A 57,671-nucleotide genomic window follows, 5' to 3' on the forward strand; every position below is an offset into this window, starting at 1 on the left:
ACTCGCCCGGTCGACGAGCTCCGCCAGCGCGGCCTCGGCCTCGCCCGCGGCGCGGGCGAACCGGGCCGGCGGGGCCTGCTCCGGGTCGGTCACCTGCAGGTACCCGGCCAGGGCTGCGAACACGGGCGTGGGGTCGTCGGCCCACCGGGGGGCGCCCACGTCGATCTCGGCGCTGCCGCGGATCCCGTACTCCGCCAGGAACGCCGTCAGGCCGAACTCGGGCAGCTCGCCGCGCGAGAAGCGCGCGGCGAGCTCGTCCGGGGCGGTGCCGGTCAGCAGCTCGCGGTGCGGCCGGCCGGCCTCGGCCACGGACCAGAGCTCCAGATCCATGCGGGTGGTGACGTTGTGGGGCATCCCGCGCAGGGTCGCGTTCAGCTCGCCGGGCTGCAGGACGCCGCGCAGCAGCCGGCCGGCGACCCCCTGGGCGAGGAGCGCTGCCCACAGCGGCGGCAGTGAGCGCATCATCGGGCCGGTCATGGTCGCGTCCTGCAGGCCGGAGGCGGACCGGATCCGGCTCGCCGGGTCCGCCGGCTCGTTCCGGGGCTGCCGGCGGACCCGTTCGAGTTCGCGGAACGCCCGCTCGCGGGCGGCCGCGGGCCGCGCCAGGGCCCGCAGCGCGCCGAGCAGCGAGGCGGGCACGACGGCGAGGAGCAGCCGTGCGGTCGCACGGACGGAGAACGCCCGCTGCCCCGGACCGGCGGGACGGGGCGCGTAGCGGGGATCGTCCAGGACGCGCCGCACGCCCCGCGCGACGGCGGGACCGTAGACCTGCACCATCTCGGGGACGCCGGAGTGCAGCCGCGGGCTGCGCACGAAGCCGGTGAGGTCCACGAACAGCCGGCCGCCGATGTCGACGAGGAACCGGTCGACCAGGACGTGGTCCACGCCGATGATCTGCAGCCAGCGGCGGGTCGTCTCCCGGAGCACGGACACGCCCATGGGGGTCACCGGGCGCCGCAGGCCCTGCATGTGGCCGACCTCCAGGTAGATCCGCGGGTCGCCGTGCACCGGGTCCGTCCCGCGGGGGAGCGGGAAGAGCGTGGTGATGGGGCGGGACTGCAGCAGCCACAGGGTGCCGTCCGTGTCGTAGGCGAACTCGACGTCCTGCGGGCCGCCGAGGGCGCGCTGCACCCGCTGGCCGGTGCGGTGGAGCTCGCGGAGCCGGGCGGGGGAGAGGCAGCCGTGCGCCTGGGCTCCGGGGAGCGGCTCGTGCCCGGTCAGGACGTAGTGGTCGGTCTCCGTGCTGCCGTCCACGACCCCGGTGCCCAGCCCCGGGACCGCGTCGACGACGGTCTCCGTGCGGGTGCCGGTCAGCGGGTTGGTCGTGAACATCACCCCGGCGGCGGTCGGGGTGATCATGCGCTGGACGACGACCGCCATCGCCGGGTCCCCGGCATCCAGCCCCTGCCCGGCCCGGTAGGCGACGGCGCGCTCGCTGTGCACGGAGGCCCAGCACCGCCGGACGGCCTCGAGCAGGGCGTGCTCGCCCTCGACGTCGAGGACGGTGTCCTGCTGGCCGGCGAAGCTGGCGTCCGGCAGGTCCTCGGCCGTGGCGCTGGAGCGGACGGCGACACGGCCGCCGCCGAGGCGCTCGTAGGCCGCCAGGAGCGCCCGCTCGGGGACGGTGCCCGAGCGGTAGGCCTCGGTGGTCAGGCAGAACCCGTCCGGCACGCGCTCGCCCGCGGCGATGAGGGCGCCGAGGCCGGCGGCCTTGCCCCCGACGAGCTCGGTCGTCCCCGGGGTGATGCGGGCCAGGTCGATGAGATCCATGACGTGCCTCTCTGCTGCCCGGGAGCCGGCGGGGAGAGGAGCGGGCGGAGCCGCGGGGCGCCCGCTGACCCGTTCCCAGCCGATGATCCGGCCCCGCCACCGGCAGGTCAACCACTCCGTGCCGCGGGGTCCGGGCGGGGCCCACGGTCCCGGGGCCCCGCCGCTCCCGGTGGGGCGGGACGCGGGCCGGCTCCGGACGGGTCCCGCGCACGGCCCGTGCCCGGCGTACGCTGTCGGTGTGGGGGACTCCGAGCTCGTGGTCCTGCCGGTGGGCTTCGAACGGTTCCACCGCCGGGACTTCGTCAACTACCAGCTCAACCGGGCCCATGCCCTGGGCTTCGCCGATCGCCAGGAGCTGGTCGACGCCGCGGCGCAGATCCGCTCGACCGACGACTGTCCTCCGCTGTTCGAGGCCCTGGCGCGGCGGTCCGCCGCCGAGGGCCGGCTCCGGCAGGCGGCGGGTCACGCGCGGATCGCGGAGTTCTTCACGCCGCCACGGTCGGCGCAGAAGGCGGAGCGCTATCGCCGCTACCGCGAGCTCTTCGACACGGCGTTCGCCGGTGCCCCTCTCGTCCGCCACGAGGTGCCCTACGCCGGCGCGGCGCTGCCGGCGTATGTCCTCCCAGCCTCTGCGCTGCCGGCCTCTGCCCTGCCGGCCCCGGCACTGCCGGGGACCGGGGCGCGGACCCGCGGCACCGTGCTGCTGCACGGCGGGTTCGACTCCGTGATCGAGGAGTTCCTCCCCGTCTGCCAGCGGATCGCCGCCGCCGGCTTCGACGTGATCGCCTTCGACGGACCGGGGCAGGGCGGCGCCCGGACGGTGCACGGGGTCACCTCCGACCACGACTGGGAACGGCCGGTGGCGGCGGTGCTGGACCACTTCCGGCTCGACCGCGCCGCACTGGTCGGCATCTCCATGGGCGGGTACTGGGCGCTGCGGGCGGCAGGGCGCGAGTCCCGCATCCACGCCGTCGTGTCCTGGCCGCCGGTCTACGACTGGCTGCACCGGGTGCCCCCGGCGCTGCGCGGCCCGGTCCGCGCGATGGTGCGGCACCGGCGCTTCATGCGCTGGAGCGTGCGCGCCCGCACCCGGGTGTCACCCACCCTGCGCGCAGTGGTCGAGCAGGTCCTGTACGTGCTCGACAGCGACGACCCGGCCGACGTGCCCGAGTGGTTCCTGGGCATGAACGCCCGGCACCTGGGCAGCGAACGCGTGCGCCAGGACGTCCTGCTGATGTGCGGTGAGCACGACGCCTTCCAGCCCCCGTCCCTGGCCCGGGCGCAGGCCCGCGCGCTCACCGGGGCCCGCAGCGTCACCACCCGGATGTTCACCCGGGCAGAGCAGGCCGATCAGCACTGCCAGATGGGCAACCTCGAGCTCGCCTGCGAGGTGCTCACCACCTGGTTGCGCCGTGCCGAGGCGGCCGCTGAGCCTCCCGGTCCGCGGGCCGGTCCGTTGCCCCGGCCGTGAACGCCGGGGAGGTCGTCACCCTGCTCCCCGCGGCGGTCCGCCCGCACGGGTGCGGCGCGCGGCCCGGCCCAGGGCGAGCGGCAGGGTCAGCAGCGAGATCCCGCCGGCCACGAGCAGCGCCGTGCTGAACGAGGTGCCCGCCGCGACCATCCCCACCACCACCGCGCCGGCACCGGTCCCGGCGTCGAAGCCGATGTTCCACACCGCGCTCGCGGGTCCGTAGTGCTGCCGGCTGACCGCCTGGAACGTGACCACGAGGGTGAGGTTCTGCAGCCCCCCGTAGCTGATGCCCACCACCGCCGCTCCGGCGAGCAGCGCCGGGGCCACGGTCGCCTGCGGATCGCGCACGGCCCAGGCGATGACGGCCAGTCCCGCCGTGGTCAGCAGCACGAGCGGCGCGAGGAAGCGCTGCGGGCCGTGGCGGTCCGACCACGCGCCGACCCGCCAGCGCGCGAACGCGGCGGCGACGCTCATGACCAGCAGCGCCAGCGCGGTCAGCGCGGCACTGCTGCTCATCGGGGCCATGAAGGTGATGAGCGCGCCACCGGCCAGGGTGGCGCCGATCAGCAGCGCCATCGGCGGCAGGAGGCTCGCCCAGGGGACCCGCTCGTCGTCGCCCTCGGGGACGTGGTCCAGCCTCCGGGCCAGGCCCACCGCGGGCACGGCGGCGAGGGCGGGCAGGGCGGCCACGGCGAAGACCACCCAGAAGCCGAGCCGCTCCGCCACCCAGGGTCCCGCCGACAGGAACAGCACCTGCGGCACCGCGATCGCCAGGCCGTAGGCACCGATCGCCTGCCCCCGACGCCGCGGCTCCACCAGCTCCGCCACCAGGGCGCTGCCGGTCACGGTCAGGACGCCGAAGCCGAGTCCGCGCACGGCCGACAGTGCCAGGGTGGGGGCGAGGGCGTCGCTGAGCCCGTGCGCCAGTGCCGGCAGGCCCAGCAGGAGCATGCCCGTCACGAGGACCGGGGCCCAGCCGAAGCGGCGCAGCGCCCGGGGCACGAACAGCTGCGTGAGCACGGTGAAGAGCATGAGCACGCCGTTCACCAGTCCGGCGCCGACGGAGTCCGCGCCGCCGCGCACCGCCCAGAGGGGCGCCACCGCCAGCAGGGCGGCGTAGCCCGAGAAGCCCAGGACGGTCATGGTCAGCAGCAGCGGCATGCCCGGGACCCGCCAGACCGGTGTGGTCAGCACGGGCCGCGTCCGGTGGCCGCGACCGTCCCCCGGGCGGTCACGGCGACGGCGGTGGTGCGGTTCCCCCGGTCCCGCGGCACGGCCGGTGGTCTCCTGGAGAGGGCAGCGGTGGTCGACATGGTCCTGCCAGCCTATGCCCGGCGCCGGTGCCGCCGCGGTCAGGACCGTCCGGCAGGACCGCCGCGCAGCACGTCCACGTGCACGTGGTCGAGGTGCCGGAGGATCTCGTTGCCGGGATCGGGCGCGTCGTAGTCCCGCCACCGGCCCCGGGAGCTGTGGGCGCTCCAGTAGCGGTCGTCGAAGATGACGTACTGGACGTCCAGGTCCTCGGCGTGCGCGACCAGCCAGTGGGCCAGCAGCCACCCCTCGCGCCGGTTCTCCTCGGTCACCGGGCGGAAGAAGACGTCGATCGCCCGGCCGTCGTAGTGCGTCGACTCCTCGCCGTGCCCCCGGCCGACGCCGCCGGGAGCGAACCCGCCCAGGCTCTGCTCGCCGAACACCCCGGCCATCGCCTCGCGCAGCCGCTGGGCGCGCGGTGTCAGGCCGGATCCGGTCAGCTGCTCCTCGGGCAGGTCGCCGGCGGCGGAGCCCCGGCAGCTCAGGCTCGCGCCGGCGTCCTCGGGCGGGCCCTCGGCCAGCCGTCGCAGCACCGCCTCGTCGATGCCGGAGGTGTCCGGGGCCTCCGCCCCGCGGGCGGCGAGCGCCACCGCGGTCGTGGCCCGCTTCGCCTCCTCGCGGTCGAGCCCGACCTCACCGTCCGCGGTCTCGACCGTGCACTCCGCGCCCCAGGTCAGGCCGCCGTCCCCGGTGCGCAGGCCGCTGAGCAGGCCGGGTCCCAGGAGCACCGCTGCCCCGGCCAGCAGGCCGAGCACGAGGACCAGGGTCAGGAGCGAGCGCCAGGGGCGGCGCCTGTCCCGGGGCGCAGTGCCGGTGGCCGTCACGAGAGCGGCCCGGTGCCGGGCCCGGCGAGCTCGTGGGCCCCGGGGCCGGGACCTCCGGTGGGCACGGTGGGTCCGACGACGCCGGGTACGGCGATGCTGCTGACGACGATGCACCTGCTTCCGTCCGGGGCGTGGGGATCTGGGTCCCAGCAGAGCAGACGGACCTGGCGAGAACCTGCACGCCCCGGCGTCCGGGTGGTCCGTGACGGCGCAGCACGTGTCGGAGGGCTGGGACCGCTCGGAGGGCTGGGGCCGCGGGGGAGCGGACCGCGGTCCGCGGGGCGGGACCTCTTGACAGGTGGATGTGATCCGTATCATGCTGAACTCATGAACCTGTCAGACAGCCGGACAGCCGGACAGCCGGTGGAGCGCTTCAGCGCGGCGGAAGCCGTGTTCAAGGACCTGCTCGCGCAGATCCAGGGCGGGGACCTCGCCGTGGGGGAGAAGCTGCCCTCGGAGGCGGCCCTGGCCCAGGGGTACGGCGTGAGCCGGTCCGTGATCCGCGAGGCGCTGCGCTCCTGCGCGGCCCTCGGCCTGACCGTCAGCCGCACCGGCAAGGGAACCTTCGTCGTCTCCCAACGGGTCGCCGAGGACCTGGCCCTGGGCGCGTACTCGGCGCGGGACCTGCACGAGGCCCGGCCGCACATCGAGGTCCCCGCGACCGGCCTCGCCGCGCGCCGCCGCACGGAGGAGGACGTGCAGTTCCTGCAGGACGTCGTGGCGGCGATGGCGGCCGAGGACGATCCGCACGCCTGGGTCGAGCTGGACACGAGCTTCCACGCCGCTGTCGCCCGGATCAGCCACAACCGCGTGTTCGAGAAGGTCATCGCCGACATCCGCGAGGCGCTCTTCCACCAGTCGGAGACCCTCAACATGGTGGCGGCCCGCCGGAAGCGCTCGGACGAGGAGCACCGGCGCATCGTCCACGCCATCCGGGACGGCGCGGCCGGCGAGGCCGAAGCCGCCATGCAGGACCACCTCGCGGCCGTGCGCCGTGCCCTCGGCGCCATCACCGGGGAGTAGCCCGGGGGCCGCCCCGGCCACTGCTCCGAGGTCCGGCCCTGTGCCGGGACCGGCGTTCCTGCGCCCGGCGCCACCCTCGTCCTGACCCGCCAGCCCTCGGCTCCGTGCCGGACGCCGCCAGGGCCACCCTCGTCCTGACCCCGTCAGCCCTCCGCTCCGTGCCGGACGCCGTCCGGGGCCTCCACCACCGTCCCCTGCCCAGTGCGCGGCGCCTCCGGGTGCCTCCTCCACCGTCCTCCCGTTCCGTGCGGGCGCCCGCCGGCGCCTGCCTCCGGCACGCCCCGACCACTTCCAGCAAGGACCCGGCATGACCACCGCAGCCCTCAGGGCCCCCCTGTCCACCAGCCGCCCGCAGCACGTGCCCGTCGCCGAACAGGTCCGCGACGGCGTCGTCGAGAGCGTCCACCACGGCTCGTTCGTGGCCACGGACACCGCCGGGCGGATCCTGCTCGAGGCGGGCGACCCCCTGGCCCTGTTCTACCCCCGCTCCTCGCTCAAGCCGCTGCAGGCGGTGGCCATGCTCCGCGCCGGACTCGAGCTGCCCGCGCCCCTGCTGGCCCTGGCCGCGGCCAGCCACTCCGGGGCACCCGCCCACCGGGACGGTGCCCTGCGCATCCTCGCCGGCCACGGTGCGGACGAGACCGCCCTCGAGAACGTGCCCGACCTGCCGTACGGGCCTGCCGAACGTGCCGCCGCCCTGCGCGCCGGCGAGCAGCCCTCACGCCTGGCCCAGAACTGCTCCGGCAAGCACGCGGCCATGGTCGCCACCTGCCGGGTCAACGGCTGGCCCGTGACCGGCTACACCGACCCCGGCCACCCGCTGCAGGCGCTGATCGCCGAGGTCGTGGCCGAGCTGACCGGCGAACCGCTGGGGCCGCGCAGCACCGACGGGTGCGGCACACCCCTGTTCGCCGTCACCCTCCGGGGCATGGCCACCGCCTTCGCCCGGCTGGCCGCGGCCGCCCCGGCCACACCCGAGGCCCGGGTCGCCTCCGCCATGACCGGTCACCCCGAGCAGGTGGCCGGAGAGGGGCGTGACGTCACGGAGCTCATGCGCCGGATCCCCGGCCTGCTGGCCAAGGACGGCTTCGAGGGCCTGCAGCTCGTGGGCCTGCCGGACGGGCGCGGCCTGGCCGTGAAGATCGCCGACGGCGCCGACCGCGCCCGGATGCCGGTCACCGTCCGGGCGCTGGAGCTGCTCGGGGCGGACCCCGGAGCGCTCGCCGGGCTGGAGCGCGTCCCCGTCCTCGGCGGGGGCCGCACCGTGGGGTCGCTGCACGCCGTGACCCTCGCCGCCGCCCGCTGAGCCGCCGCCCGCTGACGTCCACCACCACCTGACACCCGAGAGAACCGAGAGAACCATGACCGCTCCCGCCGTCCGCACCGAGCACGACCTGCTGGGCGACCGCCAGGTCCCCGCCGACGCCTACTGGGGCGTGCAGACCCTGCGCGCCGTCGAGAACTTCCCCATCACCGGCCTCCCCCTCGGCGGCCACGCGCACCTGGTGCGGGGCCTGGCGGCCGTCAAGCTCGCCGCCGCCCGCGCCAACCACGAGCTCGGGCTGCTGGACACCGACCGGGCCGACGCCATCGTGGCGGCCTGCCAGGAGATCCTGGACGGGCGCCTCCACGACCAGTTCCGCGTGGACGTGATCCAGGGCGGCGCCGGCACGTCCTCCAACATGAACGCCAACGAGGTGATCGCCAACCGGGCCCTGGAGCTGCTGGGCGCCGGGAAGGGGGAGTACTCCCGGCTGCACCCCAACGACCACGTCAACCTGTCGCAGTCCACCAACGACGCCTACCCCACGGCCGTGAAGATCGCCACGATCACCGGCGTGCGGGAGCTCCTGGCGGCCCTGGAGCTGCTGGAGGACGCCTTCGCGGAGAAGGCCCGCGAGTTCCGCACCGTCGTGAAGATGGGCCGCACCCAGCTGCAGGACGCCGTGCCCATGACCCTGGGCCAGGAGTTCGGCACCTACGCCGTGATGATCCGGGAGGACCGCCAGCGCCTCGCCGAGGCGGGGCTGCTGGTCCACGAGATCAACCTCGGGGCCACGGCGATCGGCACCGGGCTCAACGCCCCGGACGGCTACGCCGCCGCGGCCTGCCGGCACCTGGCCGCCGTCACCGGGCTGCCGCTGGTCACCGCCGTCGACCTCGTGGAGGCCACCCAGGACGTCGGGTCCTTCGTGCACCTGTCCGGGGTGCTCAAGCGGGTGGCCGTGAAGCTGTCCAAGATCTGCAACGACCTGCGGCTGCTCTCCTCCGGGCCCCGTGCGGGACTGGGCGAGATCACCCTGCCCGCCGTGCAGTCCGGCTCCTCGATCATGCCGGGCAAGATCAACCCGGTGATCCCCGAGGTCGTCAGCCAGGTCGCCTACGAGGTCATCGGCAACGACGTCACGATCACCATGGCCGCCGAGAGCGGACAGCTGCAGCTCAACGCCTTCGAGCCGATCATCGTCCACAGCCTGCACAAGAGCGTCGCCCACCTCCGGGCGGCCTGCACCACGCTCACGGAGCGCTGCGTGCGCGGGATCACCGCCAACGAGGAGCACCTGCGCGCCTCGGTGGAGCACTCCATCGGCCTGGTGACCGCACTGAACCCCCACCTGGGCTACGCCACGGCCACCGCGATCGCTCGGGAGGCCCTGGCCACGGGCGCCGGCGTGGCGGAGCTGGTGCGCGCTCGCGGTCTGCTGAGCGCCGAGGAGCTGGCCCGCATCCTGCGCCCCGAGCGCCTCGCCAACCTCACCGTCTGACCGTCCCCGAGCCCTTCCGCCACCACCGAGGAGACCCAGCCATGTCCCCTGTGTCCGTCCACCGCCCGCACCCGCGCCACGCCACCCCGGCCCAGCCGCCGACCGCCGCCCTCGACGCGCTCCACGCGGAGGACCACGGCTACCACAAGGGGCTCAAGCCCCGGCAGATCCAGATGATCGCGATCGGCGGCGCCATCGGCACCGGCCTGTTCATGGGCGCCGGCGGGCGGCTGGCCAGCGCGGGGCCCGCCCTCGTGCTCGTCTACGCAGTCTGCGGCTTCTTCGCGTTCCTGATCCTGCGTGCGCTGGGCGAGCTCGTGGTGCGCCGCCCGTCCTCGGGCTCCTTCGTCTCCTACGCCCGGGAGTTCTACGGCGAGAAGGCTGCCTTCTTCACCGGCTGGCTGTACTGGCTCAACTGGGCCATGACCGCGATCGTGGACATCACGGCCGTGGCGCTGTACATGAAGTTCTTCGCCCGGTACTGGGCTCCGATCGGGGACGTCCCCCAGTGGCAGTACGCCCTGGCCGCCCTGCTGCTGGTCCTCGGGCTCAACCTCGTCTCGGTCCGGGTCTTCGGCGAGCTCGAGTTCTGGTTCGCCCTCATCAAGGTGGCCGCGCTCTCCGCCTTCCTGGTGGTCGGGATCTGGCTGGTGCTCTTCGGCACCCCCGCCGACGGCCAGGAGGTGGGCCTGTCCCTCATCGGCCAGAACGGCGGGCTCCTGCCCCACGGCCTGCTGCCGGCGGTCGTCGTGATCCAGGGCGTGGTCTTCGCCTACGCCTCCATCGAGCTGATCGGCACCGCGGCCGGTGAGACGGAGCACCCCGAGAAGGTCATGCCGCGCGCCGTGAACACGGTGATCGTGCGCATCGCGGTCTTCTACGTCGGGTCACTGACGCTGCTGTCCCTGCTCCTGCCCTACACCGCCTACCGGGCGGGGGAGAGCCCGTTCGTGACGTTCTTCGGCTCCATCGGCGTGGCCGGCATGGACACCGTCATGAACCTCGTGGTGCTCACCGCGGCCCTGTCCTCGCTCAACGCAGGGCTCTACTCCACGGGCCGGATCCTGCGCTCCATGTCCCTGGCCGGGTCCGCCCCCCGCTTCGCGGGGCGGATGAACCGGGCCGGCGTCCCGTACGGGGGCATCGTGCTGACGGCGGCGGTCGCCGTGCTCGGCGTGGTGCTCAACGCCCTCGTCCCCGCGCAGGCCTTCGAGATCGTGCTGAACCTCGCCTCGGTCGGCATCATCAGCGCCTGGGGCATGATCATGCTCTGCCATCTCCGGCTCGTCTCGTGGTCCCGGCAGGGCCGGGCGGAGCGCCCCGGCTTCCGGCTGCCCGGCGCGCCCCTCACCGGCTGGCTGACCCTGGCCTTCCTGGTGAGCGTCGTCGTCCTGATGGCCTTCGACTCCCCGATCGGGACCTGGACCGTGGCCTCCCTGCTGCTGCTCGTGCCGCTGCTGGTCCTCGGCTGGTACCGCTGCCGGGACCGGGTGCACGAGATCGCCGCCGCCCACGCGGCCCGCACCGCTCCGGCGGCGTCCGGGGACACCGGGGTGCCCGCCCGGTAGCCTCCCGCCCCGTCAGGCCGGTGCCCGCCTCCTCGCGGGCACCGGCCTCGCGGCAGCCGCGCCCCGGACGCACCGAGGTCCCGACCGCCCGCTCGGCAGCAACGTCCGCCGCGGCCCCGCCCGCGACGGGCCGAGCACGGACCCGGCGGACCGTCCCCCCACCGGCAGCACGAGGACGTCCCGCTCCGGGACCGGGCCTGCGCGGCACCGTGACGCCGGCCCCGCGATGTGCTCTACTCGGTCGCATGAGCGGCGACTCCCTGCCCGGCACGCCCACGGCCGACGACTTCCGCGCCCTGGCCCGCAGCTCCCCGTGGCGGTTCAGCACCGTGCACTTCACCCACCGGCGGCGGGAGCTCAGGGGCACCCCGGACGGCGAACCGGTCGAGGCCTGGCTCGACCGGCGCCGCGGCCGGGTCGTCGTCCGCTCCGCCGACGGGCTCGAGGTCGCCGAGGGCCCCCCGTACAGCGAGGCGGTGGACCTCGTGTGCGGCACCGACGACGGAAGAAGCGCTGCGCCACCGGGGCCGGAGGTGGTGCTGCGCCCGGACGGTCTCGTCGCCCGTCGCCCGGAGGACTGGCACTGCGCCCACGGGGACCCGATGTGGCAGGACTACCGGTGGACGGCCATGCTGGACCCCGCCGAGCTCGCTCACGGCGTGGCCGTCAGCGAGGTCGTGGCCACGACCCTGCGGGGCCGCCCCACGTGGTCGGCCGTCTGCCGGCCGCTGCCCGGCCCCGTGGAGCACCCGGAGAACGGCTACACCCCGCGGTGCGGCTGCTGCCCGCTGCTGGACAGCCCCGCGTCCCGGCTCCAGGAGTACGGCCCGGAGGACCCGGGCCTCACCGGCGCCGACCTCGCCACGGTCTACCGCGTGCACCTCGACGTGCGGACGGGCATCGTCGTGGACGTCACCCCGCTGGACGGCACCGAGGGCACCGGCCTCAGCAACGAGCTGCACGCCGTCGACGAACCGCTCGACCCGCCCGTGGACCCACCCCTCGGCCCGCTCCTGGACCCACCCCTCGAGCCGGTCCGGTGACGGTCCGCCGCCACCGTCCCGGCAGGCCTGCGGCGGACGAGCACGCCGGGAGCACGACCGTGTCCCCCTCCGCATCCTCCGGGCACCCCCTGCAGGGCCGCACCGCCCTGGTCACCGGGGTCTCCCGCCGCCGCGGCATCGGGTACGCGGTGGCCGTCGAGCTCGCCGCCCTGGGTGCGAGCGTGTTCCTCCACCACTACGGGCCCCACGACGAGGACCAGCCGTGGGGCGGCGACGACCTGGACGCGGTCCGCGCCGGGGTCCGGGCCGCCCTGCGGGACGGGGCGGTCACCGGCGACGTCTCCGCGGACCTGCGGGACGCGGACGCCGTCGAGGACCTCGTGGACAAAGCCTGTGCCCTCACCGGCCGGCTCGACATCCTGGTCTGCAACCACGCCCGCAGCGGCGGTGACGGTTCCGTCCTGGACATGACCGCCGAGACCCTCGACGCGTTCTGGGACACCAACACCCGCTCCACCCTGCTGCTCACCCGGCACTTCGCCCGCCGGCACGCCGCGACCACGGAGCGCACCGCGCCTGTCCGGCCCGGCGAGCACATCGGACGCGCCGGGCCGGTCGACGAGCGGACGGCGGGCCGGGTGTTCTGGATAACCTCCGGCCAGGGCGCGGGGCCGATGCGCGGCGAGGTCGCCTACGCCACCAGCAAGGCGGCCCTGGCCGGGGTGACGCCCACCGTGGCCGCGGAGCTGCTCGAGCTCGGCATCGTGCTCAACACCATCAACCCGGGTCCGGTCAACACCGGCTACCTCGACCCCGGAACCACCGACCGGTCCCTCGAGGAGCTCGAGTCGTGGCGTGAGGCCACCCCCTTCGGCCGCTGGGGCCGGCCCGCGGATCCGGCGCGGCTGATCGGCTGGCTGGCCACCGACCAGGGCGTGTGGGTCGCGGGCCAGGTGCTCACCACCGACGGAGGCCTGGGCCTGGCCTGAGCACGGGCCCGAGATCTCCCCGCCGCCCGTCCGCGGCGCACGGCGGCGACCGCGCGGCCTCCGCCGTCGTCGTCCGCGCCCCGCACGGGACTTGAGCCGCTGCCCCGGTGCCCGCCGCCGCCGGGGCGCAGACCATAGGATGGAGCGCATGTCCAGACCCCACGTGCGCCTGCTCGGCCAAGGCATCCGGTACCTGACCACCCTGCGCGGCGGAGGCTCCGCCTTCCCCGGCCTCGTGATGGAGCGGCTGCACCCCGGGTTCGTGGCCGAGGAGCTCGCCAAGCTGCCCCACGGGGTGGTGCTGATCAGCGGCACCAACGGCAAGACGACCACCACGAAGATGGCCGTCCAGCTGCTGAGCTCGCAGGGCTACACGGTCTTCACCAACCGCACCGGCTCCAACTTCGTGCGCGGCGTGGCCGCCGCCCTGCTCGGGGAGATGAGCCTGACCGGCCGCCTCGACGCGGACATCGCCGTGCTCGAGCTCGACGAGGCGCACGCCGTGCACTTCGTCCAGCAGGTCAAGCCCCGCCACGCGCTGCTGCTCAACGTCATGCGCGACCAGCTCGACCGCTTCGGCGAGATCGACACCACCCGGCGGATGCTCGCCCGGATCGCGGCGGCCACCACGGGCACCGTGGTCCTCAACCGGGAGGACCCCCGGATCGTGTCGCTGGCGGAGCACGTCCCCGAGGGCACGCAGACCCGCTGGTTCGGGCTCTCGGCCCCGCTGCGGCCCATGTTCCCCTCCGACGACGACATGCGCTCCGCCGGCGGACCCGACGCCGAAGCCGACCACGAGGCGGAGCTCGCCCCCCGCCCGGCCGCCGACGTGGAGCTGACGTCCTTCGAGGCCAACCGGGTCCGGCTCACCGTGGACGGGGAGGCCGTCGAGACCACCGTGGAGCTCTACGGCGTCTACAACATGTACAACGCCGCGGCCGCGCTCGCGCTGGCGCTCGCCGTGGCCGGTCCCGACGCGGACCGGGCCGCCCTCGTGGACGAGCTCTCCCGCGTCACCCCCGCCTTCGGCCGGGGGGAGACCATCACCGTGGACGGGCGGCCCCTGCAGCTGCTGCTCGTGAAGAACCCCGCCGGGTTCCGCCTCTCGCTGGCCTCGGCCCGGCCCGGCGACTACGCCACGATGATCGCCATCAACGACGAGTACGCCGACGGCCGCGACGTCTCCTGGCTGTGGGACGTGGACTTCCACTCCCTGCGCCCCGGCGGCGTGGACGTGGTGGCCGGGACCCGGGCGTGGGACATGGCGCTGCGCCTGGACTACGACGAGGTCGCGGTGCACGAGGTGGTCCCGGGTCTCGGCGACGCCCTGCGGCGGTTCGTCGCCGGGGCCGGGGACCGGCCGATGCGCGTCTTCTGCACCTACACGTCCATGCTCGAGCTGCGCCGGGAGCTCTCCCGCGTGGCCGAGGTCGCCGAGATCTGAGCGGAGCACCCCCATGACCGAGCGCACCGTCCACCTCGTCCAGCTCTATCCCCGGGACATGAACATCTACGGGGACTGGGGCAACACCCTCACCCTCAAGCGCCGGCTCGAGAAGTACGGCTACGCCGTGCGGCTGAGCGACCACAACCCCGGGGACCCCTTCCCGGCCGACGCCGACCTCCTCGTGGGCGGCGGCGGACAGGACTCCGGGCAGTTCCGGGTCCAGGAGGACCTGCAGCGGATCGCCCCCGAGCTGCGGGCCATGGCCGCCGACGGCGTGCCCATGCTCGCGATCTGCGGGCTCTACCAGCTCTTCGGCCACGAGTTCCGCACCGGCGCCGGCGAGACCCTGCCCGGCATCGGCATCCTCGACGTGACCACCGTGGGAGGGCCGACGCGTCTGATCGGCAACATCGTGCTGGAGTCCCCGGAGTTCGGGACCGTCGTCGGCTACGAGAACCACTCCGGGGTCACCCGGCTCGGCCCCGCCCAGACGCCGTTGGGGACGGTGGTCAAGGGCGCGGGCAACAACGGGGAGGACGGCACCGAGGGCGCCCGCGTGCACCACGTGGTGGGCTCCTACCTGCACGGGTCGATGCTGCCCAAGAACCCCGCCGTGGCCGACCACCTCATCCGGGCCGCCGTGGAGCGCCGGCTCGGGGTCTTCGACGGCGCTCCGCTGGACGACACCCTGGCCGAGCGCGCCCGGGAGGTCGCAAAGGCCCGGCCGCGCTGACCCGGCCCCGGCCGGGAGCGGACGCACCCGGTAGAATGGACCAGGACTTCTCCGGCCCGTCCCGGCCACCGCCGGGGCGGGCCGTGCCGGGACGACGCACGACGCGTCCCGGCCGACCGCGAACGACTTCCCGAGGAGGGACGCATGTCAGGACACTCCAAGTGGGCCACGACCAAGCACAAGAAGGCGGCCATCGACGCCAAGCGTGCGAAGGCCTTCGCCAAGTACATCAAGGGCATCGAGGTGGCCGCGCGCATGGGCGGGCCCGACACCGCGGGCAACCCGGCGCTGGACCTGGCCGTGTCCAAGGCCAAGAAGAACTCGGTGCCGGTGGCCAACATCGACCGCGCGATCAAGCGCGGCGCGGGCCTGACCGGTGAGGTCGTCGACTACACCGAGATCCTCTACGAGGCCCGCGGCCCGCAGGGCACGGCGCTGTACATCGAGTGCCTGACCGACAACAAGAACCGCGCCGCCTCCGAGGTGCGCGTGGCCGTGACCCGCAACGGCGGGACCATGGCGGACTCCGGCTCCGTGGCGTTCCTCTTCGAGCGCAAGGGCGTGGTGGAGGTCACCCGCACCGACGGGCTGACGGAGGACGACGTCCTCCTGGCCGTCCTGGACGCGGGGGCCGACGAGGTCGTGGAGCAGGAGGACGTCTTCGAGGTGGTCTCCGAGGCCACCGACCTGCCGGCCATCCGGACGGCCCTCGACGAGGCCGGGCTGGAGTACAACAACGACGACCCGCAGTTCCGCCCCAGCATGCTCGTGGAGCTCGACGCCGAGGGCGCCCGGAAGTTCCTGCGCCTGGCCGACGCCGTCGAGGAGCTCGACGACGTGCAGAACGTCTACTCCAACGCGGACATCCCCGCCGAGGTCCTGGCCCAGCTCGACGCCGAGGACTGACCACGGCCACGCAGCGGATCCTCGGGGTCGACCCCGGTCTGACGCGGTGCGGGTTCGGCCTGATCGACATGGCCGGCGACCGCACCGCGTCCTTCGTGGACGTCGGCGTGTCCGGCACGGACGCCGCCGACCCGCTCGACGTGCGCGTGCTGCGGATCTGGGAGGCCACCGAGCGGTGGATCGAGCGCTACCGGCCCGACGCCCTCGCCCTGGAGCGGGTGTTCGCCCAGACCAACGTGAACACGGTCATCGGCACGGCCCACGCCTCCGGCGCCGTGATCGCCTCCGCGGCCCGCCACGGCGTGCCGGTGGCCTGGCACACCCCGTCCGAGGTCAAGGCCGCCGTGACGGGGGAGGGCCGGGCGGACAAGGCGTCCGTGGCCCGCATGGTGGTGCGCATCCTCCGGCTCGAGCAGGCGCCCCGCCCCGCCGACGCCGCCGACGCCCTCGCCATCGCCATCTGCCACGGCTGGCGCGGGGGCGGCACGGGGATGGACGCCACGGCCCGGACCGAGACGCACCAGGGGGCCCGTCCCCTGGCCGCCGCCCGCTCCGGGATGACCCCCGCCCAGCGGGCCTGGGCCGAGGCGGAGCGCCGCGCCGCCCGGGGCCGGCGCCGCTGAGCCGGGACCGCGGGGCCGGTGCCGCTCGGCCGGTGCTTCCCGAGCGGTGCCCTGCGGCCCGCGCCGTGGGACGGCCGCTGGAACAGTGCCCCCGCAGCGGTGCCACGGGACCGGTGCGCCCGGAGCGGTGCCAGCGGAGCGGCGCCGCGGGACCGGTGCCACCGGGTCGGTGCCCACTGCTAGAGTGGCCCGCGAGTCGTCATTCGTAGATTTGTTCGAGCAACCGTGCTCGGCCCCCGCCGGGGCACGGGAAGGAGTCGCGCGGTGATCGCGTCCATCACGGGACAGGTCGAGCACGTCGGCCTCACCACGGCCGTCGTGGCGGTCGCGGGTTTCGGGGTCCAGGTCCAGGCGACCCCCGAGACCCTCGCCGGCCTGCGGATCGGCAGGGAGGTCCGTCTCGACACGGCGTACGTGGCGCGCAAGGACGAGGCCCCGCTGCTGTTCGGCTTCCGCAGCCCCGCCGAGCGGGAGGTCTTCGAGATCATGCTCGGCGTCAGCGGCGTGGGCCCCCGCACCGCCCTGGCGGTGCTGGCCGTGCTGGGACCGGACGACGTCCACCGCGCCATCGCCCAGGGGGACGCCAAGGCGTTCACGACCGTCCCCGGCATCGGTCCCAAGGGCGCCCGCCGGATCGTGCTGGAGCTGGCCGACAAGCTCATCGTCCCCGACCGCCCGGCCCAGCCGGCCGCGGCCCCGATGGAGCCGTGGCGCGCGCAGGTGCTCGAGGCCCTGGTGGGTCTGGGCTGGAACGAGAAGGACGCCGCCCGGGGCATCGCCGATGCCCTCGCGGACCGGGAGGAGCTCGCCGCCACCGGCGACGTGCCGACGATCCTGCGCACCGTGCTCGGGTGGCTCGGCGCGGCCAAGGCCGGCTCCCGGGCCGGCGCCGAGCGAGGAGGCTGAGCATGGCCCGCGACGACGGCGCCGCCGTGAACGCCCGGGACCGGCTGGTCTCGGCGGAAGACGAGCCGGGCGAGCTGCAGCTCGAGTCGGCCCTGCGCCCGGCCAACCTCGACGAGTTCGTCGGGCAGAAGCGGGTGCGCCAGCAGCTCTCCCTGGTGCTCGAGGCCTCCCGGCTGCGGGGCCGCTCCGCCGACCACGTGCTGCTCTCGGGCCCGCCCGGGCTGGGCAAGACGACCCTGGCCATGATCATCGCCGAGGAGATGGGCGCCCCGCTGCGGATCTCCTCCGGCCCGGCGATCCAGCACGCGGGGGACCTCGCCGCGATCCTCTCCTCCCTGACCGAGGGCGAGGTGCTGTTCCTCGACGAGATCCACCGCATGTCCCGGCCCGCCGAGGAGATGCTCTACATGGCCATGGAGGACTTCCGGGTGGACATCGTGGTCGGCAAGGGCGCCGGCGCCACGTCCATCCCGCTGGACCTGCCGCCCTTCACCCTGGTCGGCGCCACCACCCGGGCGGGCCTGTTGCCCGGGCCGCTGCGCGACCGCTTCGGCTTCACCGGCCACCTCGAGTTCTACTCCGTGGAGGAGCTCGAGCTCGTGCTGCGCCGCTCCGCCGGGCTCATGGACCTCGCGATGACCGCCGAGGGGTTCTCCGAGGTCGCCTCCCGGTCCCGGGGCACCCCGCGCATCGCCAACCGGCTGCTGCGCCGGGTGCGGGACTGGGCGCTCGTGCACGGGATCGACCGGATCGACGCGCGCACCTCGTCCGCGGCCCTCGACATGTACGAGGTGGACGCCCGCGGCCTCGACCGCCTCGACCGCTCGGTGCTCGAGGCGCTCGTGACGAAGTTCGGCGGCGGTCCGGTGGGCCTGTCCACGCTGGCGATCGCCGTGGGCGAGGAGACCGAGACGGTCGAGACCGTGGCCGAGCCCTACCTCGTCCGCGAGGGCCTGCTCGGCCGCACGCCCCGCGGCCGGATCGCGATGGCCGCGGCGTGGGACCACCTCGGCCTGCGCCCTCCCGAGCACGCCGCCTTCCGGGACCCCGGGATGAGGGCCGCCTTCGGCGCCACCGCCGCGGAGGAGGACGCCCCGTCCCTGTTCGAGGACTGAGCACGGCCGCGGATCCGGGGGCCGCCTCCCGGGTGCCGTCCAGGACGCTGACGGGCCGGATCACCTACCATGGTGAGGACACCCGCCACCGATCGAACGGAAGTCCGTGAGCCCGCTCCACGTCGCCCAGTCCCTCGCCGCCCAGGCCCCCCAGTCCACGGGAGGCAGCACCGCCTGGCTCCTGCCCCTGATGCTCGTGGCCATGGTGCTCCTGCTCTGGCTGCCCATGCGGCGGCAGAAGAAGGCCATGGCCCAGGTCAAGGAGAAGCAGGCCGCCATGGGTCCCGGCACCGAGGTCATGACGAACTACGGCCTCTACGGCACGGTGCGCTCGATCGACCGGGAGACGAACAAGGTCGTCCTCGAGATCGCCCCCGGCACGGCCGTGACCGTGCACCTGCAGACCGTCACCACGGTCGTCGAGGACGAAGCGGCGCCGGTCCCCGGGACCGAGGCGGAGCCCTCGGTGATCGAGCCCGACGCCCCCGGCACGGGGTCGACCCCGGCCGAACCCCTCGACGACGACGCCCGGCGCGATCCCGGGCAGCGCAACGACTGACCCCCCACGCGGGAACGGGCCGACCACTGGTCGGCCCGTTCCCGTGCCCAGGCCCGGTCCCCCCGGGCCGTCGTTCCGAAGGAAGACCATGGCACTGACCACACGCAAGACGTCCGGCGGCCCCGGACCCGCCGCACCGGACGGCCCGTCCGGACGGGGCGGTCCGACCGCGCCGGCACGCTCGGGGGTGCGGGCCGCCCTCTCGACCGCCCGGCGCTCCCTGATCGGGCTGCTGGTCCTGCTCGCCCTGCTGGCCGGGCTGCTGGCCTGGGGCGCGGGCACCGACCGCACCGGCTGGGGGCCCAAGCTGGCCCTCGACCTCGAGGGCGGCACGCAGATGATCCTCTCCCCGTCCCTGCAGGGCGAGGACGCCGGGCAGGAGGTCACCCCCGAGCAGCTGGACCAGGCCGTGGAGATCATCCGCCAGCGCGTCGACGGCTCGGGCGTGGCCGAGGCCGAGATCGCCACCCAGTCCGGCAACAACATCGTGGTCTCTATGCCGGGGGTGCCCTCCGCCGAGACCCGGGAGCTCATCCAGACCTCGGCGGAGATGAACTTCCGGCCCGTGCTCACCACCGCCGCGGCGGAGCCGGTGCCCGAGGACCAGCGCGTGGCCGAGGACGAGGTGCCCGAGCCCACCGCCGAGCCCACCGACGCCTCCGACCCCAACTGGATCACCCCGGAGCTGTACCGGGAGTTCGAGGCCACCGACTGCACCGTGCCCCAGTCCCCGGAGGAGCGGGAGGCCCAGGACCCGGACGCGCCCGTCGTCGCCTGCGAGCCCGAGACCGGCACCAAGTACCTGCTGGGGCCGGTGGAGATCCAGGGCACCGGCATCGAGGACGCCTCCTACGGGACGGCGCAGAACTCGACCGGCGTGTCCCTGAACCAGTTCGCCGTGAACCTGCAGTTCGACCCCGAGGCCACGGACACCTTCCGGCAGCTCTCCGAGCGGCTCTACGGGATCGGTGCCGCCACGGAGGGCGACCCCCGGAGCCAGTTCGCGATCCTGCTCGACGGCCAGGTGGTCTCCGCACCGACGATGAACGCCGTGATCTCCGACGGCCAGGCCCAGATCACCGGTCAGTTCACGGAGGAGCAGGCCCGGTTCCTGTCCGAGCAGCTCAAGTACGGCGCGCTGCCGATGAGCTTCGACATCCAGTCGGAGCAGCAGATCTCCGCGACCCTCGGCGCGGACCAGCTGCGCATGGGCATCATCGCCGGGATCATCGGCCTGGTGCTGGTGTGCGTCTACTCGCTCTTCCAGTACCGGCTGCTGGGGCTCGTGACCATCAGCTCGCTCGTGGTCGCGGGCGTGCTCACGTGGCTGGCGATCACCCTGCTGGGCTGGTCCGCGAACTACCGGCTGTCCCTGGCCGGCGTGGCCGGCCTGATCGTGGCCATCGGCCAGACCGCCGACTCGTTCATCGTCTACTTCGAGCGCATCCGCGACGAGATCCGCAGCGGCCGCTCCATCCCCGCGGCCGTGGACCACGGGTGGCAGCGCGCCCGCCAGACCGTGCTCGCGTCCAAGGCCGTGAACCTGCTCGCCGCCGCGGTGCTGTACTTCGTGGCGGTGGGCAACGTGCGCGGGTTCGCCTTCACCCTCGGCCTGACCGCGATCGCCGACCTGCTCGTCGTCTTCCTCTTCACGCACCCCGTGATGGTCCTGCTCGCCCGCACCCGCTACTTCGGCGGCGGCGGGAAGCACTCGGGGCTCAGCCCCGAGGCCCTGGACGCGGTGCCCCTGTACCGGGGGGCCGGCCGGCTGCGCGAGCCGCGGCCGGAGCACGACGGCCTCACGATCGCCGAGCGGCGCCGGCGCGCGCAGCGCCCCGTGGCGCAGGACCCGCCGCCGGCACCGGACGACACCCCGGTCGGCGCGTCGTCGTCCGCCGCCCGCACCCCCGAGGAGAACGCCTGATGTCCCGGTTCGCAGATTTCGGCAACGCCCTGCACAGCGGGCGGACCTCCTACCCCTTCGTGGGCCGGGCCAAGCAGTGGCTCGCCGTCGTGGGCGTCCTCGTGCTGCTCTCCCTGCTCGTGCCCGTCGTCAAGGGAGGCTTCAACCTCGGCATCGACTTCACCGGCGGGTCCGAGTTCACCGTGTCCTCCGTGGCCGACCCGGACGTCGAGACCGGCCGGCAGGCCGTCGACGGCTCCTCGGACGCCGCCGGCGTGGAGGTCACCAACATCGCCCCCGAGACCGTGCGGGTCCGCACCGAGCAGCTCGACGACGACGAGACGCTCGCCGTGAAGGACGCCCTGGTCGAGGCCTACGGGGTCGGCGAGGAGGACGTGACGTCCAACTTCGTGGGTCCCACGTGGGGCGCCGGCGTCACCAGCCAGGCACTGCAGGGCCTGGTGGTCTTCGTGGTGCTGGCCACCGCCCTGATGGCCCTGTACTTCCGCACCTGGAAGATGTCGGTCTCGGCGATCGCCGGCATGCTCGCCTCGGTGGCGATCACCGCCGGGATCTACTCGCTCGTGGGCTTCGAGGTCACCCCCTCCGCGGTCATCGGCTTCCTCACGGTGCTCAGCTACTCGCTCTACGACTCCGTGGTGGTCTTCGACAAGGTGCGGGAGAACACCGAGGGACTGCTCGACGGCACGGCCCCGCCGGAACGGGCCGGCAGGAGGTTCTCCGACCAGGTCAACCTGGCGGTCAACCAGACGCTGGTGCGCTCCATCAACACCTCCGTGGTCGGCATCCTGCCCGTCGGCTCGATCCTGTTCATCGGCTGGCTCGTGCTGGGGGCGGGCACGCTGAAGGACCTCTCGCTGTCCCTGTTCGTCGGCATCATCGTGGGCACGGCGGCCACCCTGTTCGTGGCCGCGCCCCTCTACGCGCTGCTGCGCCGTGGTGAGCCCGCGATCCGGGAGCAGGAGGCCCGCGCGCAGGAGTCCAGCGCGCAGGAGCCCGTCGAGCGTGCCGCCGAGGAGGCCGTGGCGCACTAGACTGTAGCCACCGTAGGGCGGGCCGTGCAGGAGCGGGCCGCCGCACAGCAGCACACGTCGGGTCCGATCCGGGTCCGGCGACCGGGGCGGCGGCCGAACGGCCGCCGCCCCGCGCGCACCGATGGGAAGGAAGTCTCGGTCATGAGCTCGTCCGACGACGGAGCCGTCCCCGCGGAACCGGGCGGCGCGCCGACCCCGCCGCGCCGGTCGGACATGGCCGGCACGCACTACGTGGTGCCCGCGTCCCGGCCGCTCCTGGGCCGCGCCGTGTTCCCGGGGCGCAGCGACCGCACCCGCTCCAGCCTGTCGTACCTCTCCGGGCGCCCCATGGACCACTCGCCGATCCTGGAGCCGCTGCTGCACACCGTCCGGGCCACCCACCCGGAGGAGGACCTTGAGGTCCTGGAGCGCGCCTTCAAGGTCGCCGAGAAGTGCCACGAGGGCCAGAAGCGCAAGAGCGGCGACCCCTACATCACCCACCCCGTGGCCGTGACCACCATCCTCGCCGAGCTCGGCATGACCGGCGCCACGCTGGTGGCCGCCCTGCTCCACGACACCGTGGAGGACACCGACTACACCCTCGAGCAGCTGCGCGCGGAGTTCGGCGAGGAGGTCGCCGCCCTCGTGGACGGGGTCACGAAGCTCGACAAGGTCCAGTACGGGGACGCCGCCCAGGCCGAGACGGTGCGCAAGATGGTCGTGGCGATGGCCAAGGACATCCGGGTGCTCGTCATCAAGCTCGCCGACCGCCTGCACAACGCCCGCACCTGGCGGTTCGTGTCGCAGAGCTCCTCCTCGAAGAAGGCCCGCGAGACCCTCGAGATCTTCGCGCCGCTGGCCCACCGGCTCGGCATGAACACCATCAAGTGGGAGCTCGAGGACCTCGCCTTCGCGGCGCTCTACCCCAAGGTCTACGACGAGATCGTGCGGATGGTGGGGGAGCGCCAGCCCCAGCGCGAACGGTCCCTGGCGAAGATCCGGGAGCGGATCGCGCTCGACCTCTCCGAGGCGGGCATCGAGGCGACCATCACCGGCCGGCCCAAGCACTACTACTCGATCTACCAGAAGATGATCGTGCGCGGGAAGGACTTCGACGAGATCCAGGACCTGCAGGCGGTGCGGGTCCTGGTGAACACGGTGCGCGAGTGCTACGCGGCCCTCGGCGCCCTGCACGCGCGGTGGCGGCCGCTGCCGGGGCGGTTCAAGGACTACATCGCCATGCCGAAGTTCAACATGTACCAGTCCCTGCACACCACGGTGATCGGCCCGGACGGGCGCCCCGTGGAGATCCAGATCCGCACCCACGAGATGCACCGCCGCGCCGAGTACGGGGTGGCGGCGCACTGGAAGTACAAGGACCAGGCCAACCAGGCCAACTCCGCGACCCCGAAGGCCATGGAGGGGGACCTCGCGTGGCTGAGCTCCCTGGTGTCCTGGCAGGAGGAGACCCAGGACTCCTCCGAGTTCCTCGACTCGCTGCGCTATCAGATCAACACGGCCGAGGTCTACGTGTTCACGCCGAAGGGCGAGGTCATGGCGCTGCCCACCGGCTCCACGCCCGTGGACTTCGCCTACGCCGTGCACACTGAGGTGGGGCACAAGACGATCGGCGCCCGGGTGAACGGCAAGCTCGTGCCCCTGTCCTCGGAGCTCCAGCACGGGGACTGGGTGGAGGTGCTGACCTCCAAGTCCGAGCACGCCGGGCCCTCGCAGGACTGGCTGAAGTTCGTGCAGTCCCCGCGCGCCCGCAACAAGATCCGGCAGTGGTTCTCGAAGGAGCGCCGCGAGGAGGCCATCGAGAAGGGCAAGGACGCGCTCACCCGCGCCCTGCGCAAGCACCACCTGCCGTTGCAGCGCACGCTCACCCAGGAGTCCCTGCTCGCGGTGGCCCAGGACTTCCACCGCACCGACATCAGCTCGCTGTACGAGGCCATCGGCTCGGACGTGGTCAGCGCCCAGGACGTGGTCGCGAAGATCGTGGGGGACCTCGGCGGCGCGGACGGCGCGGAGGAGGACTTCGCCGAGACGACCATCGCCACCCAGCCGGTGCGCCCGCGAGTCTCGGACTCGGGCGTGACGGTCCAGGGCGCCTCGGACGTCTACGTCAAGCTCGCCCGCTGCTGCACCCCGGTGCCGCCGGACGAGATCATGGGCTTCGTGACCCGCGGTGCCGGGATCTCCGTGCACCGCAAGGACTGCGCGAACATGCTCGCCCTCACGTCCACCGAGCGGGTGGTCGAGGTCGCGTGGGCTCCCACCCAGTCCAGCGTGTTCCTGGTCGAGATCCAGGTGGAGGCCCTCGACCGCAAGTCCCTGCTCTCGGACGTCACGCGCGTGCTGTCGGAGAACCACGTCAACATCCTCTCCGCCTCGGTGCACACCTCGAAGGCCCGGCTGGCCATCTCCCGCTTCGCCTTCGAGATGGGCGATCCGCGCTACCTGGACCACGTGCTCAACCAGGTCCGCCGCATCGACGGGGTCTACGACGTCTACCGCACCTCCGGCAACCGGCCCATCTCGGAGCCGTCCTCCCGCTGACCCAGGGGCCCGCGGCTCCCTCCTCGGCGCACCGGGAGGGTCTCCGGCCCCGCCCGGGGCGCTCGAGGGTTCCCGGCCTCGCGGCCGCCGCACCGGGAAGCTCCCCGGCTCCGCCGCGGACGCACCGCCTGGGTGTCCAGTCCTGTCCCGGGCGCACCGCCGGGGTCAGCGGAGCGGACAGCCCGCGGCACGGGCCGCGCGGCGGACCCGCAGCAGGGCCGCCTGCCGCCCGGGCATCCGCTCGAAGCTCTCGAGCGCGGCCTGCACCAGGGCGGGAGGGCAGTGCAGGTGCGGGGCGTGCATGAGCGTGCCCAGGGCCGCGAGCCCCTCACCGCCGGGCACGTGCAGGGCCAGGTCCACCGCGGTGCGCAGCGGGGTGGTGACGCGCACCGCTCCGGCGTCGTGGACGTCGTAGCCGCCGAGCGTGACCTGGTGCAGCACCAGCCCCTCGGGGACCGGAGACATCGTGGTGCGGCGCAGCTTGTCCAGCAGCACCGGGAGGATGCCGGGACGCGCGGCGCAGTCGTAGAACCACGCGGCGGACATCCGCCCGAGCACTCCCCGCCCCAGCAGGTGCGGGGGGAGCTGCGCCTCCAGGGCCGCGACCTTCACCGCCCGGGTCACCGGACGCCCGCGCAGCACGTGGGCCTCCAGCACCACCGGCACCAGCACCCCGTCCGCGACGAGGGCCGAGAGCTCGGGACGCGAGAAGGGCCGTCCGGGCAGGAACAGGGTGTCGGGGTACCGGGGAGGGGCGTCCATGGGCCCACTCTCCGCCGCGGGCCCCGCACGGGAAAGGCCCCGCGGCCGCGCTGTGGACAGCGCGGCCGCGGGGCCCGTCGGGGACTGCGGTCAGCGCAGGTCCGCGGCGGAGCGGCGCAGCGTCTCGAGCCACTGGCGGCTCGTGCTGAGCTCGCCCTCCAGCTTGGCCGCGCGCTTGGTGTCCCCGGTGTCCCGGGCCCGGGACAGGGCGGCCTCCTGGTCCTCGATCTTCGACTCGAGCTGGGTCAGCATCGAGTTCGACCGGGCCTTCGTCTCCGGGTTGGAGCGCTGCCACTTCTCGTCCTCGGCCTGGCGCACGGCGTCCTCCACGGTCCGCAGCTCGGCCTCCACCCGGCGCATGTGGGCCCGCGGGACCTTCCCCGCCTGCTCCCACCGGTCCAGGATGTCGCCCAGCGCGCGCTTGGCCGCCTTGAGGTCCGTGATCGGCAGCAGGGCCTTCGCCTCGGCCAGGAGCTGCTCCTTCACGGCGAGGTTGCCCTCGAACTCCTCGTCGATCCGGTCGTTGTCGGCCTTGCGCGCCGCGAAGAAGGTGTCCTGGGCGGCGCGGAACCGCGCCCAGAGGGCGTCGTCGTCCTTCTTGGACGCGCGCTTGGTCTCCTTCCACCGGTCCATGAGCCGGCGGTACTCCGCCGCCGTGGCGCCCCAGTCGGTGGACCCGGACAAGGCCTCCGCCTCGGCGATGAGCGCCTCCTTGGCCTTCTTGGCCTCGGCGTTGTCGGCGTCCAGCTGCGAGAAGAACGCGCGGCGGTGCCGGTCGAAGGTGGTGCGCGCGGTGCGGAACCGCTTCCACAGGGCGTCCTCCGCGGCCCGGCCGAGCCGGATCCCGGACTTCTGGTGCGTCTTCCACTGGTCGAAGAGCTCGGCCATCCGCGCGGAGGACTGCTTCCACTGGGTGCGCTGCGGGTCCTGGGCCGCGATCTGCTCCGCCTCCGCGACGATGGCCTCCCGCGCCGCCACGTTCTGGGCGCGCTGAGCCTCGTGGGCGGCCCGCTCGGCGGCCTCCAGCTCCCGGATCGCCGGACGCAGGGCCTCCAGGCGGGACTCGAGGGCCTTGACGTCCCCGAGCATCGTGCGCTGGCCGACCTGCTCCGCGAGGTGGTCCACGGTGCTCTGCATGTCCGCCGAGGGCGCGCCCGCGGCGACCCGCTGCTCGAGCAGGGCCACCTGCGCCTCGACGTCGTCGAACTTCCGGGCGAAGTAGCCCAGCGCCTCGTCCTCCGTGGCGTCCGGGAACTGGCCGCAGAGGACCTCCTCGCCGTCCACGACCACGTAGACGTGTCCGTCCTCGGTGACCCGGCCGAAGGCCCGGGCGCGGGCCACGGACTCGGCCGACGCGAGGGCCGGCGCCGAAGCCGGGCTCGTCGTCGCCGCGGACGGCTGGGCCGGGGGCTGCTGCGCGGCCGGGGGCGGGGTCGGGACGGCCGCCGGACCGGGAGCGCCGGGCTTGGGAGCCCCCGGCTTCGGCACCGGACCCGGCGCGGGGGCCGGACGGGGCGTGGGCCGGTCGCCGGGCTGCTGCTGGTCGGGCTGCCGGTCGCCGGGCTGCTGTTGGTCGGGCTGCAGGCCGTCGAGCTGCTGGTCGCCGGACTGCTGGTCGTCGGATTCGAGACGTTCTGTCACCGCTGAAACTCTTTCGCTCTCGCCGGCGGCGACCCCGGGGCGCGTGCCCGGCGTCGTCGCCCGGCCTCGGACAATCGTCAGCCCCATACTACCGAGGACACCTGCTCCGCCCGCCGGGCGCCCGTGGTCCGTCCGGTGGCCGGGCGGGCCGGCGCACCGCGGGGCTTTGGGCCGTGCGCACGAGGATCCCTAGGATGAGGGGCGGAACCGTCCGCCCCGTCCGGGCCGGCCGTCCGACCGTCCCGCCGCCGATGCACCCGAGGAGCACGTCCCCATGGCCCGCAAGACCTCCCTGTCCGGTTTCCCCGAATGGCTTCCGGAGGAGCGTCTGGTCGAGCTGCACGTCCTCGACGTGCTGCGGGAGAGCTTCGAGCTGCACGGCTTCTCCTCGATCGAGACCCGCGCCGTCGAGACGGTCGGGCAGCTGCTGCGCAAGGGCGAGATCGACAAGGAGGTCTACGTCGTCTCCCGCCTGCAGGAGGACGAGGAGACCGGCCCCGCCGAGCGCGGCGACGACCAGCTGGCCCTGCACTTCGACCTGACCGTGCCCTTCGCCCGCTACGTGGTGGAGAACGGCGGCCACCTGGCCTTCCCGTTCCGCCGGTACCAGATCCAGAAGGTGTGGCGCGGCGAGCGCCCCCAGGAGGGGCGCGCCCGCGAGTTCACCCAGGCGGACATCGATGTGGTGGGCGACGGCGCGCTGCCGTTCCGCTACGACGTGGAGCTCGCCCTCGTGATGATCGACGCCCTCTCGAAGCTGCCCATCCCGCCCTTCGTGCTGCGCGTCAACAACCGCAAGCTCGCCGAGGGGTTCTACCAGGGCATCGGGCTCCGCGACACCGCCGGGGTGCTGCGCAACATCGACAAGCTCGAGAAGATCGGTCCGGAGCGGGTGGCCGAGGCCCTGTGCGAGGAGGTCGGGGCGACCCCCGAACAGGCGCAGGCCGCGCTGCAGCTCGCGGCGATCCGCACCGAGGACACCTCCTTCGTGGACCGGGTCCGCGCGCTCGGGGTGAACACCCAGCTGCTCGAGGAGGGCCTGCGGGAGCTCGAGGAAGTGGTGGGGGAGGCCTCCCGCCGCGCCCCCGGCACGGTGGTCGCGGACCTGTCGATCGCCCGCGGCCTCGACTACTACACCGGCACCGTGTACGAGACGGTGCTCGTGGGCCACGAGCAGCTGGGCTCCGTGTGCTCCGGCGGCCGCTACGAGTCCCTCGCGTCCACCGGCAAGAAGACCTATCCCGGGGTGGGCCTGTCCGTGGGCGTCACCCGCCTCGTCTCCCGCATGCTGTCCCAGGGCATGGCAGCGCCCTCCCGGAAGGTCCCGACCGCCGTGCTGGTCTCCCTCGTGGACGAGGAGTCCTGGTCCTCCGCCCAGGACGTGGCCCAGCAGCTGCGCGAGCGCGGCGTCGCGTGCGAGGTCTCCGCGAGCGCGGCGAAGTTCGGCAAGCAGATCAAGTACGCCGAGCGCCGCGGCATCCCCTACGTGTGGTTCACGGTCCGCGGCGAGGACGGCTCGCTGGCCCACGAGGTCAAGGACATCCGCTCCGGGGAGCAGCTCCCCGCCGACCCGGCGTCCTGGACGCCGCCGGCCGAGGACCTGCGCCCGGTCGTGCGGCCCACGGGAGCCTGACCCGTCCGGACACCCTCAGGCGCAGCCCCGGCTTCCCCAGGCACCGCCGAGTCCCCACTTCCCGGCCGCCCGTTGCGCCGAGTCCCCATTCGCGGGTGGCCCGTGGCGCCGAGTCCCCATCCCCGGGTGGCCCGTGGCGCCGAGTCCCCATTCCCGCCTCGTGTCCCCAGGCCGATCCGTGGGGATGTGCCACGAGAGTGGGGACTCGGCCGCAGGGGCGACGACATGCTGGGGGGTCGGCGCGGGGGGTGACGAGGGGGTGGGGGTGGGGGTCCGGGCCGGCAGGGGAGCACCGTGCCGGGCGAGGGGTCGGGGCGGGGTCAGCGGCGTCGCAGCGCCAGGGCCAGGGCCCGGCCTGCCAGGCCCACGGCGAAGACTGCGAGCATCGTGAGCACCGACGGCCACGGGAGCGTGAACGCCAGGACCAGGCAGCCGGTCAGCCCGAGCGCGTTGACCGCCCGCGGCGCCCACCCCGGCCGCTGCTCCAGGGTGAGGGCCGACAGGTTGGCCAGCGCGTAGTACACCAGGACCCCGAAGCTCGAGAAGCCGATGACCGTGCGCACGTCGCCGACCAGCACGAGCACCACCACGAGCCCGGCCACGGCCAGCTCCGCCGCCCACGGCACGCGGTGCCGCTCCGAGACCGCGCCCAGCGGCCGCGGCAGGTCCCGCCCGCGCGCCATCGCCAGGGCCGTGCGGGAGATCCCGGCGACCAGCGTCAGCAGCGCCCCCAGGGTGGCCAGGGCGGCGGCCGCGGTGACGACGACGGTGCCCGCGGTCGCCGGACCGGCCGCCCAGCCGGCCTCCCGGACCGCGGCCAGCAGCGGGGCGGTCGACGCCGCCAGCCGGTCGACCCCGAGGAAGCGCAGCAGCCCGAGGCCGACCAGCCCGTAGAGCAGCAGCGTGAAGGCCAGCGCCCCCAGCACGGCGCGGGGGATGGTGCGGGCCGGGTCCCGGACCTCCTCGCCCATCGTGGCCACGCGCGCGTAGCCGGCGAAGGCGAAGAACAGCGTCCCGGCCGCCGGCAGCACCCCCCACGCGGTGCCGCTCCACGCCGCGCCGGCCTCCTCCGGGATCTTCGTGGCGGGACCCGCGCCCGAGAGCAGCAGGACCACGAGGAGCAGCAGGACCACGAGCACCGGGACGACCAGCAGCCTCGTCAGCCGCGCGGTCCGGGTGATCCCGCCCAGGTTCACCGCCGTGAGACCGAGGACGGCGGCCACGGCGAGCAGCCGCGCCCCGGCGTCGCCCGCCCCCGTGAGCTCCGCGGCGTAGAGGCCGAAGGTCAGCGCCATGGCTGCCGCGGACGCGGTCTTGCCGGTCACGAAGCCCCAGCCGGCCACGAACCCCGGCCACGGACCCAGCTGCCGGTTCGCGTACACGTAGGTGCCCCCGGAGGCGGGGTGCACGGCCGCCAGCTGCGCCGTGGAGGTCGCGTTGCACCAGGCGACCACCGCGGCCAGCAGCAGGGCCAGGGGCAGCCGGGGACCGGCGAGGGCCGCGGCCGGGGCGAAGGCCACGAACACCCCGGCGCCGACCATCGAGCCCACGCCGATCACGGCCGCGTCGAGGGTGCCCAGCCGGCGGGCGAGAGCCGGGTGGCCGGGGGAGCTGCTCATGGTCGTCCTGTCGTCGTGCCGGTGCCCGGGAGGCGGGCTGTAAACTCGTTGCGGAACGAGAGTAGGGGCCCCCGGTGAACCCCGGGGAAACGCGCGATCGGCGTGACCCCGTCCGCACCTCACGAACAACGAAGGGTTTTCAGTGCTGCGCACCCACAACCTCGGCGCCCTGCGTGCCGAGCACATCGGAGAGACCGTCACGCTGGCCGGCTGGGTCGGCCGGCGCCGCGACCACGGAGGGGTGGCCTTCCTGGACCTGCGCGACGCCTCCGGGGTCGCCCAGATCGTGGTGCGCGACGAGGCGGACTTCCACCACCTGCGCAACGAGTTCGTGCTGCAGGTCACCGGCACCGTGGAGCGCCGCCCCGAGGGCAACGAGAACCCGGCCCTGGCCACCGGTGAGGTCGAGGTCATGGCGGAGACCGTCACCGTGCTCAACACCGCCGCCGCGCTGCCCTTCCAGATCGACGAGCACGTGGAGGTGGGCGAGGACGCCCGGCTGCGGCACCGCTATTTGGACCTGCGCCGGCCCGAGCCGGCCCGCATCATGCGCCTGCGCTCCGAGGCCAACCGGGTGGCCCGCGAGATGCTGCACGAGGACGGCTTCACCGAGGTCGAGACGCCCACGCTGACCCGCTCCACCCCCGAGGGCGCCCGCGACTTCCTGGTGCCCGCGCGCCTGGCCCCCGGGTCCTGGTACGCCCTGCCGCAGTCCCCGCAGCTGTTCAAGCAGCTGCTGCAGGTCGGCGGGATCGAGAAGTACTACCAGATCGCCCGCTGCTACCGGGACGAGGACTTCCGCGCCGACCGCCAGCCCGAGTTCACCCAGCTCGACATCGAGGCCTCCTTCGTGGAGCAGGACGACGTCATCGCCCTCGGCGAGCGGATCGTGGCGGCCCTGTGGAAGCTCATCGGCGTGGACATCCCCACCCCGATCCGCCGGATGACCTACGCCGAGGCCATGGCCAAGTACGGCTCCGACAAGCCGGACCTGCGCTTCGGCCTCGAGCTCACCGAGCTGACCGAGTACTTCCAGGACACCACGTTCCGCGTCTTCAAGGCCCCGTACGTGGGCGCCGTGGTCATGCCCGGCGGAGCATCCCAGCCGCGGCGCACCCTGGACGCCTGGCAGGAGTGGGCCAAGCAGCGCGGCGCGAAGGGCCTGGCCTACGTGCTCGTCGGCGAGGACGGCACCCTGAGCGGGCCGGTGGCCAAGAACATCACGGAGGCCGAGCGCGAGGGCCTCGCCGCCGCGACCGGCGCGCGGCCCGGGGACTGCATCTTCTTCGCCGCCGGCGAGCGGAAGTCCGCCCGCGCGCTGCTGGGCGCGGCCCGCGTGGAGATCGGCCACCGCACCGGGCTCATCGACGAGGACGCCTGGGCGTTCGTGTGGATCGTGGACGCGCCGCTGTTCGAGTCCGCGGCCGAGGCCGTCGAGTCCGGCGACGTGGCCGTGGGTGCCGGGCAGTGGACCGCCGTGCACCACGCGTTCACCTCGCCCAAGCCCGAGTTCCTGGACACCTTCGACCAGGACCCCGAGCACGCGCTGGCCTACGCCTACGACATCGTGTGCAACGGCAACGAGATCGGCGGCGGCTCCATCCGCATCCACCAGCAGGACGTGCAGCGGCGGGTGTTCGAGGTCATGGGCATCGGCCGCGAGGAGGCGGACGAGAAGTTCGGCTTCCTGCTCGAGGGCTTTAAGTACGGCGCGCCCCCGCACGGCGGCATCGCCTTCGGCTGGGACCGCGTGGTCGCCCTGCTGGCCGGCACGGACTCCATCCGCGAGGTCATCGCGTTCCCGAAGACCGGCAACGGCTACGATCCGCTGACCGCCGCCCCGGCGCCGATCACCGCGCAGCAGCGCAAGGAGGCCGGGGTGGACGCCAGGCCCGAGGCGCAGCAGGACGAGGACCTGCAGGCCGAGAAGGTGGCCGCGCACTAGGCCCGGGCCCCATCGGGCCGGGTCCGCCCGCTCCGGGCGGACCCGGCCCGATGTGCTCCCGGTGCGCCGATGCTCGGTCCGGCAGCAGCACGGCGGTGCCGAGTCCCCACCACAGGCCGATCCGGCCTGCGCCCACCGCGATCCTCGTCGGGACGGATCCTCGGGCCTCAGCGCGGACACGGTCGGCGGAGCTCCCCCCGCAGCGGGCCGGTCAGATCCCCTCTCGCGTCCTCGTCCACGGCGACGGTGTCCACGCCCAGCCACGTCGCGGTCGTCGCCAGCTCGGCCGCCAGCTCCCCGACGACGACGGAGCGCGTCGGCCACCTCGTCGCCGCGGCGGCGTCGGGACCCGGCTCCTCGGGGAAGGCGGAGCGGACCATGAGGACGCCGCGGTCCCGGTCGTACTTCAGGTCGACCCGGGCGACGAGGGACTCGCCGAGCAGGAACGGCAGCACGTAATAGCCGTGGGTGCGCCGGGAGGCCGGGGTGTAGATCCCGATGCGGTAGTGCATCCCGAACAGTTCCAGCAGCCGACGACGCTCGAAGACAAGCGGGTCGAAGGGGGCCAGCAGTGCACGGGCGCCTGTGCGGCGCGGGACGCCGGCGTCGGCGTGCAGCCACGCCGGGCGGTCCCAGCCGGCGACCGTGACAGGCAACAGCTCGCCGCCGTCGACGAGCTCGTCGACAGCGCGGCGGGTGACGCGCTGGCCGAGGCGGAAGTAGTCGGCGAAGCAGCGGACGGTGCCGATGCCGTGGGCGCGGGCGGAGATGCGGACGAGCTCGCGGACGGCGTCGTCCGGGTCCGGCGGCGGCTGCCCACGGAGGTGCGGGGGCAGGACGCGCTCGGCGAGGTCGTAGACCCGCTCGAACTGTGCGTTGCGGCGGGCGGCGCCGAGCTGCCCGGCGTCGAAGAGGATCTCCAGGGCGGTCCGGGCGGCGCTCCACCGCCAGCCCCACCCCTCCTCGGCGCGCTGCGCGTGGCGGGCGTCGACGAACGCCTCGACCTCCCGGCCCGTGAGCGGGCCGCGTTCGGCGACGACGTCACGGACGAGCTCGAGCACGCCCGGGTGGCGCGCCTCCATCGCGTCGGGGTCCATGCCGGCCCAGCGCCGGCGGGTCCAGGCGACGAGCGGGAAGGTGGCGACGGGCAGGTAGCAGGCCTCGTGCGCCCAGGCCTCGATGAGGCGGCGCGGCGCCCGGCCCGCTGCCCGATCGAGCAGGGCGGTGTCGTAGGGCCCGAGCCGGGCGAGCAGCGGCAACAGGTGTGCCCGGGCGAGGACGTTGACCGAGTCGATCTGCAGCAGCCCGATGCGCTCAACGGTGCTCGTGACGTGCCGCATCGTCACCACCGGGGGCCGGGCGCGGTCCAGGCCCTGGGCGGCGATCGCGACGCGGCGCGCCTGGGCCGGGCTGATCGTGCGGGTCACCCGGACGACGATACCGAGACCGGCGTGCGGAGTCGACGGTGTGAGCGGCCGCAGTCGTGCGCGCGGTCGGCGCAGCGGCTCATGCGCCGCCGCCGGCGCCGCTGTGCCACGCCGCGCCCCCCGCACACCCGCAGCCGGGGCATGGCGGTCCGGGCACCAGCGGTCCGGCAGGGCAGCAGCCGGCGGGGGTCAGTCGAGCAGGCTCTCCAGGTGGGGCGTGCGCTCGTGGGCGCCCGGCAGCGGCTCGCGGCCCCTGCCCAGGAGGAACCACAGCGGGACCACGAGCAGCGCCAGGAGCAGGCCCACCCACACCCACGAGGCGGTCAGTGCGTACTCGGCGCCCGTCAGGACGAGGGCGACGGCCATCAGCACGGCGCCCAGCACGCCGAGCGCCCGCGCCCCGGCGGTGCGCCCGAGCTTCGCGACCGCGGCGCAGGCCAGGCCGTAGTAGAGGGCCACGAGCACCGAGATGATCCCGATCGCGTCGTCGAACAGGGGGCCGGAGAAGGCCGTCCACGCGGCCGCGAGGGCAGCGGTGGTCCACGTGGAGAAGGACAGGGACAGGAAGCGGCGCGGCAGGTGCCCGCCGCGGGCCATGGACATCAGTCCGCGGGAGGTCGGGATCATGGTGGTGCCGATGGACGCGCCCGCGGAGACCGCCACGAGCGCGGCCAGCAGCGGGGACGCCACCGAGGTGCCCGGGGCGTAGGCCCAGCCGATGGCGGCGTAGGCGGTGGCCACCACGCCCAGGGCGATCCACGCCGAGACCCGCGGCGCCCGCTGGGTGGTGGACTCCTCGGTCAGGGAGAACGTCGAGTCCCAGCCCCAGTACAGGAACAGGGCCAGCAGCAGGGCGGCCGCCACGTCCCCGGCGGACACGCCGGGCCCGGACACCAGCTCCGCGGCACCGTAGAACCCGGTCCACTCCCCGTCCTCCACGCCCGTCCCCGGCGGGAGGGCCGGGGCCGTGCGCACGGCCCACACCAGGATCCCCACCCCGAGCAGCTGCAGCACGGCCAGGACCCACTGCACGGCGGCCGAGACCCTGATCCCGCTGGAGGACAGCGCCGCGAAGACGGCCATCAGCAGGACCGCCACGCCCGTGGTGGTCCAGGGCCCGGCCCCGATCCCGAGGGCGAACAGCGCGGAGTCGGCGGTGACCCAGGCCAGGGACGCGAGCACGAGGGTCGCCGAGAGCCACAGCCCCCAGCCGCCCACGAACCCGGTGAACGCCCCGTAGGCCTCCCGGGCCCACCGGTAGACCGTGCCCTGGTCCTCGCAGAGCGCGTCCAGGCGGGCGAAGCAGAGCGAGACCACCACCATGGGGAGCACGGCGCCCACGAGCACCACGGGGGTCCAGGAGCCCACCAGGGCGTGGACCAGTCCCACGGTGACCACCGCGGAGTACAGCGGGGCGATCGAGGTGGAGCCGATGACCGCGGAGGTCGTCGTGGAGATCGACCGGGGGAGCAGATGGGCGGTCACAGCAGACCCTTCTTGTCGATGATGTTCGGGACGAAACGGCAGTAGTAGTCGGTCAGCGGGCCGTCGGACTCCCGGATGCCGATGCCGGCCGCGCCGGCCTCGCCCACCACCCAGGAGCCGATCACCGGGTGGTTGGGGGCGCCGTCGGAGCCGGGGAAGTTGCGGATGGGCGTGTAGGCCTGCCACACGTCCAGCGGGGAGGGGTGGGGGTGCTCCGCACGGATCCGCGCGTCGCGGGTGTGCAGCTCGATGCCGTCCCCCTCGCGGCCGAACACCGGCTTGCGCACCCACTCCCGCAGGTCCCGGGGTCCGTCCGGGTGGGCTGCCAGCAGGTTCTCGTGGCCGGGGAAGCACCGCCACAGGGCCACGAGCAGGAGCTTGTTGGACTGGAACATCTTCCACGGGGGCTCGTACCAGTGGTGCATCAGGGTGGGGTCCTGGAGCACGAAGGCCCCGGGTCCGTCGTCGAGCATGTGCTCCCACGGGTGCAGGGCGAAGATCTCCTCGATGGGACCCACCACCACGGGGTGGTCCACGTCCCCGGTGGCGTGCACCCAGCCGCGGGAACGGGTGTCGTAGCGGACGTCCTCGACGGGCAGCAGGACGGTCCGGTAGCCGGCCTCGGCGGCGGTGTTCGCCAGCACCGCGGCGTTGGCGGCGTCCTCCCCGGACTCCTCCTCGCGGGTGTAGGCCACGTGCAGGGTCTTCGTGGCCGAGAACGGCAGCCTCTGCCGCCAGCGCTCCACGAGCATCGGCCACAGGCCGTTGAGCTGGTCGAACTCCGGGTGGTCCTCGCCCAGGCCCGGGAACAGGGCCTCCACGCGGCTCCACTGGCAGATGGCCCCCTCCACGAGCCCGGTGGGGGTGTCACCGTTGAGCTCGAGCATCTTCGGCGGGCCCGTCCCGTCCCACGCCAGGTCGAAGCGGCCGTAGATCGAGGGCTCCCGCAGCCGCAGGGAGTGCTGGGCGAGCTCGAACGCCTCCTCGGACAGGCCCAGGGTGCCCAGCGCGCCGGTGGCCAGGTACCGGGCGGCCTCCGCGCACATCCGGTGCAGCTCGTCCGTCACGGACTCCAGCTCGTCCACCTCGTCCGGGGAGAGGACGTAGGCGGCCGTCTCGTTCCAGTAGGAGAAGCGCCGGCCGTCGGGCCGCTCAGTCAGTGCGTACGTGAGGCCCTCGTCGCGGACGGTCCGCTCCCAGTCCGGGCGGGGGGCCAGGCCGTCGATGCGCCGCATCAGGAGCCCCAGCCGCTCTTCGAGCCGCCGAAGCCGCGGGACACACCGCTCTTGCCGACGGCGGCGCCGTTGCGGGGCAGACCGCGGGCCACCGTGGCCGAGGCGGGCGGGCGGCCCGTGGACCAGCCCGCCGAGGCCTGCACGGGCGAGCCGACGGCGGGCACGGACACGGCCCGGCCGGAGCTCATGAGCACCCACATCGGGAAGAAGCCGCCGACCCGCGGCCCGCGGTCGTCGTCGCACTCGTCGTCGTCGACCCGCACGGGCTCGGCGCCACCCTCCCCGTCCGGGTCCTCCACACAGATCCGGGCGTAGTCGGAGTCCACCTCCTGGACGTCCTGGGCCTCCTGGCCGCAGCCGGTCAGGGCGATCGTCAGGGCGCCGATCGAGGCGGCGGCCATGGTCCGTGAGGAGGGGCGGGGCGGCATGCTGGGCCTTCCGGGACAGAAGCGGGACAGAAGCGGGACAGAAGCGGGACTGGATCGGGATCTGGAGCGGGACGGGAGTGGGGCCGGAGCGGGACGTCACGAGGACGGGAGCGGTGCGGCGGCCGCACCGGAACGGGACTGGACGGGCCCGCGGGCGCGCGAACCCTGTCCGAGCGTACGACCTCCCGGGCGCCCAGGGGCGTCCGCGGCCGTGCCGTGTCCGCCGCGGACGCCCCGCCGGGCCCGTGCGGGCGCCACCGGACGCAACATCGGCCCCGCGGCCGGTGCCGCGCAGTAGGCTCCGGGCACGCCCGGGACCGTGTCCCGGCACCGCCGCACCACCTTTAGGGGAGCCCATGAGCCGTGATCCCGCCGCCGCCCGCACCGCGCTCCTCGACGCCGGCGCCTGGTTCGCCGAACTGGTCGGGGAGCTGCGCCCCCACCACTGGACCCGCCCGGGACCGGGCACCTGGGACGTCCGGGCGCTGGTGGGACACACGCACCGGGCGCTCGTCACGCTCGGCACCTATCTCACGGTCCCCGCCGACGACGAGACCTGCACCGGCACCGCCCAGTACTACGCCCTCGCCGCTGCGGCCACGGACTCCGCGGCGGTCGCGGCCCGCGGCGTCGCCGCCGGCCACGAGCTCGGCCGCCACCCGGACGCCACCGTCCGGGCGTCGCTGGAGCGGGTCCGGGACGCCCTGGCGCAGGTGCCGCTGGACCAGGACCCCCTGATCCGCACCGTGGTGGGAGGCACCCGGCTGCGCGCCTACGTGCCCACCCGCACGTTCGAGCTGGCCGTGCACGGGCTGGACCTGGCCCAGGCCTGCGGGCTGGACCGGACGCCGCCGGAGCACGTCCTGGCCGACGCCGGGCAGACGGCGCTGGAGCTCGCCGCCCACGGCGGTCAGCTGCCGGAGGTCCTGCTGGCGCTCACCGGCCGGCGGCCTCTGCCGCCGGGGTTCACGGTCCTGCCCTGAACCGGTCCGCCCGAGGTGCTCGGCGGCCACCGCACCGCAGCGACGTCACCCGGCGGACGTCGTCCCGCCGCACCACGGTCTGCGCGCCGACCCGGCACCGTCACCGACCGCGCGACGAGACGAGCGTCACGGGTTGTCCGCCGGGTCGTCCTGGAACACACTGGACCCATCCTCCGCCCCGGGGCCCGATCAGGCCCGGCACGCGCGGGGAGCACCGTCGGGGAGGCCGGCTCATGGGGGAGTTCGTTCGGGCCAACGGCCTCGACGTCTGGGTGGAGCACCGGGGCGAGGGGCCGGACGTGCTGCTGGTCGGGGGACTGGGCGACACCGTCGAGACCTGGCAGCTCCAGCTCGAGGGCCTCGCCGACCGCCATCACCTGATCGCCTTCGACAACCGGGGCACCGGACGCACGGCCATGCCCGCAGATCCCCTCTCGGTGGCGGCACTGGCCGACGACGCCGCCGGAGTGCTCCGGGCCCTGGGCGTCTCCTCGGCTCACGTGGCCGGGTTCTCGGGAGGAAGCGTCATCTGCCAGGAACTGGCCCTGCGTCACCCGCGACTCGTGCGGAGCCTGGTCCTGCAGAGCACCTGGACGGCCCAGGACGCGTACCTGCGGTCCTGGGGGCGCTTCATGAGCGGGTTCGCCGGGACCGCCCCGAGCGAGCGGGCCTTCCTGGAGGGGTTCTTCCTGTGGATCTACACGGTCCGGGCGCACCAGGACGGAACCGTCGACCGGATCATCGGCGAGGTGCTCGCCGCCCCGCACCAGCAGGCCCTCGAGGACCTGCAGGCGTACATCGATGTCCTCTCCCGGCACGACACGACCGCTCGTCTCGCCGGCCTCGCCGTTCCCACGCTCGTCCTGGCCAGCGGGCAGGACACCCTGAGTCGTCCGGCGATGGGCCGGGCCGCGGCGGACAGCATCCCCGGTGCCCGGTTCGAGGTCATGGAGAACGAGGCCCACCAGCCCTTCCAGGAGGTCCCGGACCAGTGGAACGCCCGCGTCGCCGCCTTCTGGCACGAGGTCGGGGCACGCGGCTGACGTCGCCCCGCCGAGAGCACCGTCCACCGGCCGCGACCCCGGGAGCACCGCCGTCCCCGGGCCCCACGGGGCCCCGAGCCGTCCGGCTGCCACCCAGCCGGCGAGCACCAGCAGGGACAGCACCAGCGGGGCCGGCGCGACGACCTCGGACACCAGGACGGTCGCCGAGGTCGTCGGTCGTCGTGCCGCTGCCTTGCGGTCAGGCTGTCGGGGGTGCCGGGACCGCCCGGGCCTGTGGTGGACTGGTGCGCATGCGCATCGTCCTGCAGAGAGCGGCCCGGGCCGCCGTGACCGTCGGGGGAGACGTCGTGGGGGCGATCGAGGAGCCGGGCCTCGTCGCCCTCGTGGGCGTCACCCACGACGACGACGCGGCGACCGCCGCACGGCTCGCCGAGAAGACCTGGACGCTGCGGCTGCTGGAGGGCGAGCGGTCCTGCGCGGACCTCGGCGCCCCGGTGCTCGCCGTCAGCCAGTTCACCCTCTACGGCGACGCCCGCCGGGGACGGCGCCCCTCGTGGTCCGCCGCCGCGCCCGGGCCCGTCTCGGAACCGGTGTTCGAGGCGTACGTGCAGGCGCTGCGGGACCTCGGCGCGCATGTGGAGACCGGCCGCTTCGGGGCCGCGATGCAGGTGGAGCTCGTCAACGACGGCCCGTTCACCCTGGTCCTGGACAGCGCCGAGCTGGACCGGCCCCGGCGGGGCTGAGCCGCTCAGGACCGGCCCCGGGCCGAGCGAGCACGTCCCGGGGAGCTCGAGCCGGCCCGGTCCCGGGGAGTTCGACCCGGCCCGGTCCTGTGGGGCCGGGCCGGTGGCCGGTGTCGGCGGGGGCCGGACCGGCCCGCCGGGGCGGGGCGCGGGCACCGGGCGCGGGCGCCGGGCGCGGGCGGCGGGCCGGCGCCCCGGGGGCTAGCCTGAGGAGGTGACCGGCTCCCTCTTCGACGACCTCGACACCTCCGACCCCGGCGCGGGCGAGCACCGCGCCGAGGGCCGGCGCGGCGGGCGGCGCTCCCGGTCCCGGGCGCCGCTGGCGGTGCGGATGCGCCCGCGCCGGCTCGACGAGATCGTGGGCCAGCAGCACCTGCTCAGGCCCGGCTCGCCGCTGCAGGTCCTCGCCGGGGAGGACCGTGGGCCGGCAGGACCGTCCTCGATCATCCTGTGGGGACCCCCGGGCACGGGCAAGACCACCCTGGCCCACGTGATCGCCCGCGGGGTGTCGCGGAAGTTCGTGGAGCTCTCCGCCATCACGGCGGGGGTCAAGGACGTGCGCAAGGTCATGGACGAGGCGCTCACCGACCGGGACCTGCACGGGCGCACCACGGTGCTGTTCCTCGACGAGATCCACCGGTTCACCAAGGCGCAGCAGGACGCCCTGCTGCCGGGGGTGGAGAACCAGTGGGTGGTGCTGGTGGCCGCCACCACGGAGAACCCGTCCTTCTCGGTCATCTCGCCCCTGCTCTCGCGCTCGCTGCTGCTCACCCTGCAGCCGCTCGAGCGGGCCGACATCGGGGCGCTGCTGGATCGTGCCGTCGCCGACCCCCGGGGCCTGGGCGGGGAGGTGGCCCTGTCCGCCGAGGCCCGCGAGCACCTGCTGGACCTGTGCGGCGGGGACGCGCGCAAGGCCCTCACGGCCCTGGAGGCGGCCGCGGGGGTCGCCTCATCGGAGCAGCCGGCGGCCGGCGAGGACACCGTGCAGGACACCGGCGAGGACGCCGGGGACGGTTCCGGGCAGTCCCCGCGCCCGGTGCCGGTGATCACCCGCGAGCATGCCGAGGAGGCCCTCGACCGGGCGGCGGTGCGCTACGACAGGAACGGCGACCAGCACTACGACGTGGTCAGCGCGTTCATCAAGTCCATCCGCGGCTCGGACGTGGACGCCGCGATGCACTACCTCGCCCGCATGATCGAGGCGGGGGAGGACCCGCGGTTCATCGCCCGCCGGCTGATCATCTCGGCCTCCGAGGACATCGGCACCGCGGACCCGACCGCCCTGCAGACCGCGGTCGCGGCCGCCGACGCCGTCCAGCTGATCGGCATGCCCGAGGGACGGATCCCGCTCGCCCAGGCCGTGGCGCACCTGGCGACCGCCCCGAAGTCCAACGCCGCCTACACCGCGATCAACGAGGCGATCGCCGACGTCCGCGCGGGCCGGGCCGGGCCCGTCCCGCTGCACCTGCGCGACGCCCACTACCCCGGCGCGGGTCAGCTCGGCCACGGCCGCGGCTACGTCTACTCCCACGACGAGCCCAACGGCGTGGCCGCCCAGCAGTACCCGCCCGACGAGCTCGTCGGCACCGACTACTACCGGCCCACCGAGCACGGCCGCGAGCGCGAGATCGCCCACCGCCTCGAGATCCTGCGGGGCATCGTCCGGGGCCGGTGACCGGCGCGCTCAGCGGCCGAAGAGGTGGCGGACCACCGCCGCGGCCGTGCGCTCGTCGATCAGCAGGTCCGTGACCACGCCCGCCCGCAGCGCGCCCACCACGCCGGGCACCTTGTGGTCCCCGGCCACCACGCACAGCCGGCGCGGGATGCGGCGCAGCTCCATGGGCGTCGGCCCGCTCGCGCGCCGGTTGTAGTCGATGTCCGCGTACGTCCCGTCCTCCCGCAGGAACACGGTGCACACATCGCCCACCACCCGGTGCGCGGCCAGCTCCCGGAGCGCGTCCTCCGGCAGGTAGCCGTTGCTGTACACCTGGGAGATCATCGGCCCGCGGAAGGCCCCCACGCTGAACACCGCCAGGTCCGCCGCATTGCGCACGGCCAGGACGCGGCGCACCGAGGACTCCTGCCACATCAGCCGGCGGGTCTCCTCCTGGTCGAAGAACGCCGGGGTGGGGAAGGGCACCAGCGCCGCCCCGAAGGCCGTGGACATCTGCCCCAGCAGCGCCGAGGACTGCGCCGCGCCCGTGGAGCGGACGCTCACCGCGCCGTTCATCTGGACCACGACCGCCTCCCGGGTGGCTTTCGGCTGCAGGTGCCCGGCGATCGCCGAGGTCGTGGTCCCCCACGCGACCGCCAGGGTCATCCCGTCCCCGAACCAGTCGCCGAGCAGCCCGGCCGCGGCCCGGGCCACGGACTCCAGCCGCTGCGGCTCCGTGGCCGTGCGCGGGGTGCCCGCCACGTGCACCGTGACCCCGAAGGCCTCCCGCAGCCGGCGCGACAGGTCGTGTCCCGCGTCCGGGGGAGCGCTCAGGCTGATCCGCACGATGCCCCGCTCCCGCGCGGCCTGTAGCATCCGCGAGACCGTCGGGCGCGAGACGCCGAACCGGTCCGCCACGGCCTCCATCGTCATGCCCTGCACGTAGTACAGCTCCGCAGCGTGGTGGAGCTCGGCATCACCGTGCACCGCGACCTCCTCGTCCTGCACGTCCGTTCATTTGCTTTGAGCATAGGTGCATCCTCGGCAAGAGTGTGATGCAGAGCACGTCCCCACCCGAACCCACCGCTTCCGAGGAGTTCCCCACCATGGCCCACCCCGCACTCTCCAGCTCCGAACGGGACCGGGCGCTCGCCGAGCTCTCCGACGGCCCCGAGCTCGACGTCCTCGTGGTCGGGGGCGGGATCACCGGTGCCGGCATCGCCCTCGACGCCGTGACCCGCGGCCTGCGCACCGGCATCGTGGAGGCCCAGGACTGGGCCGGCGGCACCTCCCAGTGGTCCTCCAAGCTCGTCCACGGCGGACTGCGCTACCTCCAGCAGCTCGACTTCAAGCTCGTCTCCGAGGCGCTGCGGGAGCGCGAGCTGCTGCTGGACTTCCTCGCCCCCCACCTCGTCAAGCCCGTGCCCTTCCTCTACCCGCTGACCCACCGCTTCTGGGAGCGTCCCTACGTCACGGCGGGGATCGGCCTCTACGACGCCCTCGCCCACATCGGCGCCAAGGTCGCGACCCTGCCCTACCAGCGGCACTACGGCTTCAAGGGGGTCCAGCGCGTCTTCCCCGACGTGAAGCCCGGGTCCATGGTCGGCGCCGTGAAGTACTGGGACGGCCAGGTCGACGACGCCCGCCTCGTGCTGACCATCGTGCGCACCGCCGTGCGCTACGGCGCGCTGGCCGCCAGCCGCACCCGGGCGGTCGACTTCCCGAAGGACGACAGCGGCCGGGTGGTGGGCGCCACCGTCCGCGATCTCGAGACGGGGGCCGAGCACACGGTGCGGGCCCGCACCGTGATCGCCGCGACCGGGGTGTGGACCGAGCAGACCCAGGACCTGGCCCACGCCGAGGGCGGCCTCAAGGTGCTCGCCTCCAAGGGCATCCACATCATCGTGCCCCGAGAGCGGATCCGCGGCGAGAGCGGGCTGATCCTGCAGACCGAGAAGTCGGTGCTGTTCATCATCCCGTGGGCGCGGTACTGGATCATCGGGACCACCGACACCCCGTACCACCAGGAGCTCGTGAACCCCGTGGCCACCGCGGAGGACATCGACTACGTCATCGACCACGCGAACGTGGTGCTCGACCGCCCGCTCACCCGCGAGGACGTCATCGGCACCTACGCGGGTCTGCGGCCGCTGCTGCAGCCCGGGACGAAGAAGGGCGGGGACGCGCAGTCCACCAAGATCTCCCGCGAGCACACCGTGACGGAGGTCGCCCCCGGGCTCATCTCGATCGCCGGCGGCAAGCTCACCACCTACCGGGTCATGGCCGAGGACGCCGTCGACCTCGCCCTCGGGCGGGAGCGGGCCCGGGAGGTGCCCTCGGTCACGGACCGCACCCCGCTGCTGGGCGCCGAGGGCTTCCTCGCCCTGAGCCACCAGGCCGGGACGCTCGGTGCCCGGTACGACTGGAACCAGGAGCGGGTGCAGCACCTGCTCGGGCGCTACGGCTCCGCGATCACCGAGATCGCCGAGCTCGTGGAGGACCGGCCCGACCTCGGCCGCCCGCTGGAGGGCGCGCCGGCCTATCTCCGGGCCGAGATCGTGCACGCGTGCACCCACGAGGGGGCCCTGCACCTCGAGGACCTCTACGACACCCGCACCCGGCTCACGTGGGAGCAGGCCCGCCACGGCCTCGACGCGGTCGAGGAGATCGCCGACCTCGCCGCCGAGGCCCTCGGCTGGGACGGGCCCCGGCGCGAGGCCGAGGTCGAGGCCTACCGGCTCCGCTGCGCCGCGGAGGACGCGGCCGCCCGCGCCGCCGACGACACCGCGGCCGCCGCCGCGCGCGCCGCCGCCCCCGACGTCCTGGAGCTCGTGCACCCCGCCGACGACTGAGCGCCCCACGCCCACCTCCCACCGTCCCACCCCGGCCGTCCCCGACGGACGACCGGACCGTCCCGTCCGCACCACCCGAGGAGTCGCAAGTGCTGTCGATGTCGAACGCAGTGGTCCAGGCCGTCGCGCCTGCCGTGCCGATCCCCCTGTCCACCGTCTTCTGGTCCGAGGTCGCGGGCACCGCGATGCTCCTGCTGCTCGGCTGCGGCGTGGTCGCCAACGCCGTGCTGCCGCGGACCAAGGGGCTCGGCGGCGGGTTCCTGATGATCAACTTCGGCTGGGGCCTGGCGGTGTTCGCCGGTGTGTACGTGGCCTACCAGTCCGGTGCCCACATCAACCCCGCCGTGACCGTGGGTCTGTGGGCCAGCGGCGCCGAGGAGTACGCACCGGGGGTGGCCATCACCGTGGTCAGCACCCTGGTCTACTTCGCCGGGGAGCTCGTCGGCGGCATCCTGGGCGCCGTCGTGGCCTTCCTCGCCTACAAGAAGCACTTCGACGAGGACATCGACGCGGAGACCAAGCTCGCCGTGTTCTCCACCGGCCCCGCCGTGCGCTCCTACGGCTGGAACCTGGTCACCGAGGTGATCGGCACGTTCGTCCTCGTCGCCGTAATCCTGCTCTTCGGCAACACCCCCTCCCAGCTCGGCCCGCTGGCGGTGGCCCTGCTCGTGGTCGGCATCGGCGCGAGCCTCGGCGGGCCCACCGGCTACGCCATCAACCCCGCCCGTGACCTCGGGCCCCGCATCGCCCACGCCCTGCTGCCGATCCGCGGCAAGGGCTCCAGCGACTGGGGCTACGCCTGGGTCCCGGTCGTCGGGCCGGTCCTCGGCGCCCTGCTCGCCGGCGGCTTCTTCCAGCTCTACTCGAACCCGCCGGCCTGAGCCCGGCCGCACCGACCCGTCCCACCCGCAGCACACCACCACGAAGCGAGGTACCACCCGTGAGCACCGAACCGCAGCACGTCATGGCCATCGACCAGGGCACCACGAGCACCCGGGCGATCATCTTCGACCACCGGGGCACGATCGTCAGCACCGGCCAGCTCGAGCACGAGCAGATCTTCCCGCGCGCCGGGTGGGTGGAGCACGACCCGATGGAGATCTGGCGCAACGTCCGCAAGGTCGTGGCGGACGCCGAGGCCTCCGCCGAGATCGGCGCCCGGGACCTGGCGGCCGTGGGCATCACCAACCAGCGCGAGACCACCGTGGTGTGGGACCGCACCACCGGGGAGCCCGTCTACAACGCCATCGTGTGGCAGGACACCCGGACCCAGAAGATCGCCGAGGAGCTCGGCGGGGACGTCGGCCCGGACCGGTACAAGGACCGGGTGGGGCTGCCCCTGGCCAGCTACTTCTCGGGCCCGAAGGTCAAGTGGATCCTGGACAACGTGGACGGCGCCCGGGAGCGGGCCGAGCGCGGCGACCTGCTCATGGGCAACACCGACTCCTGGCTCGTGTGGAACATGACCGGCGGGGTCGACGGAGGGGTGCACGTCACCGACGTCACCAACGCCTCGCGCACCATGCTCATGAACCTCGCGACCCTCGACTGGAACGAGGAGATCTGCGCCGACATGGGCATCCCCACGTCGATGCTCCCCGAGATCCGCTCCTCGTCCGAGGTGTACGGGAAGGGCCGCACCCGCGGCTTCCTCAAGGACGTCCCGATCGCCGGCATCCTCGGGGACCAGCAGGCCGCGATGTTCGGGCAGGCGTGCTTCGAGAAGGGCATGGGCAAGAACACCTACGGGACGGGCAGCTTCGTGCTCATGAACGTGGGCACCGAGGTGGTCCACTCGGAGAACGGGCTGCTGAGCACCGTGTGCTACAAGATCGGCGAGCAGGACGCCGTCTACGCCCTGGAGGGCTCGATCGCGGTGACCGGCTCGCTCGTCCAGTGGCTGCGGGACAACCTGGGCATCATCTCCTCCGCGCCGCAGGTCGAGCCCCTCGCCGCGTCCGTCGAGGACAACGGCGGCGCCTACTTCGTCCCGGCGTTCAGCGGCCTGTTCGCCCCGCACTGGCGCTCCGACGCCCGCGGCGCCCTGGTGGGCCTGACCCGCTACGTCAACAAGGGCCACATCGCCCGGGCCGCCCTGGAGGCCACGGCCTACCAGTCCCGCGAGGTGGTCGAGGCGATGAACGCGGACGCCGGGGTGGACATCACCGAGCTCAAGGTGGACGGCGGGATGACCGCCAACGAGCTGCTCATGCAGTTCCAGGCGGACCAGCTCGGGGTGCCCGTGATCCGCCCGGAGGTCACCGAGACCACGGCCCTCGGCGCGGCCTACGCCGCGGGCATCGCCGTGGGCTTCTGGTCCGGAACGGAGGAGGTCACCGCGAACTGGGCCGAGGACAAGCGCTGGGAGCCGCAGATGGAGGACGCCGAGCGCGGCCGGCTGTTCCGGAACTGGCAGAAGGCCGTGACCAAGACCTTCGACTGGGTGGACGAGGACGTCGACTGAGCCGGACCCCTCCGCGGGTGCGGGACGGGAGCGCCGCCCGGGTCACCGGGCGGCGCTCCCGCGTGCCCGGGCCCGCCGGGGCGCGCGGCCGGCCCGGGCACGCTATACTGGACCGTCGGCCGGCAAGGCCCGTGCTCCCGCACGCCCGGCGCACCGCCTCAACCACGGTGCTCGGCGCGCGGCCTCGGCGCTTGCAGGACAGGAGGATTGCGGCTGATCCTCACCTCTCCGGCGGGACCGATCCCGTCCTCGGAGGCCGGACCGACCAGAACACGCTCCCCCCGCACCGGGCACCGGACGGGGGAGAGCACCGCATTGTGAAAGGTAAACGTGGCTAACAACACGCGTGCGCGCCGTCAGGTGCGCAAGTCCCGCGCCCTCGGGATCGCCCTGACCCCGAAGGCCGAGAAGTACTTCGAGCGCCGTCCCTACGGCCCCGGTGAGCACGGCCGTGCCCGCCGCAAGGCCGACTCGGACTACGCCGTCCGGCTCCGCGAGAAGCAGCGTCTCCGGGCGCAGTACAACATCCGCGAGAAGCAGATGCACATCGCCTACGTCGAGGCCAAGCGCCAGGAGGGCCAGACCGGTGAGAACCTGGTCGCCCTGCTGGAGTCCCGCCTGGACGCCCTGGTGCTGCGCTCCGGCTTCGCCCGGACCATGGCCCAGGCCCGTCAGATGGTCGTGCACCGCCACATCCTGGTGGACGGCGAGCGGGTGGACCGTCCCTCCTACCAGGTCAAGGAGGGCCAGCTGATCCACGTGCACGCCAAGTCGGAGAAGATGGTGCCCTTCCAGGTCGCCGCCGCCGGCGCGCACCAGGCCGTGCTGCCCGACACCCCGGGCTACCTCGACGTGCAGATCGAGAAGCTGCAGGCCAAGCTGGTGCGCAAGCCCAAGCGCGCCGAGGTCCCCGTGACCTGCGAGGAGCAGCTCGTGGTGGAGTACTACGCCCGCATGGCCTGATCCTGCGGGCCCTGCCCCCGGGACGACCCGGGAGCAGGACCCACCCGGCGGAAGAGCCCGCGGCGCCTGCGCCGCGGGCTCTTCCGTTCGGTACAGTGGATCCCCGGGCACCGCGCCGGTGCCTGTCCCCGCACGCCCGGGCGGCCCGGCCGCCTCCGGACCCCTCGACCCGACCAGCAAGGAGCGCGCCGCCCCATGACCGGTGGAGAAATCGCAGGACTACTCGCCGCGGGGGTGTTCGCCGTGCTGGTGCTCCTGCTCGCGGTGCCGATCCTCAAGCTCGGCAAGGTCTTCGACGAGCTGCGGCTGACGATCCGCTCGCTCAACAACGAGACCGTCCCGCTCATCGACGAGGTCACCCGCACCGTCTCGACCACCAACTCGCAGCTCGAGAAGGTGGACGGCATCACGACCAACGTCTCCGACGCCTCCGCGAACGTCTCCGCGCTGTCCTCCCTGGTGGCCTCCACGGTGGGGCAGCCGCTCATCAAGGTCGCCGCGTTCTCCCACGGCATGCGCCGGGCGTTCACGGGCGGCACCGCGGCGGAGGGCCCCGAGCGGGCCGGCCGCTTCGCGGCCGAGAACGGACCGGTCCCCGGCACCCCGGGGGAGGACCGGCCATGAGCTTCTTGGGCAGGCTCGCCCTCGTGGCCGCCGGCGGGGTGCTCGGCGCCGCCGCCACGCGGTTCGCCCGCTCGCCCGGCCGGGACCTCGCCGTGCGCGAGGTCCCGGGGCCGGCGCGCACCCCCCGCGCCGGGGACTGGCGCTCCCGGCTCTACCGGTTCGCCGCCACCGTGCGGGCCGGCATGGACGAGCGCGAGGCCGAGCTGCGCGCGTCCTTCGGCGTGTCCGCGCCCCGCCCGCCGGCCACCCGCCTGTCCGCACGCGACGCCGCCCCGCCGGTGCTCGACGGCACCGCCGCGGCCGAGGCCCCCGCGGACCCCACCGACCCCACGACGCCCCCCTCGACCCACCGCGAAGGAAAGCACCGGTAATGCTCTCTCAGGAAATCACCAAGCGCTGGCTGGACTACTTCGAAGGCCAGGGCCACACCGTGGTGCCCTCCGCCTCGCTGATCTCCTCCCAGCCCGGTGCCATGTTCACGATCGCGGGCATGGTCCCGTTCATCCCGTACTTCCTCGGCCAGGAGACCGCCCCCTACCGGCGGGCCACCTCCATCCAGAAGTGCATCCGCACCCTCGACATCGACGAGGTTGGCAAGACCGCCCGGCACGGCACCTTCTTCCAGATGGCCGGGAACTTCTCCTTCGGGGACTACTTCAAGGAGCGCGCCATCCCCATGGCGTGGGAGCTGCTCACCAGCCCCCTCGACCAGGGCGGCTTCGGGCTGGACCCGGAGCGGCTGTGGGTGACCGTCTACGAGGGCGACGAGGAGTCCTACACCCTGTGGAAGGACACGGTGGGCGTGCCCGCCGAGCGGATCCAGCGGATGGGCCGGGACGAGAACTACTGGGACACCGGCCAGCCCGGTCCCGCCGGCCCGGACTCCGAGATCTTCTACGACCGGGGCCCCCGCTACGGCCGGGAGGGCGGGCCGGCCGTCGACGACGACCGCTACATCGAGATCTGGAACCTCGTGTTCATGCAGTACCAGCGCGGTGAGGGCACCGGCAAGGACTACGAGATCCTCGGCGACCTGCCGGAGCAGAACATCGACACCGGCCTGGGCGTCGAGCGCCTGGCCATGCTGCTCCAGGGCGTGGAGAACTTCTACGAGACCGACCAGGTCCGCCCCGTCCTCGACCGGGCCGCCGAGCTGGCCGGGAAGCGGTACCGCGGCGCGGAGCGGCCCGGCGAGGAGGGCTACGAGGACGACGTGCGGATGCGCGTGGTCGCCGACCACGTCCGCTCCTCGCTGATGCTCATCGCCGACGGCGTCAGCCCCTCCAACGAGGGCCGCGGCTACATCCTCCGCCGCCTGCTGCGCCGGGCCATCCGCGCGATGCGCCTGATGGGCGTCACCGAGCCCTGCCTGCCCGTGCTGCTGCCCGCGTCCCGCGACGCCATGTCCGGCGTCTACCCCTACGTGGCCGAGGACTTCGAGCGGATCTCCCGGATCGCCTACGCCGAGGAGCGGGCGTTCCTCAAGACCATCGAGTCCGGGACCACCCGGCTCGACGAGGCCGTGGCCGGCGCCCGCCGGCAGGGCCGGCCCGTGTCCGGGACGGAGGCCTTCGCCCTGCACGACACCTACGGCTTCCCGATCGACCTCACCCTCGAGATGGCCGCCGAGGCCGGGGTCGCCGTCGACGAGACGGCCTTCCGCGGCCTGATGGAGGAGCAGCGCCGCCGTGCGCAGCAGGACGCCCGCGCCAAGAAGGGCGCCCACGCCGACCTGTCCGTGTTCCGCCGGCTCGTCGACGAGGGCGGCTCGGTGTTCACCGGCTACACCCGGCTGGGCCACGAGACGGTGCTGCGGGCCCTGCTGCAGAACGGCGTGACCGTCCCCGCCGCGCCGGTGGGCGCGCACGTCGAGGTCGTCCTCGACGAGACGCCGTTCTACGCCGAGGCCGGCGGCCAGGCCGCCGACCGGGGCACGATCAGCGGCGACGGCTTCGTGCTCGAGGTCACCGACGTGCAGCAGCCCGTCAAGGGGCTGTCCGTGCACCAGGCGGTCGTGCGCGACGGGGAGGCCCTCTCCGGGGCCACCGTGCTCGCCCAGGTCGACGTCGCCCGCCGCCGGGCCGCCGAGGCCGCCCACACCGGCACCCACATCGTGCACGCGGCACTGCACGACGTGCTCGGCCCGGAGGCCGTCCAGCGCGGCTCCTTCAACAAGGAGGGCTACCTGCGCTTCGACTTCGCGTGGGGCGAGGGCCTGGGCGAGGCCCAGCGACAGGAGATCGAGGAGGTCTCCAACGCGGCCATCCACGCCAACCACGAGGTCGTGACCCAGGAGATGGAGCTCGCCCAGGCGAAGGCCATGGGGGCGATGTCCCTGTTCGGCGAGAAGTACGGCGACCGCGTGCGCGTCGTCGAGCTGAACGGGCCCTGGTCCCGGGAGCTGTGCGGCGGCACGCACGTGGGCGGCACCGCCCAGATCGGCTCGCTCACCCTGCTCACCGAGCAGTCGGTGGGCTCGGGCAACCGCCGCGTCGAGGCCCTGGTGGGCCTGGACTCGTTCCGGCACCTGGCCGCCGAGCGCACCCTCGTGAACCAGCTCACCGGCATGCTGAAGGTCCAGTCCTCCGCCGAGCTGCCCGAGCGCCTGGCGGGCACGCTCGAGAAGCTGCGCTCGGCCGAGAAGGAGCTCGCCGTGCTGCGGCGGGAGAAGCTCCAGGCGCAGGCCGGCTCCCTCCTCGACGGGGTGCGCGAGGTCGGCCCGGTCAAGGTCCTCACCCACGACATGGGCGAGGTCTCCGGGGCCGACGACGTCCGCTCGCTGGCCCTCGACCTGCGCGGGCGGATGACGGCCGAACCGTTCGTCGTGGCCGTCACCGGCACCGCCAAGGACCGGCCCCTGGTCCTCGTGGCCACCACCGAGGGCGCCCGCGACGCCGGGGTGCGGGCCGGCGGGCTCGTGCGCACCGCCGCCGCGGTCCTCGGCGGCGGCGGCGGCGGCAAGGACGACATCGCCCAGGGCGGCGGGCAGGACCCCACCCGGACCGGGGCCGCCCTGGACGCGGTGCTCGACGACATCGCCCGGGCGACGGGCGGCGCCGCCGCGTGATCGGCACCCTCGCCCGGGGCCGGCGGATGGGGGTCGACGTGGGCCTCGTCCGGGTCGGGGTCGCCCTGTGCGACCCCGACGGCATCCTCGCCACGCCGCTCACCACGCTGCGGCGCGACCCCCGCAAGGGCTTCGACGTGAAGCTGCTCGCGGGACTCGTCCAGGAGCACGACGTCGTCGCGGTCTACGTGGGCCTGCCCCGCAGCCTCGACGGCGGGGAGAACGCCTCGACGGCGATGGCGCGCGACTACGCGCAGGCCCTCGTGCGGCGGCTGCGCGTGAAGGGCCGCGAGGTCCCCGTGCGGCTGGTCGACGAGCGGCTCAGCACGGTGGACGCCCACCGGGCGCTCCTGGAGGCCGGCGTGTCCCGCCGCGACCACGGGGACAAGGTCGACCAGGTGGCCGCGGCCACCATCCTGCAGAGCGCGGTGGACCGCGCCCGGTCCACCGGCGCGGAGCCCGGCGAGGCGGTGGACCCGCCGGTCCCCAGCGCCGCGGAGCACGCCGTCGCGCATAATGGGGGAGACCTCGGCAGGCGCGGTCCCGCGGCGGCGGACGGGGCCCGACCGGCCACCGGCGCCGGCGGCACGGCCGGGGAGAGGGCGGAGGACCCTGCCGGGAGCCCGGCGGAGGACGCCGCCGAGGACACCGCCGGAGCGCCCGACCGGGCGCGGACGGCACCGTTGACGACCACCGATCCGGACGGAGAGCATTCGTGAGCGACGACCCGTACGACCAGTCGGCGTCCCGCCGACCCGAGGCGCCCCGCGAGTCCTCCGGCGGAGCCGGCGGTCTGGGCAGCCTGCTGGACGCCCCGTCGTCGCGGGAGGCCTCCTCGGGCCTGCGCGGCGTCTTCGAGCACGAGGAGCTCACCCCCGAGCAGATCCGGCGGCGGCAGCGCCGCGGCCGCGTGTCCCTCACCACGGCCATCGCCCTGTTCCTGCTCGCCGCGCTGATCACCGTGTCCGTGCTCGGCTCGACCTTCGGGTGGTTCGAGATCCGCGACTACCGCGGCGACGGCAAGGACCCGGTGACCTTCTCCGTGGCCGAGGGCGCCACCACCGGCCAGATCGCCGCCGCCCTGCAGGAGCAGGGCATCGTGGCCGACGCCGGGACGTTCATCGAGACGTACCAGGAGGAGCACGCCGAGGAGTTCATCCAGCCGGGCGAGTACGAGCTGCGCACCGAGATGAGCTCCGAGTCCGCCGTGGACGCCCTCATGGAGGAGGACGAGGCCACCCACTACGCGGCGGTCAACCGGACCCTGCGCATGTCCGACGTGTTCGGGGTGCTCAGCGAGTCCACCGGCATCCCGGTCTCCGAGTTCGAGGCCTACGAGCAGGACACGCAGACCTTCGGGATCCCCGACCGCTTCCCCACCCTCGAGGGCTGGCTGCACCCCGGCGAGTACCGCTTCCCGCTGGACGCCACGGCCGAGGAGATCCTGCGCGACATGGTGGAGCGCACCCGGGCGACCCTCGAGGACAACGGGGTCAGCGGCGAGGACAGGATCTTCGAGGTCCTCACCATCGGCTCGATCATCGAGTTCGAGGTCCAGCCCGAGCACTACGACGTGGTGGCCGGGGCGATCCAGAACCGCCTGGACAACCCCGACGGCGAGACCTCCGGGTTCATCCAGTCCGACGCGTCCGTGACCTACGGCCTCGACCGCAGGAGCTACGACTTCACCGAGGAGGAGCGCCGCGACGAGTCCAACCGGTACAACACGTTCGCCAACCCCGGCCTGCCGGTGGGCCCCATCGGGTCCCCGGGCGACGCCGCGATCGCGGCCGCCGCGGACCCGCAGGAGAACGACTACTACTTCTGGGTGACCGTGAACCTCGACACGGGCGAGACGAAGTTCTCCGAGACCTACGCCCAGCACCTGGAGTACGTGGAGGAGTACAACCAGTGGTGCAGCGAGAACGAGGGGCGGTGCGGATGAGTCCCGCCCGCGCGGCCGTGGTGGGCCACCCCATCGGCCACTCGCGGTCCCCGGACCTGCACCGCGCCGCGTACGCGGTGCTGGGCGAGGACGTGCACTACGACGCCCACGACCTGGTCGAGGAGCAGCTCCCGCCGTTCGTCGACGACCGCCGTGGCGACCCCGCCTGGCGCGGGCTGTCGGTCACCATGCCCCTCAAGTCGGTCGCCGCCGCGTGCGCCGACGAGCTGACGGCGCTCGGGCACGCGGTGGGGGCGGTCAACACCCTGCTGTTCCGCCCCGACGGGTCGGTCCTGGGCCACAACACGGACGTCACCGGCATCGTGGGCGCGGTGACCGCCGCCGGCGCGGTGCCGGCCGCGCCCCGGGCCGCCGTGCTCGGCGGGGGCGGCACGGCCACGGCCGCGGTCGCGGCCGCGCAGGCGCTCGGGGCGTCCGGCGCGGACGTCTTCGTGCGCTCCGCGGCCCGCGCCGGGCGCGCCGTCGAGGCGGGGCGCCGGCTGGGCGTCCCCGTGCGCCTGCGGGCGTGGGACGAGGCGCCGGCCCTCCTGGCCGGCTACGACGTGGTCGTCTCGACCCTCCCGCCGCACGGCGCGGACGAGCTGGCGGCGCAGCTGGAGGAGCGGTCCCCGGCCACCACCGGCGTCCTGCTGGACGCGGCCTACGACCCGTGGCCGTCGGCGGTCGCCGCGGCCTGGGCCCGCGCCGGGGGAGCGGTGGCCCCGGGACTCGATATGCTGATCTTCCAGGCGGTGGACCAGATCCGGATGTTCACCGGCCGCGACCCGGGCACACCCCTGCCCCGCGAGCAGGACGTGATCGCCGCGATGTGCACGGCGGTGGGGCGGCCCGTCCTCCCCGCCCCGTCCCTGCTCCGCCCCTGAGACCTGTCGGCGGCCCCGGCCTGCGGGCCCTGCCGCCGAGACACCGAACGGAAAGAGTTGTTATGTTGCGTTGGCTCACGGCCGGCGAGTCCCACGGCGAGGCGCTCGTCGGGATCATCGAGGGCGTTCCGGCGGGGGTCCCCCTGACCAGCCAGGACGTCCGCGACGCGCTGGCGCGCCGCCGGCTCGGCTACGGGCGCGGCGCCCGGATGAAGTTCGAGCAGGACCAGGTGCGCCTGCTCGGCGGGGTGCGCCACGGCGTGACCCAGGGCGGACCGGTGGCGATCGAGATCGCCAACACCGAGTGGCCCAAGTGGCGCGAGGTGATGTCCGCCGACCCGGTCGAGGCCGAGGTCCTCGAGGGCCGCGCCCGCAACGCCCCGCTCACCCGCCCCCGTCCCGGCCACGCCGACCTGACCGGCATGCAGAAGTACGGCTTCGACGAGGCCCGGCCCGTGCTGGAGCGGGCCAGCGCCCGGGAGACCGCCACTCGCGTGGCCCTCGGCGCCGTCGCCGCGAAGATCCTCGAGGCCGTGGGCGTGCACCTCGTCTCCCACACCACGGCCGTGGGCGCCGTGAGCGCACCGGTGGACGCCGCCCGCCCGCTGCCCGCGGACGTCGCCGCCCTCGACGCCGACCCGCTGCGCTGCTCCGACCCCGCCACGTCGGAGGCCATGGTGGCGGCGGTGGACGCCGCGCACAAGGACGGGGAGACCCTGGGGGGCGTCGTCGAGGTCCTCGCCTACGGGCTGCCGCCCGGGCTCGGCTCGTACGTGCACTGGGACCGCCGGCTGGACTCCCGGCTGGCCGGCGCCCTCATGGGCATCCAGGCCATCAAGGGCGTCGAGGTCGGGGACGGCTTCCTCACCGCGGCCCGGTCCGGCTCCGAGGCCCACGACGAGATCTCCCGGGGGGCCGACGGCGTCGTGCACCGCGTGAGCAACCGGGCCGGCGGGATCGAGGGCGGCATGTCCATCGGGGACGTGCTGCGCGTGCGCGCCGCCATGAAGCCCATCGCCACGGTGCCCAAGGCCCTGCGCACCGTCGACGTCGCCACGGGCGAGGCCGCCCGCGCCCACCACCAGCGCTCCGACGTGTGCGCGGTGCCGGCCGCCGGCGTGGTCGCCGAGGCGATGGTGGCCCTCGTGCTCGCCGACGCCGTGACCGAGAAGTTCGGCGGGGACTCGATCGCCGAGACCGTCCGCAACAAGGACGCCTACCTCGCCGCCATCCCGAAGACCCTGCACTCCTCGGGCGAGCTCGGGGAGTTCGCCGACGACGCCGCCGCGGCGCGCGAGGACCACATGGGCGACCCGCTCGTGGCGCCCGCGGAGACCGGGGAGGGCCAGGCGTGAACGCCCAGTTCCCGGCCCCGGCCGACGCCGCCGCGGACCGGGCGGGGGTCCCGCCGCGGCCCGTGGTGCTGATCGGCCCCATGGCCGCCGGCAAGTCCTTCCTGGCCCTACACATGTCCAAGTTCTACGGCTACGACTTCGTGGACGCCGACCAGGTGATCGTGTCCCGCTACGGGGTGATCTCGGGGATCTTCGCGGAGCACGGCGAGAAGTACTTCCGCGACCTCGAGGCGGACACCGTGGCCGAGATCCTCCGGGACCCCGACCACGCCAACGCGATCTTCTCGGTGGGCGGCGGCGCCCCCATGACGCCCTCGACCCGCGAGCTGCTGCGCCACGAGCTGGTCGCCTACCTCGAGGTGGACACCGAGACCGTGCTGCCGCGGATCAGCGGCAACCGCACCCGTCCCATGCTCCAGCCGGACCCGGAGCGGCGCTGGCAGGAGCTCTACGAGTCCCGGCGCGCCTGCTACGAGGAGCTCGCCGACATCACGCTCGACGGCACCCGCAACCGGCCCGTCGCCGAGATCGGCGCCGACCTCGAGGAGGCGCTCGTCCGCCTGCGCTCCCGGCGGAGCGCCCCCGGCACCACCGACAGCACCCAGGAGGCCCAGGCATGAGCGAGTCCGCTCCCCGCACCGTCACGACCATTCCCGTCACCGGGGACCGCCCGGCCGAGAACTACGACGTCCTCGTGGGCCACGGCCTGCTCGGGGAGGTCCCCCGCGTGCTCGGCGACCGGGTCCAGCGTGTGCTGGTCATCCACCCGAGGGCGCTGCGCAGCACCGGCGACGTGGTCATGGAGGAGCTGCGCGGCCAGGGCTACCAGGCGTTCACCGCCGAGATCCCCGACGCCGAGGAGGGCAAGCACGTCCAGGTGGCGTCCTTCTGCTGGCAGGTGCTGGGGCAGAACGACTTCACCCGCTCCGACGCGATCGTCTCCGTGGGCGGGGGAGCGGTCTCCGACCTCGCGGGCTTCGTGGCCGCCACCTGGCTGCGCGGGGTGCGCGTGGTGCACGTGCCCACCACCCTGCTCGGCATGGTCGACGCCGCCGTGGGCGGCAAGACCGGCATCAACACCGCGGAGGGCAAGAACCTCGTGGGCGCCTTCCACCCGCCCGCCGCCGTGCTGTGCGACCTCGACACCCTGCGGACGCTGCCCGAGAACGAGCTGCTCACCGGCATGGCGGAGGTCGTCAAGTGCGGCTTCATCGCCGACGAGCGGATCCTCGAGCTCATCGAGGGCCACCCGGAGGCGGTGCGCGACTCGCAGTCCGAGGTGGTGCGCGAGCTCGTGGAGCGCGGCATCCGGGTCAAGGCCGAGATCGTCTCCGGGGACCTGCGCGAGTCCGGGCGCCGGGAGGTCCTCAACTACGGCCACACCCTCGGCCACGCGATCGAGCACAACGAGCGCTACCAGTGGCGCCACGGCGCGGCGGTCTCCGTGGGGATGGTCTTCGCCGCGGAGCTCGCCCGCACCGCCGGCAGCCTCTCCGACGACGTCGTCGAGCGCCACCGCAGCGTCCTCGCCTCCCTCGGCCTGCCGACCTCGTACCGGTGGGACCAGTGGCCCCGGCTGCTCGAGGTCATGAAGCGGGACAAGAAGACCCGCGGGAACCTGCTGCGCTTCATCGTCCTCGACGCGGTCGGCAGGCCCCGTGTGCTCGAGGTCCCCGACCCCGCGATCCTCTTCGCGACCTACCAGGAGATCGCCGAGGGCGCGCCCCGCTAGACTGGTCCGCGGCCCGGGACGAGACCTGCCGACCGCGCCGACCTGCCGACCCCGCAGACCGACAGAGAGAGAACCTGTGGCTACCACGAACGACATCAAGAACGGCACCGTCCTCAAGCTGGAGGGCAACCTCTGGAACGTCATCGAGTTCCAGCACGTCAAGCCGGGCAAGGGCGGGGCGTTCGTGCGCACGAAGATGCGCAACATCACCTCCGGGAAGGTGGTCGACAAGACCTTCAACGCCGGCGCCAAGGTCGAGACCGCCACGGTGGACCGCAGCGAGTACCAGTACCTGTACCAGGACGGCGCCGACTACGTCTTCATGGACAACAAGACGTACGACCAGATCACCGTCCCCGGCGAGGTGGTCGGCGACGCCGCCCGCTTCATGCTCGAGAACCTCACCGTGACCATCGCGATGCACGAGGGCGCGCCCCTCTACATCGAGCTGCCCGCGTCCGTGGTCCTCGAGATCACCTACACCGAGCCGGGGCTGCAGGGCGACCGCTCCACCGGCGGCACCAAGCCCGCCACCGTGGAGACCGGCTACCAGATCCAGGTGCCGCTGTTCCTGGAGCAGGGCACCAAGGTCAAGGTCGACACCCGCTCGGGTGACTACCTGGGCCGCGTCAACGAGTGAGCGCCCGGGGCAAGGCGCGCCGGCGCGCCGTGGAGATCCTCTTCGAGGCCGAGCAGCGCGCCCAGGACGCCCG

49 protein-coding genes (2 of these 49 running past the window's edge) are annotated in these 57,671 nt (G+C 74.0%); 38 read left to right on the forward strand and 11 right to left on the reverse strand.

What is annotated here, in order from left to right; all coding sequences use genetic code 11:
• Positions 1-1,770, reverse strand: partial view of a PEP/pyruvate-binding domain-containing protein gene (locus QYM41_RS09890; protein ID WP_368799565.1) — the 5' portion only. It extends 738 nt beyond the left edge of the window; the window shows 1,770 of its 2,508 coding nt (coding positions 1-1,770); the start codon lies at positions 1,768-1,770; its stop codon lies beyond the left edge, outside the window.
• 238 nt (positions 1,771-2,008) lie between these two features.
• On the opposite strand from QYM41_RS09890, the gene QYM41_RS09895 reads away from it, so the two are divergent.
• Entirely contained in the window at positions 2,009-3,241 is a 1,233-nt protein-coding gene (locus QYM41_RS09895) for an alpha/beta hydrolase family protein (RefSeq protein ID WP_368799566.1), read from the forward strand.
• A 15-nt stretch (positions 3,242-3,256) separates the two neighbouring features.
• Here QYM41_RS09895 and QYM41_RS09900 read toward each other — a convergent pair whose 3' ends face one another.
• A complete protein-coding gene (locus QYM41_RS09900) occupies positions 3,257-4,435 on the reverse strand; it encodes an MFS transporter (RefSeq protein ID WP_368799567.1) in 1,179 nt (392 codons plus the stop codon).
• A gap of 158 nt (positions 4,436-4,593) precedes the next feature.
• Positions 4,594-5,376, reverse strand: a complete 783-nt coding sequence (locus tag QYM41_RS09905) for a VldE C-terminal domain-containing protein (protein WP_368799568.1) — start codon at positions 5,374-5,376, stop codon at positions 4,594-4,596.
• 327 nt (positions 5,377-5,703) lie between these two features.
• On the opposite strand from QYM41_RS09905, the gene QYM41_RS09910 reads away from it, so the two are divergent.
• From QYM41_RS09910 to QYM41_RS09985, 16 genes are all read left to right on the forward strand, one after another.
• Positions 5,704-6,399 carry a FadR/GntR family transcriptional regulator gene (locus QYM41_RS09910; RefSeq protein WP_368799569.1) on the forward strand — a complete coding sequence of 232 codons (696 nt, stop codon included), beginning with the start codon at positions 5,704-5,706 and terminating at the stop codon, positions 6,397-6,399.
• A 307-nt stretch (positions 6,400-6,706) separates the two neighbouring features.
• The gene (locus tag QYM41_RS09915) at positions 6,707-7,705 is read left to right on the forward strand and encodes an asparaginase (protein WP_368799570.1); all 999 of its coding nucleotides are present in this window, start codon (positions 6,707-6,709) and stop codon (positions 7,703-7,705) included.
• 55 nt (positions 7,706-7,760) lie between these two features.
• Complete coding sequence (locus tag QYM41_RS09920; RefSeq protein ID WP_368799571.1) at positions 7,761-9,164, forward strand: aspartate ammonia-lyase; 1,404 nt, start codon at positions 7,761-7,763, stop codon at positions 9,162-9,164.
• A gap of 41 nt (positions 9,165-9,205) precedes the next feature.
• Positions 9,206-10,732, forward strand: a complete 1,527-nt coding sequence (locus tag QYM41_RS09925) for an amino acid permease (protein WP_368799572.1) — start codon at positions 9,206-9,208, stop codon at positions 10,730-10,732.
• Positions 10,733-10,977: 245 nt separating this feature from the next.
• Complete coding sequence (locus QYM41_RS09930) at positions 10,978-11,775, forward strand: hypothetical protein (RefSeq protein WP_368799573.1); 798 nt, start codon at positions 10,978-10,980, stop codon at positions 11,773-11,775.
• A gap of 59 nt (positions 11,776-11,834) precedes the next feature.
• Complete coding sequence (locus tag QYM41_RS09935) at positions 11,835-12,725, forward strand: SDR family oxidoreductase (protein ID WP_368799574.1); 891 nt, start codon at positions 11,835-11,837, stop codon at positions 12,723-12,725.
• Positions 12,726-12,864: 139 nt separating this feature from the next.
• The gene (locus QYM41_RS09940) at positions 12,865-14,172 is read left to right on the forward strand and encodes a Mur ligase family protein (protein WP_368799575.1); all 1,308 of its coding nucleotides are present in this window, start codon (positions 12,865-12,867) and stop codon (positions 14,170-14,172) included.
• Positions 14,173-14,185: 13 nt separating this feature from the next.
• Positions 14,186-14,908 carry a type 1 glutamine amidotransferase gene (locus tag QYM41_RS09945; protein ID WP_368799576.1) on the forward strand — a complete coding sequence of 241 codons (723 nt, stop codon included), beginning with the start codon at positions 14,186-14,188 and terminating at the stop codon, positions 14,906-14,908.
• A 144-nt stretch (positions 14,909-15,052) separates the two neighbouring features.
• Entirely contained in the window at positions 15,053-15,814 is a 762-nt protein-coding gene (locus tag QYM41_RS09950) for a YebC/PmpR family DNA-binding transcriptional regulator (RefSeq protein WP_368799577.1), read from the forward strand.
• Positions 15,815-15,882: 68 nt separating this feature from the next.
• Positions 15,883-16,437, forward strand: a complete 555-nt coding sequence (locus QYM41_RS09955; RefSeq protein WP_438612579.1) for a crossover junction endodeoxyribonuclease RuvC — start codon at positions 15,883-15,885, stop codon at positions 16,435-16,437.
• Between the two features lie 264 nt (positions 16,438-16,701).
• Complete coding sequence (gene ruvA, locus QYM41_RS09960) at positions 16,702-17,343, forward strand: Holliday junction branch migration protein RuvA (RefSeq protein WP_368799578.1); 642 nt, start codon at positions 16,702-16,704, stop codon at positions 17,341-17,343.
• A 2-nt stretch (positions 17,344-17,345) separates the two neighbouring features.
• On the forward strand, positions 17,346-18,458 hold the full coding sequence (ruvB, locus tag QYM41_RS09965) for a Holliday junction branch migration DNA helicase RuvB (RefSeq protein ID WP_368799579.1): 1,113 nt from the start codon (positions 17,346-17,348) through the stop codon (positions 18,456-18,458).
• A gap of 106 nt (positions 18,459-18,564) precedes the next feature.
• On the forward strand, positions 18,565-19,017 hold the full coding sequence (gene yajC / locus QYM41_RS09970; RefSeq protein ID WP_368799580.1) for a preprotein translocase subunit YajC: 453 nt from the start codon (positions 18,565-18,567) through the stop codon (positions 19,015-19,017).
• 88 nt (positions 19,018-19,105) lie between these two features.
• Positions 19,106-20,941, forward strand: a complete 1,836-nt coding sequence (gene secD / locus QYM41_RS09975; protein ID WP_368799581.1) for a protein translocase subunit SecD — start codon at positions 19,106-19,108, stop codon at positions 20,939-20,941.
• Complete coding sequence (secF, locus tag QYM41_RS09980; protein ID WP_368799582.1) at positions 20,941-21,975, forward strand: protein translocase subunit SecF; 1,035 nt, start codon at positions 20,941-20,943, stop codon at positions 21,973-21,975. The genes secD and secF overlap by 1 nt, the downstream gene beginning before the upstream one ends.
• A 141-nt stretch (positions 21,976-22,116) precedes the next feature.
• Entirely contained in the window at positions 22,117-24,513 is a 2,397-nt protein-coding gene (locus QYM41_RS09985; protein ID WP_438612580.1) for a RelA/SpoT family protein, read from the forward strand.
• Positions 24,514-24,678: 165 nt separating this feature from the next.
• On the opposite strand, the gene QYM41_RS09990 is transcribed toward QYM41_RS09985, so the two are convergent.
• Both QYM41_RS09990 and QYM41_RS09995 read right to left on the reverse strand, forming a co-directional pair.
• Positions 24,679-25,275, reverse strand: a complete 597-nt coding sequence (locus tag QYM41_RS09990; RefSeq protein ID WP_368799583.1) for a type IV toxin-antitoxin system AbiEi family antitoxin — start codon at positions 25,273-25,275, stop codon at positions 24,679-24,681.
• Positions 25,276-25,365: 90 nt separating this feature from the next.
• On the reverse strand, positions 25,366-26,916 hold the full coding sequence (locus QYM41_RS09995) for a DUF349 domain-containing protein (protein WP_438612581.1): 1,551 nt from the start codon (positions 26,914-26,916) through the stop codon (positions 25,366-25,368).
• A 274-nt stretch (positions 26,917-27,190) separates the two neighbouring features.
• On the opposite strand from QYM41_RS09995, the gene hisS reads away from it, so the two are divergent.
• Positions 27,191-28,549 carry a histidine--tRNA ligase gene (hisS, locus tag QYM41_RS10000; RefSeq protein WP_368799584.1) on the forward strand — a complete coding sequence of 453 codons (1,359 nt, stop codon included), beginning with the start codon at positions 27,191-27,193 and terminating at the stop codon, positions 28,547-28,549.
• 320 nt (positions 28,550-28,869) lie between these two features.
• Here hisS and QYM41_RS10005 read toward each other — a convergent pair whose 3' ends face one another.
• Complete coding sequence (locus QYM41_RS10005) at positions 28,870-30,168, reverse strand: APC family permease (RefSeq protein WP_368799585.1); 1,299 nt, start codon at positions 30,166-30,168, stop codon at positions 28,870-28,872.
• A 142-nt stretch (positions 30,169-30,310) separates the two neighbouring features.
• Here QYM41_RS10005 and aspS point away from each other — a divergent pair, with 142 nt between their 5' ends.
• Positions 30,311-32,113 (forward strand): aspartate--tRNA ligase, encoded by a 1,803-nt coding sequence (aspS, locus tag QYM41_RS10010; protein ID WP_368799586.1) that lies wholly within the window; start codon positions 30,311-30,313, stop codon positions 32,111-32,113.
• A 167-nt stretch (positions 32,114-32,280) separates the two neighbouring features.
• Here the strand turns inward: aspS and QYM41_RS10015 are convergent, their stop codons facing one another.
• The 4 genes from QYM41_RS10015 to QYM41_RS10030 all read right to left on the reverse strand — a co-directional run bounded on the left by QYM41_RS10015 (position 32,281) and on the right by QYM41_RS10030 (position 36,688).
• Complete coding sequence (locus QYM41_RS10015) at positions 32,281-33,540, reverse strand: winged helix-turn-helix domain-containing protein (protein ID WP_368799587.1); 1,260 nt, start codon at positions 33,538-33,540, stop codon at positions 32,281-32,283.
• Positions 33,541-33,729: 189 nt separating this feature from the next.
• Positions 33,730-35,025, reverse strand: coding sequence for an APC family permease (locus QYM41_RS10020; protein WP_368799588.1), 1,296 nt, complete (start codon positions 35,023-35,025; stop codon positions 33,730-33,732).
• Positions 35,022-36,260 carry a glutathionylspermidine synthase family protein gene (locus QYM41_RS10025; protein ID WP_368799589.1) on the reverse strand — a complete coding sequence of 413 codons (1,239 nt, stop codon included), beginning with the start codon at positions 36,258-36,260 and terminating at the stop codon, positions 35,022-35,024. Before QYM41_RS10025 ends, QYM41_RS10020 begins: the two co-directional genes overlap by 4 nt.
• On the reverse strand, positions 36,260-36,688 hold the full coding sequence (locus QYM41_RS10030) for a hypothetical protein (RefSeq protein ID WP_368799590.1): 429 nt from the start codon (positions 36,686-36,688) through the stop codon (positions 36,260-36,262). The genes QYM41_RS10025 and QYM41_RS10030 overlap by 1 nt, the downstream gene beginning before the upstream one ends.
• A gap of 356 nt (positions 36,689-37,044) precedes the next feature.
• Here QYM41_RS10030 and QYM41_RS10035 point away from each other — a divergent pair, with 356 nt between their 5' ends.
• From QYM41_RS10035 to QYM41_RS10050, 4 genes are all read left to right on the forward strand, one after another.
• On the forward strand, positions 37,045-37,671 hold the full coding sequence (locus QYM41_RS10035) for a maleylpyruvate isomerase N-terminal domain-containing protein (RefSeq protein ID WP_368799591.1): 627 nt from the start codon (positions 37,045-37,047) through the stop codon (positions 37,669-37,671).
• Between the two features lie 233 nt (positions 37,672-37,904).
• The gene (locus QYM41_RS10040) at positions 37,905-38,714 is read left to right on the forward strand and encodes an alpha/beta fold hydrolase (protein ID WP_368799592.1); all 810 of its coding nucleotides are present in this window, start codon (positions 37,905-37,907) and stop codon (positions 38,712-38,714) included.
• Between the two features lie 251 nt (positions 38,715-38,965).
• Entirely contained in the window at positions 38,966-39,418 is a 453-nt protein-coding gene (gene dtd / locus QYM41_RS10045; protein WP_368799593.1) for a D-aminoacyl-tRNA deacylase, read from the forward strand.
• Between the two features lie 331 nt (positions 39,419-39,749).
• On the forward strand, positions 39,750-41,093 hold the full coding sequence (locus QYM41_RS10050; protein ID WP_438612586.1) for a replication-associated recombination protein A: 1,344 nt from the start codon (positions 39,750-39,752) through the stop codon (positions 41,091-41,093).
• A 9-nt stretch (positions 41,094-41,102) separates the two neighbouring features.
• Here QYM41_RS10050 and QYM41_RS10055 read toward each other — a convergent pair whose 3' ends face one another.
• Positions 41,103-42,080, reverse strand: coding sequence for a sugar-binding transcriptional regulator (locus tag QYM41_RS10055; RefSeq protein ID WP_368799594.1), 978 nt, complete (start codon positions 42,078-42,080; stop codon positions 41,103-41,105).
• 98 nt (positions 42,081-42,178) lie between these two features.
• Here QYM41_RS10055 and QYM41_RS10060 point away from each other — a divergent pair, with 98 nt between their 5' ends.
• The 15 genes from QYM41_RS10060 to nusB all read left to right on the forward strand — a co-directional run.
• Entirely contained in the window at positions 42,179-43,924 is a 1,746-nt protein-coding gene (locus QYM41_RS10060; RefSeq protein WP_368799595.1) for a glycerol-3-phosphate dehydrogenase/oxidase, read from the forward strand.
• A gap of 98 nt (positions 43,925-44,022) precedes the next feature.
• Positions 44,023-44,805 carry an MIP/aquaporin family protein gene (locus tag QYM41_RS10065; protein WP_368799664.1) on the forward strand — a complete coding sequence of 261 codons (783 nt, stop codon included), beginning with the start codon at positions 44,023-44,025 and terminating at the stop codon, positions 44,803-44,805.
• A 59-nt stretch (positions 44,806-44,864) separates the two neighbouring features.
• Complete coding sequence (gene glpK / locus QYM41_RS10070; RefSeq protein ID WP_368799596.1) at positions 44,865-46,388, forward strand: glycerol kinase GlpK; 1,524 nt, start codon at positions 44,865-44,867, stop codon at positions 46,386-46,388.
• 330 nt (positions 46,389-46,718) lie between these two features.
• On the forward strand, positions 46,719-47,351 hold the full coding sequence (rpsD, locus tag QYM41_RS10075) for a 30S ribosomal protein S4 (RefSeq protein WP_017832285.1): 633 nt from the start codon (positions 46,719-46,721) through the stop codon (positions 47,349-47,351).
• Positions 47,352-47,546: 195 nt separating this feature from the next.
• Positions 47,547-47,975: a DUF948 domain-containing protein gene (locus tag QYM41_RS10080; protein WP_368799597.1), complete on the forward strand. Its 429-nt coding sequence runs from the start codon at positions 47,547-47,549 to the stop codon at positions 47,973-47,975.
• A complete protein-coding gene (locus QYM41_RS10085) occupies positions 47,972-48,346 on the forward strand; it encodes a hypothetical protein (RefSeq protein WP_368799598.1) in 375 nt (124 codons plus the stop codon). Before QYM41_RS10080 ends, QYM41_RS10085 begins: the two co-directional genes overlap by 4 nt.
• Entirely contained in the window at positions 48,346-51,042 is a 2,697-nt protein-coding gene (gene alaS / locus QYM41_RS10090; protein ID WP_368799599.1) for an alanine--tRNA ligase, read from the forward strand. The genes QYM41_RS10085 and alaS overlap by 1 nt, the downstream gene beginning before the upstream one ends.
• Positions 51,039-51,761 carry a Holliday junction resolvase RuvX gene (gene ruvX / locus QYM41_RS10095; protein WP_368799600.1) on the forward strand — a complete coding sequence of 241 codons (723 nt, stop codon included), beginning with the start codon at positions 51,039-51,041 and terminating at the stop codon, positions 51,759-51,761. The genes alaS and ruvX overlap by 4 nt, the downstream gene beginning before the upstream one ends.
• A complete protein-coding gene (locus QYM41_RS10100; protein WP_368799601.1) occupies positions 51,758-52,987 on the forward strand; it encodes an endolytic transglycosylase MltG in 1,230 nt (409 codons plus the stop codon). Before ruvX ends, QYM41_RS10100 begins: the two co-directional genes overlap by 4 nt.
• On the forward strand, positions 52,984-53,871 hold the full coding sequence (locus QYM41_RS10105; protein WP_368799602.1) for a shikimate dehydrogenase: 888 nt from the start codon (positions 52,984-52,986) through the stop codon (positions 53,869-53,871). The genes QYM41_RS10100 and QYM41_RS10105 overlap by 4 nt, the downstream gene beginning before the upstream one ends.
• Positions 53,872-53,933: 62 nt before the next feature.
• Positions 53,934-55,226 (forward strand): chorismate synthase, encoded by a 1,293-nt coding sequence (gene aroC / locus QYM41_RS10110; protein WP_368799603.1) that lies wholly within the window; start codon positions 53,934-53,936, stop codon positions 55,224-55,226.
• Positions 55,223-55,846, forward strand: a complete 624-nt coding sequence (locus QYM41_RS10115) for a shikimate kinase (protein ID WP_368799604.1) — start codon at positions 55,223-55,225, stop codon at positions 55,844-55,846. Before aroC ends, QYM41_RS10115 begins: the two co-directional genes overlap by 4 nt.
• A complete protein-coding gene (gene aroB / locus QYM41_RS10120; protein WP_368799605.1) occupies positions 55,843-56,958 on the forward strand; it encodes a 3-dehydroquinate synthase in 1,116 nt (371 codons plus the stop codon). The genes QYM41_RS10115 and aroB overlap by 4 nt, the downstream gene beginning before the upstream one ends.
• 76 nt (positions 56,959-57,034) lie before the next feature.
• Positions 57,035-57,598, forward strand: coding sequence for an elongation factor P (efp, locus tag QYM41_RS10125; RefSeq protein WP_368799606.1), 564 nt, complete (start codon positions 57,035-57,037; stop codon positions 57,596-57,598).
• Positions 57,595-57,671: the 5' portion of a transcription antitermination factor NusB gene (gene nusB, locus QYM41_RS10130; RefSeq protein ID WP_368799607.1), read on the forward strand. It continues 334 nt past the right edge of the window; 77 of the gene's 411 nt are visible here — the first part of the coding sequence; it begins with the start codon at positions 57,595-57,597; its stop codon lies beyond the right edge, outside the window. The genes efp and nusB overlap by 4 nt, the downstream gene beginning before the upstream one ends.

The sequence above is a fragment of the Kocuria oxytropis genome (assembly GCF_040981195.1).
In the GTDB taxonomy this organism is placed as follows: domain Bacteria; phylum Actinomycetota; class Actinomycetes; order Actinomycetales; family Micrococcaceae; genus Kocuria; species Kocuria oxytropis.

Bases quoted from the DNA above. Each gene is read 5' to 3' on its own strand.
- QYM41_RS09910 (WP_368799569.1), top strand. From the start codon at position 5,704: ATGAACCTGTCAGACAGCCGGACAGCCGGACAGCCGGTGGAGCGCTTC.
- QYM41_RS09915 (WP_368799570.1), top strand. From the start codon at position 6,707: ATGACCACCGCAGCCCTCAGGGCCCCCCTGTCCACCAGCCGCCCGCAG.
- QYM41_RS09920 (WP_368799571.1), top strand. From the start codon at position 7,761: ATGACCGCTCCCGCCGTCCGCACCGAGCACGACCTGCTGGGCGACCGC.
- QYM41_RS09925 (WP_368799572.1), top strand. From the start codon at position 9,206: ATGTCCCCTGTGTCCGTCCACCGCCCGCACCCGCGCCACGCCACCCCG.
- QYM41_RS09930 (WP_368799573.1), top strand. From the start codon at position 10,978: ATGAGCGGCGACTCCCTGCCCGGCACGCCCACGGCCGACGACTTCCGC.
- QYM41_RS09940 (WP_368799575.1), top strand. From the start codon at position 12,865: ATGGAGCGCATGTCCAGACCCCACGTGCGCCTGCTCGGCCAAGGCATC.
- QYM41_RS09945 (WP_368799576.1), top strand. From the start codon at position 14,186: ATGACCGAGCGCACCGTCCACCTCGTCCAGCTCTATCCCCGGGACATG.
- QYM41_RS09950 (WP_368799577.1), top strand. From the start codon at position 15,053: ATGTCAGGACACTCCAAGTGGGCCACGACCAAGCACAAGAAGGCGGCC.
- QYM41_RS09955 (WP_438612579.1), top strand. From the start codon at position 15,883: ATGGCCGGCGACCGCACCGCGTCCTTCGTGGACGTCGGCGTGTCCGGC.
- ruvB (WP_368799579.1), top strand. From the start codon at position 17,346: ATGGCCCGCGACGACGGCGCCGCCGTGAACGCCCGGGACCGGCTGGTC.
- secD (WP_368799581.1), top strand. From the start codon at position 19,106: ATGGCACTGACCACACGCAAGACGTCCGGCGGCCCCGGACCCGCCGCA.
- secF (WP_368799582.1), top strand. From the start codon at position 20,941: ATGTCCCGGTTCGCAGATTTCGGCAACGCCCTGCACAGCGGGCGGACC.
- QYM41_RS09985 (WP_438612580.1), top strand. From the start codon at position 22,117: ATGAGCTCGTCCGACGACGGAGCCGTCCCCGCGGAACCGGGCGGCGCG.
- QYM41_RS09990 (WP_368799583.1), bottom strand. From the start codon at position 25,275: ATGGACGCCCCTCCCCGGTACCCCGACACCCTGTTCCTGCCCGGACGG.
- hisS (WP_368799584.1), top strand. From the start codon at position 27,191: ATGGCCCGCAAGACCTCCCTGTCCGGTTTCCCCGAATGGCTTCCGGAG.
- QYM41_RS10005 (WP_368799585.1), bottom strand. From the start codon at position 30,168: ATGAGCAGCTCCCCCGGCCACCCGGCTCTCGCCCGCCGGCTGGGCACC.
- QYM41_RS10025 (WP_368799589.1), bottom strand. From the start codon at position 36,260: ATGCGGCGCATCGACGGCCTGGCCCCCCGCCCGGACTGGGAGCGGACC.
- QYM41_RS10030 (WP_368799590.1), bottom strand. From the start codon at position 36,688: ATGCCGCCCCGCCCCTCCTCACGGACCATGGCCGCCGCCTCGATCGGC.
- QYM41_RS10035 (WP_368799591.1), top strand. From the start codon at position 37,045: ATGAGCCGTGATCCCGCCGCCGCCCGCACCGCGCTCCTCGACGCCGGC.
- QYM41_RS10040 (WP_368799592.1), top strand. From the start codon at position 37,905: ATGGGGGAGTTCGTTCGGGCCAACGGCCTCGACGTCTGGGTGGAGCAC.
- dtd (WP_368799593.1), top strand. From the start codon at position 38,966: ATGCGCATCGTCCTGCAGAGAGCGGCCCGGGCCGCCGTGACCGTCGGG.
- QYM41_RS10050 (WP_438612586.1), top strand. From the start codon at position 39,750: ATGCGCCCGCGCCGGCTCGACGAGATCGTGGGCCAGCAGCACCTGCTC.
- QYM41_RS10060 (WP_368799595.1), top strand. From the start codon at position 42,179: ATGGCCCACCCCGCACTCTCCAGCTCCGAACGGGACCGGGCGCTCGCC.
- QYM41_RS10065 (WP_368799664.1), top strand. From the start codon at position 44,023: ATGTCGAACGCAGTGGTCCAGGCCGTCGCGCCTGCCGTGCCGATCCCC.
- QYM41_RS10080 (WP_368799597.1), top strand. From the start codon at position 47,547: ATGACCGGTGGAGAAATCGCAGGACTACTCGCCGCGGGGGTGTTCGCC.
- QYM41_RS10085 (WP_368799598.1), top strand. From the start codon at position 47,972: ATGAGCTTCTTGGGCAGGCTCGCCCTCGTGGCCGCCGGCGGGGTGCTC.
- alaS (WP_368799599.1), top strand. From the start codon at position 48,346: ATGCTCTCTCAGGAAATCACCAAGCGCTGGCTGGACTACTTCGAAGGC.
- QYM41_RS10105 (WP_368799602.1), top strand. From the start codon at position 52,984: ATGAGTCCCGCCCGCGCGGCCGTGGTGGGCCACCCCATCGGCCACTCG.
- aroC (WP_368799603.1), top strand. From the start codon at position 53,934: ATGTTGCGTTGGCTCACGGCCGGCGAGTCCCACGGCGAGGCGCTCGTC.
- aroB (WP_368799605.1), top strand. From the start codon at position 55,843: ATGAGCGAGTCCGCTCCCCGCACCGTCACGACCATTCCCGTCACCGGG.